Annotated in this window: 54 protein-coding genes (2 of these 54 only partly in view); 38 read left to right on the top strand and 16 right to left on the bottom strand. The window is 73.3% G+C overall.

From position 1 onward, the window contains the following. Positions 1-649, bottom strand: the 5' portion of a protein-coding gene (locus AC1C2V_RS06355; protein ID WP_495388738.1) for an MFS transporter. The gene continues 701 nt to the left of window position 1, outside the view; the window shows 649 of its 1350 coding nt (coding positions 1-649); it begins with the start codon at positions 647-649; its stop codon lies beyond the left edge, outside the window. A gap of 152 nt (positions 650-801) precedes the next feature. Between AC1C2V_RS06355 and AC1C2V_RS06350 the strand changes: the two genes are divergently transcribed. The 3 genes from AC1C2V_RS06350 (at position 802) to AC1C2V_RS06340 (ending at position 2993) form a co-directional block, all read left to right on the top strand. Beyond that, positions 802-1428 carry a TetR/AcrR family transcriptional regulator gene (locus AC1C2V_RS06350; protein ID WP_495388737.1) on the top strand — a complete coding sequence of 209 codons (627 nt, stop codon included), beginning with the start codon at positions 802-804 and terminating at the stop codon, positions 1426-1428. A gap of 63 nt (positions 1429-1491) precedes the next feature. Beyond that, positions 1492-2262, top strand: coding sequence for an ABC transporter ATP-binding protein (locus AC1C2V_RS06345; RefSeq protein ID WP_495388736.1), 771 nt, complete (start codon positions 1492-1494; stop codon positions 2260-2262). Beyond that, positions 2259-2993: an ABC transporter permease gene (locus AC1C2V_RS06340; protein WP_495388735.1), complete on the top strand. Its 735-nt coding sequence runs from the start codon at positions 2259-2261 to the stop codon at positions 2991-2993. Before AC1C2V_RS06345 ends, AC1C2V_RS06340 begins: the two co-directional genes overlap by 4 nt. A gap of 68 nt (positions 2994-3061) precedes the next feature. Here AC1C2V_RS06340 and AC1C2V_RS06335 read toward each other — a convergent pair whose 3' ends face one another. Then, a complete protein-coding gene (locus AC1C2V_RS06335) occupies positions 3062-3733 on the bottom strand; it encodes a potassium channel family protein (RefSeq protein WP_495388734.1) in 672 nt (223 codons plus the stop codon). A 36-nt stretch (positions 3734-3769) separates the two neighbouring features. Further along, the gene (locus tag AC1C2V_RS06330; RefSeq protein WP_495388733.1) at positions 3770-5158 is read right to left on the bottom strand and encodes a TrkH family potassium uptake protein; all 1389 of its coding nucleotides are present in this window, start codon (positions 5156-5158) and stop codon (positions 3770-3772) included. A 64-nt stretch (positions 5159-5222) separates the two neighbouring features. On the opposite strand from AC1C2V_RS06330, the gene AC1C2V_RS06325 reads away from it, so the two are divergent. Further along, positions 5223-6398 carry an acetoin utilization protein AcuC gene (locus AC1C2V_RS06325; protein WP_495388732.1) on the top strand — a complete coding sequence of 392 codons (1176 nt, stop codon included), beginning with the start codon at positions 5223-5225 and terminating at the stop codon, positions 6396-6398. Between the two features lie 120 nt (positions 6399-6518). Here the strand turns inward: AC1C2V_RS06325 and AC1C2V_RS06320 are convergent, their stop codons facing one another. Next, positions 6519-6959, bottom strand: a complete 441-nt coding sequence (locus tag AC1C2V_RS06320) for a hypothetical protein (protein WP_495388731.1) — start codon at positions 6957-6959, stop codon at positions 6519-6521. A gap of 507 nt (positions 6960-7466) precedes the next feature. On the opposite strand from AC1C2V_RS06320, the gene AC1C2V_RS06315 reads away from it, so the two are divergent. Next, complete coding sequence (locus AC1C2V_RS06315) at positions 7467-7565, top strand: 30S ribosomal protein bS22 (protein WP_003792170.1); 99 nt, start codon at positions 7467-7469, stop codon at positions 7563-7565. A gap of 143 nt (positions 7566-7708) precedes the next feature. On the opposite strand, the gene AC1C2V_RS06310 is transcribed toward AC1C2V_RS06315, so the two are convergent. Beyond that, complete coding sequence (locus tag AC1C2V_RS06310) at positions 7709-8512, bottom strand: HAD family hydrolase (RefSeq protein ID WP_495388730.1); 804 nt, start codon at positions 8510-8512, stop codon at positions 7709-7711. A gap of 35 nt (positions 8513-8547) precedes the next feature. Between AC1C2V_RS06310 and AC1C2V_RS06305 the strand changes: the two genes are divergently transcribed. Beyond that, on the top strand, positions 8548-8832 hold the full coding sequence (locus AC1C2V_RS06305) for a glutaredoxin family protein (RefSeq protein WP_495388729.1): 285 nt from the start codon (positions 8548-8550) through the stop codon (positions 8830-8832). A gap of 18 nt (positions 8833-8850) precedes the next feature. After that, a complete protein-coding gene (locus AC1C2V_RS06300; RefSeq protein WP_495388728.1) occupies positions 8851-9519 on the top strand; it encodes a redox-sensing transcriptional repressor Rex in 669 nt (222 codons plus the stop codon). Between the two features lie 153 nt (positions 9520-9672). Here the strand turns inward: AC1C2V_RS06300 and AC1C2V_RS06295 are convergent, their stop codons facing one another. Beyond that, a complete protein-coding gene (locus tag AC1C2V_RS06295) occupies positions 9673-10221 on the bottom strand; it encodes a YceI family protein (RefSeq protein ID WP_495388727.1) in 549 nt (182 codons plus the stop codon). Between the two features lie 104 nt (positions 10222-10325). Between AC1C2V_RS06295 and AC1C2V_RS06290 the strand changes: the two genes are divergently transcribed. The 6 genes from AC1C2V_RS06290 (at position 10326) to ccsB (ending at position 15869) form a co-directional block, all read left to right on the top strand. Further along, positions 10326-10901: a MarR family winged helix-turn-helix transcriptional regulator gene (locus AC1C2V_RS06290; protein ID WP_495388726.1), complete on the top strand. Its 576-nt coding sequence runs from the start codon at positions 10326-10328 to the stop codon at positions 10899-10901. A 61-nt stretch (positions 10902-10962) separates the two neighbouring features. After that, entirely contained in the window at positions 10963-11607 is a 645-nt protein-coding gene (locus tag AC1C2V_RS06285; RefSeq protein ID WP_495388725.1) for a histidine phosphatase family protein, read from the top strand. Next, positions 11607-12311, top strand: coding sequence for a TlpA family protein disulfide reductase (locus tag AC1C2V_RS06280; protein ID WP_495388724.1), 705 nt, complete (start codon positions 11607-11609; stop codon positions 12309-12311). Before AC1C2V_RS06285 ends, AC1C2V_RS06280 begins: the two co-directional genes overlap by 1 nt. Then, a complete protein-coding gene (locus tag AC1C2V_RS06275) occupies positions 12311-13093 on the top strand; it encodes a cytochrome c biogenesis CcdA family protein (protein ID WP_495388723.1) in 783 nt (260 codons plus the stop codon). The genes AC1C2V_RS06280 and AC1C2V_RS06275 overlap by 1 nt, the downstream gene beginning before the upstream one ends. Beyond that, positions 13093-14889 (top strand): cytochrome c biogenesis protein ResB, encoded by a 1797-nt coding sequence (gene resB, locus AC1C2V_RS06270; RefSeq protein ID WP_495388722.1) that lies wholly within the window; start codon positions 13093-13095, stop codon positions 14887-14889. The genes AC1C2V_RS06275 and resB overlap by 1 nt, the downstream gene beginning before the upstream one ends. 2 nt (positions 14890-14891) lie before the next feature. Further along, positions 14892-15869, top strand: coding sequence for a c-type cytochrome biogenesis protein CcsB (gene ccsB, locus AC1C2V_RS06265; protein WP_495388721.1), 978 nt, complete (start codon positions 14892-14894; stop codon positions 15867-15869). 10 nt (positions 15870-15879) lie between these two features. On the opposite strand, the gene AC1C2V_RS06260 is transcribed toward ccsB, so the two are convergent. Beyond that, on the bottom strand, positions 15880-16236 hold the full coding sequence (locus tag AC1C2V_RS06260) for a PLD nuclease N-terminal domain-containing protein (protein WP_495388720.1): 357 nt from the start codon (positions 16234-16236) through the stop codon (positions 15880-15882). Between the two features lie 56 nt (positions 16237-16292). Here AC1C2V_RS06260 and AC1C2V_RS06255 point away from each other — a divergent pair, with 56 nt between their 5' ends. After that, positions 16293-16574: a DUF4229 domain-containing protein gene (locus tag AC1C2V_RS06255; RefSeq protein ID WP_495388719.1), complete on the top strand. Its 282-nt coding sequence runs from the start codon at positions 16293-16295 to the stop codon at positions 16572-16574. Positions 16575-16708: 134 nt separating this feature from the next. Here the strand turns inward: AC1C2V_RS06255 and AC1C2V_RS06250 are convergent, their stop codons facing one another. Together AC1C2V_RS06250 and AC1C2V_RS06245 are read right to left on the bottom strand one after the other, a co-directional pair. After that, positions 16709-17578 carry a 1,4-dihydroxy-2-naphthoate polyprenyltransferase gene (locus tag AC1C2V_RS06250; RefSeq protein ID WP_495388718.1) on the bottom strand — a complete coding sequence of 290 codons (870 nt, stop codon included), beginning with the start codon at positions 17576-17578 and terminating at the stop codon, positions 16709-16711. Between the two features lie 53 nt (positions 17579-17631). After that, a complete protein-coding gene (locus tag AC1C2V_RS06245; RefSeq protein WP_495388717.1) occupies positions 17632-18840 on the bottom strand; it encodes an AMP-binding protein in 1209 nt (402 codons plus the stop codon). A gap of 108 nt (positions 18841-18948) precedes the next feature. Between AC1C2V_RS06245 and AC1C2V_RS06240 the strand changes: the two genes are divergently transcribed. Together AC1C2V_RS06240 and AC1C2V_RS06235 are read left to right on the top strand one after the other, a co-directional pair. After that, positions 18949-20061 carry a DUF3048 domain-containing protein gene (locus tag AC1C2V_RS06240; protein ID WP_495388716.1) on the top strand — a complete coding sequence of 371 codons (1113 nt, stop codon included), beginning with the start codon at positions 18949-18951 and terminating at the stop codon, positions 20059-20061. Between the two features lie 72 nt (positions 20062-20133). Next, a complete protein-coding gene (locus tag AC1C2V_RS06235; RefSeq protein WP_495388715.1) occupies positions 20134-21192 on the top strand; it encodes a DUF3048 domain-containing protein in 1059 nt (352 codons plus the stop codon). 18 nt (positions 21193-21210) lie between these two features. Here the strand turns inward: AC1C2V_RS06235 and AC1C2V_RS06230 are convergent, their stop codons facing one another. The 4 genes from AC1C2V_RS06230 to AC1C2V_RS06215 are packed head-to-tail and all read right to left on the bottom strand — an operon-like array spanning position 21211 to position 26611. Next, positions 21211-22821, bottom strand: a complete 1611-nt coding sequence (locus AC1C2V_RS06230; RefSeq protein ID WP_495388714.1) for an outer membrane protein assembly factor BamB family protein — start codon at positions 22819-22821, stop codon at positions 21211-21213. Positions 22822-22868: 47 nt separating this feature from the next. Beyond that, on the bottom strand, positions 22869-24533 hold the full coding sequence (locus tag AC1C2V_RS06225; RefSeq protein ID WP_495388713.1) for an outer membrane protein assembly factor BamB family protein: 1665 nt from the start codon (positions 24531-24533) through the stop codon (positions 22869-22871). A 58-nt stretch (positions 24534-24591) separates the two neighbouring features. Then, positions 24592-25596, bottom strand: a complete 1005-nt coding sequence (locus tag AC1C2V_RS06220; protein ID WP_495388712.1) for a 1,4-dihydroxy-2-naphthoyl-CoA synthase — start codon at positions 25594-25596, stop codon at positions 24592-24594. A 10-nt stretch (positions 25597-25606) separates the two neighbouring features. Continuing rightward, positions 25607-26611 (bottom strand): DMT family transporter, encoded by a 1005-nt coding sequence (locus AC1C2V_RS06215; RefSeq protein WP_495388711.1) that lies wholly within the window; start codon positions 26609-26611, stop codon positions 25607-25609. Between the two features lie 87 nt (positions 26612-26698). Between AC1C2V_RS06215 and pdxR the strand changes: the two genes are divergently transcribed. The 5 genes from pdxR (at position 26699) to AC1C2V_RS06190 (ending at position 33603) form a co-directional block, all read left to right on the top strand. Beyond that, positions 26699-28120 carry a MocR-like pyridoxine biosynthesis transcription factor PdxR gene (gene pdxR / locus AC1C2V_RS06210; RefSeq protein WP_495388710.1) on the top strand — a complete coding sequence of 474 codons (1422 nt, stop codon included), beginning with the start codon at positions 26699-26701 and terminating at the stop codon, positions 28118-28120. A gap of 62 nt (positions 28121-28182) precedes the next feature. Further along, the gene (locus AC1C2V_RS06205; RefSeq protein ID WP_495388709.1) at positions 28183-28350 is read left to right on the top strand and encodes a hypothetical protein; all 168 of its coding nucleotides are present in this window, start codon (positions 28183-28185) and stop codon (positions 28348-28350) included. A 70-nt stretch (positions 28351-28420) separates the two neighbouring features. After that, positions 28421-29482 (top strand): o-succinylbenzoate synthase, encoded by a 1062-nt coding sequence (locus AC1C2V_RS06200; protein ID WP_495388708.1) that lies wholly within the window; start codon positions 28421-28423, stop codon positions 29480-29482. Next, positions 29479-31473 carry a 2-succinyl-5-enolpyruvyl-6-hydroxy-3-cyclohexene-1-carboxylic-acid synthase gene (gene menD, locus AC1C2V_RS06195; protein ID WP_495388707.1) on the top strand — a complete coding sequence of 665 codons (1995 nt, stop codon included), beginning with the start codon at positions 29479-29481 and terminating at the stop codon, positions 31471-31473. Before AC1C2V_RS06200 ends, menD begins: the two co-directional genes overlap by 4 nt. A gap of 249 nt (positions 31474-31722) precedes the next feature. After that, a complete protein-coding gene (locus tag AC1C2V_RS06190; protein ID WP_495388706.1) occupies positions 31723-33603 on the top strand; it encodes a S1C family serine protease in 1881 nt (626 codons plus the stop codon). 84 nt (positions 33604-33687) lie between these two features. Here AC1C2V_RS06190 and AC1C2V_RS06185 read toward each other — a convergent pair whose 3' ends face one another. Further along, a complete protein-coding gene (locus AC1C2V_RS06185; protein WP_495388705.1) occupies positions 33688-34284 on the bottom strand; it encodes a TetR/AcrR family transcriptional regulator in 597 nt (198 codons plus the stop codon). 154 nt (positions 34285-34438) lie between these two features. On the opposite strand from AC1C2V_RS06185, the gene AC1C2V_RS06180 reads away from it, so the two are divergent. Together AC1C2V_RS06180 and AC1C2V_RS06175 are read left to right on the top strand one after the other, a co-directional pair. Continuing rightward, positions 34439-35029 (top strand): DUF6230 family protein, encoded by a 591-nt coding sequence (locus AC1C2V_RS06180; RefSeq protein WP_495388704.1) that lies wholly within the window; start codon positions 34439-34441, stop codon positions 35027-35029. Positions 35030-35058: 29 nt separating this feature from the next. Beyond that, positions 35059-36549: a DUF6114 domain-containing protein gene (locus tag AC1C2V_RS06175; protein WP_495388703.1), complete on the top strand. Its 1491-nt coding sequence runs from the start codon at positions 35059-35061 to the stop codon at positions 36547-36549. A 67-nt stretch (positions 36550-36616) separates the two neighbouring features. Here the strand turns inward: AC1C2V_RS06175 and AC1C2V_RS06170 are convergent, their stop codons facing one another. Next, positions 36617-38032: an isochorismate synthase gene (locus AC1C2V_RS06170; protein ID WP_495388702.1), complete on the bottom strand. Its 1416-nt coding sequence runs from the start codon at positions 38030-38032 to the stop codon at positions 36617-36619. Positions 38033-38246: 214 nt separating this feature from the next. Between AC1C2V_RS06170 and AC1C2V_RS06165 the strand changes: the two genes are divergently transcribed. Further along, a complete protein-coding gene (locus AC1C2V_RS06165) occupies positions 38247-38942 on the top strand; it encodes a demethylmenaquinone methyltransferase (RefSeq protein WP_495388701.1) in 696 nt (231 codons plus the stop codon). Positions 38943-39155: 213 nt separating this feature from the next. Here the strand turns inward: AC1C2V_RS06165 and AC1C2V_RS06160 are convergent, their stop codons facing one another. After that, positions 39156-39371, bottom strand: coding sequence for a YtxH domain-containing protein (locus AC1C2V_RS06160; protein WP_495388700.1), 216 nt, complete (start codon positions 39369-39371; stop codon positions 39156-39158). Between the two features lie 354 nt (positions 39372-39725). On the opposite strand from AC1C2V_RS06160, the gene AC1C2V_RS06155 reads away from it, so the two are divergent. From AC1C2V_RS06155 to AC1C2V_RS06090, 14 genes are all read left to right on the top strand, one after another. Next, positions 39726-41051: a geranylgeranyl reductase family protein gene (locus tag AC1C2V_RS06155; protein ID WP_495388699.1), complete on the top strand. Its 1326-nt coding sequence runs from the start codon at positions 39726-39728 to the stop codon at positions 41049-41051. A gap of 97 nt (positions 41052-41148) precedes the next feature. Then, entirely contained in the window at positions 41149-41511 is a 363-nt protein-coding gene (locus AC1C2V_RS06150; protein ID WP_495388698.1) for an NADH-quinone oxidoreductase subunit A, read from the top strand. A 122-nt stretch (positions 41512-41633) separates the two neighbouring features. Continuing rightward, positions 41634-42185 carry a NuoB/complex I 20 kDa subunit family protein gene (locus tag AC1C2V_RS06145; protein WP_495388697.1) on the top strand — a complete coding sequence of 184 codons (552 nt, stop codon included), beginning with the start codon at positions 41634-41636 and terminating at the stop codon, positions 42183-42185. Beyond that, the gene (locus AC1C2V_RS06140) at positions 42182-42973 is read left to right on the top strand and encodes an NADH-quinone oxidoreductase subunit C (RefSeq protein WP_495388696.1); all 792 of its coding nucleotides are present in this window, start codon (positions 42182-42184) and stop codon (positions 42971-42973) included. The genes AC1C2V_RS06145 and AC1C2V_RS06140 overlap by 4 nt, the downstream gene beginning before the upstream one ends. Then, positions 42970-44316, top strand: coding sequence for an NADH-quinone oxidoreductase subunit D (locus AC1C2V_RS06135; RefSeq protein ID WP_495388695.1), 1347 nt, complete (start codon positions 42970-42972; stop codon positions 44314-44316). The genes AC1C2V_RS06140 and AC1C2V_RS06135 overlap by 4 nt, the downstream gene beginning before the upstream one ends. After that, positions 44313-45149: an NADH-quinone oxidoreductase subunit NuoE gene (gene nuoE, locus AC1C2V_RS06130; RefSeq protein ID WP_495388694.1), complete on the top strand. Its 837-nt coding sequence runs from the start codon at positions 44313-44315 to the stop codon at positions 45147-45149. The genes AC1C2V_RS06135 and nuoE overlap by 4 nt, the downstream gene beginning before the upstream one ends. After that, complete coding sequence (gene nuoF / locus AC1C2V_RS06125; protein ID WP_495388693.1) at positions 45142-46491, top strand: NADH-quinone oxidoreductase subunit NuoF; 1350 nt, start codon at positions 45142-45144, stop codon at positions 46489-46491. The genes nuoE and nuoF overlap by 8 nt, the downstream gene beginning before the upstream one ends. Continuing rightward, a complete protein-coding gene (locus tag AC1C2V_RS06120) occupies positions 46491-49193 on the top strand; it encodes an NADH-quinone oxidoreductase subunit G (RefSeq protein ID WP_495388692.1) in 2703 nt (900 codons plus the stop codon). Before nuoF ends, AC1C2V_RS06120 begins: the two co-directional genes overlap by 1 nt. After that, a complete protein-coding gene (gene nuoH, locus AC1C2V_RS06115) occupies positions 49190-50551 on the top strand; it encodes an NADH-quinone oxidoreductase subunit NuoH (protein WP_495388691.1) in 1362 nt (453 codons plus the stop codon). The genes AC1C2V_RS06120 and nuoH overlap by 4 nt, the downstream gene beginning before the upstream one ends. Beyond that, positions 50548-51327, top strand: coding sequence for an NADH-quinone oxidoreductase subunit NuoI (gene nuoI / locus AC1C2V_RS06110; protein WP_495388690.1), 780 nt, complete (start codon positions 50548-50550; stop codon positions 51325-51327). Before nuoH ends, nuoI begins: the two co-directional genes overlap by 4 nt. After that, positions 51324-52190, top strand: coding sequence for an NADH-quinone oxidoreductase subunit J (locus AC1C2V_RS06105; protein ID WP_495388689.1), 867 nt, complete (start codon positions 51324-51326; stop codon positions 52188-52190). Before nuoI ends, AC1C2V_RS06105 begins: the two co-directional genes overlap by 4 nt. After that, complete coding sequence (gene nuoK / locus AC1C2V_RS06100) at positions 52190-52489, top strand: NADH-quinone oxidoreductase subunit NuoK (RefSeq protein ID WP_495388688.1); 300 nt, start codon at positions 52190-52192, stop codon at positions 52487-52489. Before AC1C2V_RS06105 ends, nuoK begins: the two co-directional genes overlap by 1 nt. 17 nt (positions 52490-52506) lie before the next feature. Next, entirely contained in the window at positions 52507-54435 is a 1929-nt protein-coding gene (nuoL, locus tag AC1C2V_RS06095; RefSeq protein WP_495389129.1) for an NADH-quinone oxidoreductase subunit L, read from the top strand. Between the two features lie 19 nt (positions 54436-54454). Next, positions 54455-55887, top strand: the 5' portion of a protein-coding gene (locus tag AC1C2V_RS06090) for an NADH-quinone oxidoreductase subunit M (protein WP_495388687.1). It continues 235 nt past the right edge of the window; only the first 1433 of its 1668 coding nucleotides appear in the window; its start codon is at positions 54455-54457; its stop codon lies off the right edge, out of view.

The raw sequence follows: 55887 nt of genomic DNA, 5'->3' as shown, positions 1-55887 counted from the left end.
CGTATCGCGGGTTCTCGCGGACCCCCAGGGCCATGAACACGATGACGGCGCACGCGACGGCCCCGTACAGCACGGCCGTGGTGGTGAAGCCCTCCGGGCTCTCCTCCGTGCCGAAGACGCCCGTCGTCAGCAGCGGCGTGACGGCGAGCGAGATCACGAGCGCGACGAGCTGGAACCCCTGCCGCAGGCCGTTCGCGACGGCGCGCTTGCGCTCGACGGGGAACAGCTCGGGCAGCAGGGCCCCGTAGTTCGCGTTGAGCACGGAGTCGAACGCCTCGCACAGGATCGCGAAGACGGCGAACCAGAGCACGAGCCGGGCGCCAGCGAGCCCGGTTGGCACGGAGAACAGCGCGATCATGCTGGCGGCGAGCAGCGGGGCGGCGACCAGGAGCCACGGGCGCCGCCGGCCGAACCGGGTGCGGGTGCGGTCCGACAGGTAGCCGAGGACGGGGTTGTCGATCGCGTCGATGACCGCGTAGATCGTCATGACGAGGCCGTAGGCCCGCACGTCCAGGCCGAGGATGTCGACGTAGTAGAGGATCACCGACCCCTTGACGAGGTTGATCGGGATCGACGTGCCGAGCATCCCGATCGCGTACCGCCAGGGCGGGGTGCGCGCCCCCTCGCCCGCGGGCCTGCTCGTGCTCACCATCGCCTCCGTCTCACCATCGCCCCCGTCTCACCATCGCCACCGTGCCGTAGGAGTGACCGCCGCTGTGTGCCGCTGTGTGCCAGGTCACACCGTAGGGCAAGGGGCCGACGGCGCGGCCCCGCCGCGGTCGTGCTGGCACGATGACCCTTGTGCCCCCGACACCAGCCCACCCCGGTCGTCGCGGCCGCCGGCCCGCAGGCCATGACACCCGCGAGCCGGTGCTCGCCGCCGCCCGCGCGGAGTTCGCGGAGCGCGGCTACGAGGCCTCGTCGGTCCGCTCCGTGGCCCGGCGCGCCGGCGTGGACCCGGGCACGGTGCGGCACTGGTTCGGCGACAAGACCCACCTGTTCACGGCCTCGCTCGGGCTCGCGGACATCGACCCGGCGGCGATCGTGCGGACCGTGGTGGAGGGTGGCCCCGCGGAGAGCCTGGGGGAGCGGCTCGTCCGGTCGGTGGTCGAGCTGTGGGACGCGGACTACGGCGAGACCGTGCGCCTCGTGATCCCGGCGGTCATGGCCGACCCGGGGCTGCGCGCGCTGCTGCCGCAGTTTCTCGGCGCGGAGCTGCTCGGCCCCATCGTGCGGCGGCTCGACGTCGCGGACGCGCCACTGCGGACGGGCCTGGTCGCGTCGCAGATGGCCGGGGTGCTCATGACGCGCTACCTGGTGCCGATCGAGCCGCTCGCGTCGCAGCCGCCCGCGCGGGTCGCGGCGCTCGTCGGACCGACGCTGCAGCGCTACCTCACCGGGGCGCTCCCCTCTGACGGGGCGAACTGACGGGACGGACTGAACCGCCGTCCACCATTGCGTTCCTCGCCCGCGGGGAGCAGAATTCTTCATATGGTGAATAACGACGCCGCCGGCGACGCGGTCAGAGCCCGCGGGCTCCGGGTCGAGCGCGGAGGCAGACGGATCATCGACGGGCTCGACGTCGCGGTGCCGGCCGGCCAGGTGGTGGGGCTGCTCGGCCCCTCCGGCTCGGGCAAGACGACGCTGATGCGTGCGGTCGTCGGCGTCCAGTCGCACGTCTCGGGCGAGGTGACGGTGCTCGGCGAGCCCGCCGGCTCGGCGGGGCTGCGGCGTCGCGTGGGCTACGTGACCCAGGCCGCCTCGGTGTACACGGACCTCACGGTGGCGCAGAACCTGCGCTACTTCGCCCGCCTCGCGGGCCTGCCCGGGGCCGGGGCGGAGGCGGCCGCACAGCGCGCCGTCGCCGTCGTCGACCTGGGCGGGCACGAGAGGCAGCGGGTGGGCACCCTGTCCGGCGGGGAGCGGTCGCGGGTGTCGCTGGCCGCCGCGCTCGTCGCCGACCCGGAGCTCCTCGTGCTCGATGAGCCCACCGTCGGCCTCGATCCCGTCCTGCGCCGCGACCTGTGGGCGATGTTCCGCCGCCTCGCCGCCGACGGGCGCACGCTGCTCGTGTCCAGCCACGTCATGGACGAGGCCACCCAGTGCGACCGGCTGCTGCTGCTGCGCGACGGCGCCCTCGTGGCCGACACCACGCCGTCCGACCTCCTCGCCACCACCGGGGCGCCGGACGCCGAGCGCGCGTTCCTCGCGCTCATCGAGCAGCAGAGCTCGCCCTCGACGACGGGGGAGGGATCCCGATGACGCTCACGACCGGCCTCACGATGACCACCGCGAGCCGGGTGCTGGCCCAGCTCCGGTTCGACCGCCGCACCGTGGCCCTCATCCTCGTGCTGCCGTGCCTGCTGCTCGGCCTCATCGCGTGGATGTTCGACGGCACGCCCGTGCTCGACCAGTTCGGCCCCATGCTCGTGGGTCTCTTCCCGCTCATCGTGATGTTTCTGGTGACGAGCGTCGCCACGCTGCGCGAGCGGCAGTCCGGCACGCTCGAGCGGCTCATGACCACCCCGCTGCGCAAGGGCGACTTCGTGGCCGGCTACGCGCTGGCCTTCGCGGCGCTCGCGCTGCTGCAGTCGGTCGTGGTGGTGGGCTTCGCGCTCGCCGTCGGCATGGACGTGCTCGGCCCTCTGTGGCTCGTCGTCGTGGTGGCCATGCTCGACGCCGTGCTGGGCTGCTGCCTGGGGCTGGCGGCGTCCGCGCTGGCCCGCAGCGAGTTCCAGGCCGTGCAGATGATGCCCGCCGTGATCTTCCCGCAGCTCATCACCTGTGGGCTGCTCATGCCGCGCGACCAGATGCCCCAGGTGCTCGAGTGGCTCTCGCGCGTCTTCCCCCTGACGTACGCCGTGGAGGCGATGCAGACTCTCGCCGCCGGCGGCGAGTGGGGGGACGTCGCCGGCGCGGTCGGCGCGATCGCGCTGTTCATCGTCGGCGCCGTCGCCCTCGGCGTCGCCACCCTGCGTCGCCGCACCGCGTGACGTACATCGCTGGGTTGAGCTGGTCGAAACCACCTCAGGGTTTCGCCAGGCTCGACCAGCGGGGTGGCTCAGGGGCGCCCGGAGAACCGCTCCAGCAGGTCGGCGTGACCCGAGCACACGAGGAGGTCGTTGGCGCTCACGCGGGTCTCGGGCGTGGCGTAGGCGAACTCGACCCCGGGCGACTTCACGCCGATCACGGTGACGCCGTACCGCTTGCGGATGTCGGACTGCGCGAGGGTGAAGCCCTGCATCTCCTTGGGCGGGCGCATCTTCACGATGGTGAAGCCGTCCTCCACCTCGATGTAGTCGAGCATCTTGCCGCTCACCAGGTGCGCGACGCGCGAGCCGGCGTCCGCCTCCGGGTACACCACGTGGTGGGCGCCGATGCGGGTGAGGATGCGGCCGTGCTCGGCCGAGACGGCCTTGGCCCAGATCTGCGGGGTGCCGAGGTCCACCAGGTTGGCCGTGATGAGCACGGACGCCTCGAGCTCGGTGCCCACGCCGACCACCGCGACGCCGAAGTCCTTGGCGCCGAGCTGGATCAGCGCCTCGGCCTCCGACGCGTCCGCCTCCACCAGCGGAAGGCGTCCCGACCACTGCGCGACCAGGCGCTCGTCGCGCTCGACGGCGAGCACGTCCTGGCCCAGGCGGTCGAGCGTCGTCGCGAGGGCGGAGCCGAAGCGGCCGAGGCCGACCACGAGCACGCCCGCCTCGCGCGGGGGAGCCTTCTTCTCGGGCACGGCGGGTCCTTCCTGTAGCGGGTCAGCCTGTGGCGGTCAGCCGACGATCGGCCGCTCCTCGGGGAAGCGTACGATGCGCCGCCGGTCGCGCAGGGCCAGGGCACCCATCAGCGAGATGACTCCGACGCGGCCGACGAACATCACCCCGCAGAGCCAGAACTTGGCCGGGTCCGGCAGGTCGGCCGTGATGCCCGTGGACAGTCCGACGGTGGCGAAGGCGGAGATGACCTCGTAGAGCACCGCGGAGAGCGTGAACTCGGTCATCCGCAGCAGCGCCAGGCTCGAGACGAGGACGACTGTCGCGCCCACGAACACGACCGCGATCGACAGCCGCAGGGTGTCACGGGGGATGCGCCGGCCGAACGCCTCGGTGTCCTTGTCACCGCGCGCCTCGGAGAAGATGGCGAGCAGCATGACGGCGAGGGTGGTGACCTTGATGCCGCCGGCGGTGGACGCCGAGCCGCCGCCGACGAACATCAGCGCGTCGGTGACGAGCCAGGTCTCCTGCGACATCTCGTGGACCTCCACGCTGCTGAACCCGCCGGAGCGCGGCATCACGGACGCGAAGATCGACGACAGCACCTTGGTGGTGAAGCTCTGGGAACCGAACGTGCTGGGGTTGTTCCACTCGAGTGCGCCGATGACCAGGGCGCCGCCCACGAGCAGCGCGAGGCTCGTCGTCACGGTCAGCTTGGTGTGCAGCGACAGCGACCGCACCCAGTGCTCGCGACGGCGGCGGTGCGTGATGACGTTGAGGATGACGGGGAAGCCGAGCGAGCCGATGAACACGCCGAGCGCGATCGGCATCAGCACTAACCAGTCGGACGCGAACGGCAGCAGCCCGTGCGCCGTCGGGACGAAGCCGGCGTTGTTGAACGACGACACCCCGTAGAACAGGGCGTGCCACGCCGCCTGGCCCGCCGGGTCGCCCAGCGCGAGGAAGCGCGGGAACAGCAGCAGCGCGATGCACACCTCGATCGAGGTGGCCGTGACGATGATCGTGCGCAGCAGCGCGCCGACCTCGCCGAGCCGCTCGGTCTTGGTCTCCGACGCGGTGAGCAGCTTCTGCGTGAGGCCGAGTCGGCGTGACATGGCCAGGCCGAGCAGCGAGGCGAGCGTCATCACTCCCAGGCCGCCGACCTTGATGCCCACGAGGATGATGACGCGCCCGAACTCGGACCAGTACGTCGCGGTGTCCACCACGACGAGGCCGGTCACGCACACGGCGGACGTCGCGGTGAACAGTGCGTCCACGAAGGATGCGCTCTTGCCGGACGCCGTCGCCCAGGGGGTGAGCAGCAGCAGCCAGATCACCGTGATGACGGCCGCGAACACCGTCATGGCGAGGCGGGCGGGGTACTCGCGTGCAGCCCGGTTCGCCCACCCGCGCAGCGTGAGCGCGCGACCGCCCCACCTCGTCGGCACCCTGTCCCCTCTCGCCCCTCAGTCGCTGGCCACAGCCTGCCACGCCGTGGGCTAACGTGACGGGATGCGTGTCGCCCGGCTGCTGTGGAGCCCTGAGCTCCTGGCCTACGACTTCGGCCCCGGGCACCCTATGGCGCCCGCTCGCCTCGACCTGACGATGCGCCTCGTGACCGAGCTCGGGCTGCTCGACGAGCCCGGCCTCGAGGTGGGCGACGTCGCACCGGCCACCGACGCGGTCATCGAGTCCGTGCACGACCCCGAGTACGTCGCCGCGGTGCGTCGCGCGGCAGCGACGGGCGCCCCAGACCCCGTGCGCGGGCTCGGCACCGAGGACGACCCCGTGTTCCCTGCGATGCACGAGGCCGCGGCCCGGCTGGTGGCGGCGTCGGTGGACGCGGCAGAGTCCGTGTGGTCCGGGCGCGTGGCGCACGGCGTCAACATCGCCGGCGGCATGCACCACGCCCAGCGGGGCGCGGCGTCGGGGTTCTGCATCTACAACGACGCGGCCGCGGCGGTGCAGCGGCTGCTCGACCTCGGCGCCGAGCGCGTCGCGTACGTCGACCTGGACGCGCACCACGGCGACGGCGTCGAGGCGATCTTCTGGAACGACCCGCGGGTGCTCACGGTCTCGGTGCACCAGGACGGCCACACCCTCTTCCCGGGCAGCGGCAATGCCGGGGACACCGGCGGCACGGCGGCGCAGGGCACCGCCGTGAACGTGGCGCTGCCGCCCCGTACCGACGGGCCGCACTGGCTGCGGGCGGTGGACGCCGTCGTCCCGGTGGTAGTGCGCGAGTTCCGGCCGCAGGTGATCGTGTCGCAGCACGGGTGCGACGCGCACGGCAACGACCCGCTCACCGACCTGAACGTGGGCGTCGGCGCGCAGCGCGTCGCCGCCCGGTGGGTCCACGAGCTCGCGCACGAGCTCGCCGACGGGCGGTGGGTGGCGCTCGGCGGCGGCGGGTACGCGGTGGTGGACGTCGTGCCGCTGGTGTGGGCGAGCCTCGTCGCGGAGGCGGCGCACGTGCCGCTGGCGCCCGGCCTTCAGCTTCCCGAGTCCTGGCGCCGGGAGGTCGAGGAGCTGTCCGGCCTCGACCCGGCCGAGCGCCTCGGCAGTGGCGATCCCGACTGGCATCCCTGGGCCGAGGGCTACGACCCCGCCGACGACGTCGACCGCGCGATCCTTGCGACGCGCAAGCACGTCTTCCCTACATGGGGCCTGGACCCGTACCGCGACTAGGGTCTGTTTCAGACCCCCGGCGCCACAGCCCCAAACTGACCGATTCTGAGGCGCGTCAGTATCGGGTCCTGGAGGTTTCGAAACCTCTCTCAGCCTGCAAGTTCCAGGCCGTGCGTGCACCTACGCGCTCTCGCCTGCGATCGTGAGTTCGTTGGAGCGGACAACGGCACCCTCGTTCTCCGTGATCTCGACAGTCAGCACAGCACCATCAGGAACGTCGTCGGGCACCGCTACTTGCATCTGAAACACGCCCGAGTCCGTCGCAACGAGCTCATCAGCAACCTTCGGCGCGGGCCGTGCCTCCCTGTCGACGAAGAGTTGCGCCTCCGTGATTCGCATCGGCCGCTCCGAGTCACCAGTTCCGGTGTCGTCGCAGCCAACCACCATTGCGGTGCCTTGGAGCGTCACAAGCTCACCCGGGGCGGCCGCTTGCTTGGACCATGAGAGCTCGGGTGCAGCGCAGGAGGCGGACCCCGCGGGATCATCGCTCGCGCAGCCGGTCACCGTCGCCAGAACTATCGCACCGACCGCGGCTGCCGTCAGCGAGCCCCCATGCCTCATGGTCGGACAGTCTGCCACCAGCAAAGCACGCTGGCCGAGGGTCTGCCGGGCTTCGTGTCCATCCTTGACCCGGCCTACGGTCAGCGCCATGCGTTGCGACGGCGGGCCGCTTGCCCGGGCTCAGGTAAAGGTCGAAGCGCCGCGCCCAGTCCCTCGCGGCGGCTCGACCGCCACTGCCCGCTGCGCAACAGGCGGCAACCGACGTCGCCTACCACCCGGAGGGAGGCTCGAGCGACGCGGACAAGCTGGCGCTCCTGGCGTCCGCGAACGTGCGCACCCGGGCGCGGCGTCCGGGACCGGGGGAAGCCTCAGTTCCGGACGCAGGTGATCGTGTCGCACCGCCGCCCGGTGGGTGCACGAGTCCCGACCCGGATCAGGCCGGTCCGGCGGCCCCGTGTCATCGGGTACCCTGGGAGACGGACTTTTTCGCGTTGGTCGGCTGCGTCTGGAGACAGGCCCCGTGGGACCAACCGTGCTCCACCTACCGACCAGCATTGTGAGGACCTCATGGGCTCCGTCATCAAGAAGCGCCGTAAGCGCATGGCGAAGAAGAAGCACCGCAAGCTGCTTCGCAAGACGCGTCACCAGCGCCGCAACAAGAAGTGACGTCGCCCCCGCCGGTAGGCGGGGCGGCACGCACCGAGCCCGGACCCTCCTCGAGGGTGCCGGGCTCGTCGCGTCTCATCACCGCCGGTTGAGCCTGTCGAAACCCAGATCGGGGTCTCGACAGGCTCGACCGGCGACCGTGGTCAGCGACCCTGCAGGCGGCGGCTGATGCTGCGCAGCACCAGGCCGACCACCCAGGCGGCGCCGGCCCAGGACGCCGTCTTCATGCCGCGCCCGGCCACCCGCCGTCCGCGGCCGCGGAACTCGCGGATCGGCCAGCCCACCTCCTTGGCGTGCCGGCGCAGCCGCGCGTCGGGGTTGATGGGGCACGGGTTCCCGACGGCGCGCATCATCGGCAGGTCGTTGAGCGAGTCGCCGTACGCGTAGGAGGCGCTGAGGTCGATGCCCTCGCGCTCGGCGAGCTCGCGCACCGCGGCGCCCTTGGCCTCGCCGTGCATGAGGTCGCCGACGAGCCTGCCGGTGTAGAACCCGCCTGAGTGCTCGCCCACGCTGCCGAGGCATCCCGTGGCGCCGAGGCGGCGGGCGATGAGCCCGCCGATCTCCACCGGGGTCGCCGTCACGAGCCACACCTGGTCGCCCGCGGCGAGGTGCTCGTCGAGCAGGCGCTTGGTGCCCGGGAAGATGCGCAGCTCCAGGACGGTGTCGTAGACCTCCTCGCCGACGGCGGTGATCTCGGCGACGGAACGGCCCGCGATGAGCGACAGCGCCCGGCTGCGTACCGACTCGATCTGGGTGCGCGACTCGCCGAAGATCACGTACTTCGCCTGGATGAGCGCGAAGCGCACCAGGTCGCGCGTGCCGAAGAAGCGCCGCTGATACAGGGCGCGGGCCAGGTGGAACGCGCTCGCGCCGCGGATGATCGTGTTGTCGACGTCGAAGAAAGCTGCTGCGCGCACCGGTGGTGACGACTCGGTGGGCGACGACATGCGGCCCACTGTATCGGCGCGGATACGCTGTGCTCGTGAGCAGTCCGCAGGGATCCGTCGACGAACCCCGAGTGCTGCTGTACACACGCGACGGATGCCACCTGTGCGAGGAGGCTCGGGCGGTGGTCGCGGACGTGTGCAGGGCGGCCGGGGAGGCATGGCGCGAGGTCGACATCGACATCGACGTCGACGACGTGTCGGGAGACGGTGACCTGGTGGAGAAATACGGAGACTACGTGCCCGTCGTCAAGGTGGACGGCGTGCAGCAGGGCTTCTGGCGGGTGGACGGCGCGCGGTTGGCGCGGCGTCTCGCGTCCTAGCCCGAGAAGGGAAACGGTGTGATCGAGCTCGGTGAGGCGACGGTGCCGGCGGCAACGGTGGCGCGGCTTCCGTACTACCTGCGCGCCCTGCGTGACCTGGCGGAGGCCGAGGTGACGACGACCTCGTCGTCGGAGCTGGCGGAGCGGTCCGGGGTCGGGTCGGCGCAGCTGCGCAAGGACCTGTCGTATCTGGGGTCGTTCGGCACGCGCGGCGTGGGCTACGACGTGCAGTCCCTGGCGCACTACATCGCGACCGCGCTGGGGTTGGAGTCGGAGCACCGGCTGGCGATCGTCGGCATCGGCAACCTGGGGCACGCCCTCGCGAACTACTCGGGCTACGCGGCCCGCGGGTTCCAGGTGGTCGCGCTGCTCGACGCCGACCCGCGCGTCGTGAGCGGTACCGCGGCGGGGCTGACGATCGAGCACGTGGACGCGCTGGAGGACGTGCTGGCGCGCACCGGCGTGTCGATGGTCGTGCTGGCGACGCCGGGGCCCGTCGCGCAGGGGATCGCGGAGCGGATCGTGGGCTGCGGCGTGCGCGAGATCCTCTCGTTCGCGCCGGTGGCGCTGCAGCTTCCCGACGACGTCGTCGTGCGCTCCGTGGACGTCGCCGGCGAGCTGCAGATCCTCGCCTTCCACGCCGCCGCCCGCGCGGCCACGAACGGAACGCCCAACGCGCCGAGATAGAGAAGGCGGAACCGAGAGGGGGGGGGGAGGGGGGGGGGGGGGGGGGGGGGGGGGGGGGGGGGGGTTNAGCCGGGACGCGACCCCAGCCAGCTGGGGTCGCGTCCCGGCTTCTCTATCTCGCGGGTCCGCCTTCTCTATCTCGGCGGAAGGAGGTCAGTCCTGCTTGATGGCCGACACGTCGAGGGCGATCTTGACCTTGTCGCCCACGAGGACGCCGCCGGTCTCGAGCGTGGCGTTCCAGGTGAGGCCGTAGTCCTTGCGGGAGATCTCGATCTCGGACTCGAAACCGACGCGGGCGTTGCCGTCCGGGTCGGTCGCGGTGCCGGTGAACTCGATGGGCAGCTCGACGGTGTGGGTGACGCCATTGATGGTGAGGTCGCCGGTGATCGCGTAGTCGTCACCGTCGGTGGTGATGGCCTTCGAGGCGAAGGACCAGACCGGCTTCTCCTCGGCGTGCCAGAAGTCGGCGCTCTTCAGGTGGCCGTCGCGGCGCTCGTCGCCGGTGCTGACCGACGCGGCGTCCAGCTCCGCGTTGACGGCCGACGACTCGAGGTCGTCGCCCACGGTGATCGTTCCGGACGAGATCGCGATCGTGCCGCGCACCTTGGCGATCCCCGCGTGGCGTACGGCGAAGGACGCGGAGGAGTGGGCGGAGTCGATGGCGTAGGTGCCGGTGGTCAGGCCTGTGGGCAGCGCGGTCATGGTGTCTCCTCGGGGGTCGGTCGTGCTGGCGATGTCACCAAGATAGTTGAGCGATCAACTATCTGTCACAGGGGGTGAACGCCCTCGTCTCGTAACCTATTCCCGTGAGTGGGACGACGAGAGCGCGGCGGCGCGACGACGCGGACGGGCGCTGGCTGGACGAACAGCAGCAGTGGGAGTGGCGGCGGTTCCTCGAGGGGACGTCGCGATTCTTCGAGGCGCTCGGTGACGCGCACGACGAGGGCATGCCCGTGACCCTCGGCGAGTACCACCTGCTGGTGCAGCTGTCCGAGACGCCGGAGCGCACGCTGCGGATGTCGGCGCTCGCGGACTTCCTCGCACTCTCCCGCAGCCGGCTCACCCACGCCGTCGACCGGATGGAGTCGCGCGGCCTTGTGGTGCGCACCCCCGTGCCCGGCGACCGGCGCGGGGTCAACTGCGGCATGACGGACGCCGGGTACGCGGCGCTCGTCGACGCGGCCCCGGGACACGTCGCCGCGGTCCGGCGGCTGCTCGTCGACGTCCTCGAGCCCGCGGAGATGGAGGTGCTCGGGCGCGCGATGGCGAAGGTCGCGGCCGTCGCCAAGGGGCTCGACCCGGACGAGGTGCTCGCCACCGAACCGGGCGCCGCGGCGCCCGTCGCGGCCTCTTCCGGCGACATGCTCGACGCGGGGGCGTGAGCGCGGTCACGCCTCGCTGGACGGGACCTGAGCACGCCGTCCGTCTGGGACACTGGTGGGCATGGCCATCACCACCGTCCATCTCGTGCGGCACGGCGAGGTTCACAACCCGGACGGGGTCCTCTACGGGCGCATCCCCGGCTATCGGCTGTCCGAGCGCGGTCAGGCGATGGCGCGTCGCGTGGCGGACCACCTGTCGGGCACCGGTCGGGACATCGTCGCCGTCGTCGCCTCCCCGCTGCAGCGCGCGCAGGAGACCGCCACCCCGACCGCCGAGGCCTTCGGCCTCGACCTCGCCACCGACGACCGACTCGTCGAGGCCGGCAACCACTTCGAGGGCACGACGGTCGGCAGCAACCCCGCGCAGCTCGCCCACCCCCGTTACTGGCGGTTCCTGTGGAACCCGGTGCGCCCGTCCTGGGGCGAGCCGTACGCCGACCAGGTCACGCGCATGCGCGCCGCCGTCGACGACGCGCGGCGCGCGCACGAGGGGCACGAGGTGGTGCTGGTCAGCCACCAGCTCCCGGTCTGGCTCACGCGCCGCTCGTACGACGGCCGCTCCCTGGCGCACGACCCGCGCCGCCGCGAGTGCGCCCTGGCGTCGCTGACGTCCCTGCGATTCGACGGCGAGACGTTCGTGGGCCTGCACTACAGCCAGCCGGCGGCCGACCTGCTCGCCGGCGCCGACCCCGTGCCGGGGGCGTGATGCGCAGCACCACGACCCCGCGCTCGCTCCGGCGGGCGGCAGCAGCGGCGGGCGCGCTCGTCGGCCTCACGCTCCTCGCCGGGTGCGGTGCGGAGGGCTCGGGGGCGGGCGACGTCGTCGGGCAGGGCTTCGTCTCGGGCGACGGCTCCGTGAAGCAGTGGGACGCGGGCGACCGCGACGACGCCGTGACCGTGCGGGGCACCACCTTCGAGGGCGACGACGTCAGCACCGACGACTGGCGTGGCGACGTCGTGATCGTGAATACCTGGTACGCCGGGTGCGCGCCGTGCCGGGCCGAGGCGCCCGACCTGGTCGAGCTCGCGAACGAGCGCGAGGCCGACGGCGTGCGGGTGCTCGGCATCAACACCGAGGACGAGGCGGGCGCCGCCACGGCGTTCCAGCGCACCTTCGACGTGCCCTACTCCTCGATCGAGGACCGCAGCGGTCAGGTCGTGGCGAAGCTGTCCGGTGTCGTGCCCCTGCAGGCCGTACCGTCCACCGTCGTGCTGGACGCCGAGGGGCGCGTCGCCGCCCGCGTCATCGGGCAGGCGGACGCCTCGACGCTCGACGCCATCGTCGACGAGGTCCTCTCCGAGGATGGCGAAGCTGCAGCGGAGGGTGCGGGCCGAGGTACGAGGAACGCGCCCGAAGCGGAAGCGCAGGCATCCTCGGCGAACGGCGCAGAGGACGACGAGGACGCCTGATGGGTGACACGTTCGCTGCCACGGCGTTCAGCGGCTCGATGCTGCTGGCGCTGCCGGTGGCGCTGATCGCGGGCCTGGTGTCGTTCGCGTCGCCGTGCGTGCTGCCGCTGGTGCCCGGGTACGTCGGATACGTGAGCGGCATGGCCGCCGCGTCGGCGGGGTCGGGGGCAAAGGGGCGCCCCGGGATGCCGCCGCAGGTCCCGGCGCGCCGCCGCGTCGTCGCCGGAGTCGGCCTGTTCGTGCTCGGCTTCACCGCGGTGTTCGTGGCGCTGATGGGCGCCGCGGGCGCGCTCGGCTCGTACCTGGTGCAGTGGGAGGACACGATCATGCGCGTCCTCGGCGTCGTCGTGATCCTCATGGGCCTGGCGTTCCTCGGCACCGTCCCGTTCCTCCAGCGCGAGCGGCGCATGCACCTCAGCCCCCGCGCGGGCCTGTGGGGCGCGCCGCTGCTCGGGGTCGTCTTCGGCCTCGGGTGGACGCCGTGCATCGGCCCCACCCTGGCGGCCGTGCAGGCGCTCTCGCTCGAGGAGGCGTCGGCCGCGCGTGGCATCGTGCTGGGGATCGCGTACTGCGTCGGGCTGGGCGTGCCGTTCCTGCTCGTGGCTCTCGGCCTCCAGTCCTCGCAGCGCATGCTCGGCTTCCTGCGCGCGCACCGCCGGGGCATCCAGCGCGCGGGCGGCGCTCTGCTGGTGGTGGTCGGTCTCGCGCTCGTGAGCGGCCTGTGGGCCGCGTGGATCAGCCAGCTCCAGGGCTGGATCGGCGGATTCGGGACGGTGGTGTGATGAGCGAGAAGGCGACCTACCGACCCGAGGGCATCCACGACGCGTTCACCGAGGGCCGCGCGGATGAGCCCTCGACCGCCGAGGAGATCCCGACCACCGGCGGCGGCGCGACGAAGCCCGACGGGCGTTCCTCGAGCCTGCCGTCCCTCGGCTGGCGCGGCACGCTGCGCTGGACGTGGCGACAGCTCACGAGCATGCGGGTGGCGCTGATGCTGCTGATGCTGCTCGCGGTCGCGGCGGTGCCGGGCTCGGTGCTGCCGCAGCGCAGCCAGGACGCCGCGGCGGTGCTGGAGTACCTCGGCGACCACCCGACGCTGGGCGAGTGGCTGGACCGGCTCGGCTTCTTCGAGGTCTACAGCTCGGTCTGGTTCTCCGCCATCTACCTGCTGCTGTTCGTGTCGCTGGTGGGCTGCATCGTGCCGCGGACGCTCGCGCACGCCCGCAACTTGCGCCGCCGTCCGCCGAAGACGCCGGCCCGCTTCGGGCGGTTCCCCGCCACGGCCACGGGCACCTCGACCGCGTCGCCGGACGCCGTCGTCGATGCGGCCGCCACCCACCTGCGCGGCCCGCTGCGCCGGCTGCCCACCTTCCGCGTCGACGTCGGCGCCGAGGAGGCGCGCCGCGGCCGACCGGCCACCCGCACCGTCGCCGCCGAGCGCGGGTACCTGCGCGAGTCCGGCAACCTGATGTTCCACCTCGCGCTGGTGGGCCTGCTCGTCTCGGTGGCGCTCGGCCAGCTGCTGCACTACCGCGGCCAGGCGATCGTCACCGAGGACCGTGGCTTCGCGAACGCCGTCGTCGACTACGACACCTTCGACAAGGGCGCGTGGTTCCGCCCGGCCTCGCTGTCGCCGTTCTCGATGACCCTCGACTCGTTCGACTCCGAGTTCGCGTCGGACACGGTCGCGTTCGCCCAGGCGCGCGACTTCACCGCGCACGTCACCGTGACCGAGCCGGAGGGCGCGGAGCACGCCGAGCAGATCAAGGTGAACCACCCCCTCACGGTGGACGGCGCCAAGATCTACCTGCAGGGCAACGGCTTCGCCCCGGAGATCACGGTGAATGACGCCGAGGGCCAGGTCGCGTTCTCCGGCCGGGTGCCGTTCCTGCCCGAGGACACGATGTACACCTCGCGCGGCGTCGTGAAGGTGCCGGACGTCTCGGGTGGCCAGGAGCAGATCGGGCTCATCGGGTACTTCCTGCCCACCGCCGTGGTCGACGAGGACGGCTCCGCCCGGTCGGTCTTCCCGCAGCCGAACGACCCGCTCCTGGTGCTCGAGGTGTACCGCGGTGACCTGGGCCTGGACGCGGGCGTGCCGCAGAACGTGTACCGCCTCGACACCGCCAGCCTCACGCCGTCCGTCGACGAGGACGACCAGACGATCAAGCTGCTCGTGAAGCCGGGGGAGACCATCGATCTCCCGGACGGCCTCGGCACCGTCACCCTCGGCGAGGAGGTGCCCCGCTACGTTGCGCTCGACCTGCGGCACGACCCGTCGCTCGCCTGGGTGCTGACCTTCGCCCTGGCCGCCCTCACCGGGCTGGCCGTCTCCCTGTTCACGCCGCGCCGGCGGGTGTGGGTGCGATCATGGGGGGCCACGGACGACGACGGTCGGCCCGTGACGCACGTCGAGCTCGCCGGGCTCGCGCGTGGGGACGACGCCGGCCTGCAGCGCGAGGTCGACAAGGCCTTGGCCGCGGTGCCCGACCTGGTCGACGAGGCCGGCCCGCAGGGCGACGACCACAGGACCGGCCGGCCCGGACCACACAGCACCACCACCGCCACGGAGGACTGACCATGCAGATCGCCGAACTGAGCGTGCTGCTCGTCTGGGGCGCCGCGACGGCGCTGACCATCGCGCTCGTCGCGTTCGCCATCGATCTGGGCCGCCGCACGGAGCAACGGGCGGACGCCCGCGCCGAGGCGCGCACGCCCGTGGCGGTCGGCGCCGACCGCCCGACGACGTCCGTGCCGGCGGGTACGGGCGACGAGCCCGCTCCCGTGCGCCGTCGCGCGGCCGGGATCGCCATGTCCACCACCTGGCTCGGTACGGCGATGCTGCTCGTCGCGATCGTGCTGCGCGGCCTCGCGGCCGGGCGCACGCCGTGGGCCAACATGTACGAGTTCACGCTGGTGGGCTCGTTCATGGCGCTCGCCGTCTTCCTCGGCATGAACGTGCGCAAGGACTTCAAGTTCCTCGGCCCGTTCGTCACCGGCCTGGCCGTGCTGTTCCTCGTGCTCGGCCTCAACGTCTTCTACGTCGCTGCCACGGGCGTGCAGCCGGCGCTGCAGAACTACTGGCTCGTGATCCACGTGGGCGTGGCGATCAGCGCCACCGGCATCTTCACCGTCGCGTTCGTCTCCTCCGTGCTGCAGCTCGTGCGCGACAGCCGCGACGCCGGCTCCCCGTACCTGCAGCGCCCCGGCTTCCGCTGGCTCGACCGCGTGCCGACGCCCACCTCGCTCGAGGCCCTGTCGTTCCGCCTCAACTCCGTCGGCTTCGTGCTGTGGACGTTCACCATCATCGGCGGCGCCATCTGGGCCGAGCACGCCTGGGGCCGCTACTGGGGCTGGGACCCCAAGGAGGTCTGGAGCTTCGTCATCTGGGTCGTGTATGCGGCCTACCTGCACGCCCGCACCACGCGGGGGTGGGACGGGCGCCGCGCCGCCTGGTTCGTGATCGTGGGCTACCTGTGCGTGCTGTTCAACTTCACCGGCGTGAACCTGATCTTCAACGGCAAGCACTCGTACTCCGGTCTCACCACCGACGCCTGAGCCCGACCGATCAGTGGGCTTCGCCGGTGCCGCCGCCGTCGCGCTCACGTCGGCGCTTCTCCTGCTCGAGGCGCCACATGAACTCCGGGTCGTCGTCCGGCGCGACCGGGCCCGAGGGGCGGCGAGGGCCGGAGGGACGCGGGCGGCCGGGCCGGGACGAGGGCCCACGGCCGCCGGGTGCCTTGCGGCTGCTCTGCTTGACGACGATCCATGCGATCGCGCCGAACACCGGCAGTAGCACGATGATCACGGCCCACAGCCACCGCGGCACGCCTCCGCGCTCCTCTTCGTCAGACCCGGCGAGGTCGAGCAGGGCGTAGAGGGCGAGCCCCACGACGAGCAGGGGCAGAATCACGCGCGCGAACATGCCTCCAGGCTAGTCCCGTGGCGGGGTCACGTCGGAATCGCGCCTACCCTGGAGACGTGCCTCTCGTCCTGTACACCGTCTGGCGGATCCTGCTGTTCGTCGCCGCCCTCGGGCTCGGCGTCCTGCTCGGCATGGGCAGCTGGTTGCTCGTCCTGTTCGCCCTGGTGGTCGCGTTCGCAGTCTCCTACCTTGCGCTGCGCAAGCCGCGCGACGCCGCCGCCCGCTGGCTGGCCGAGAAGGAGCAGCGGCGCAAGGACAGCAAGGGCGGCCGAGCCGCGCACGACGCGGACAGCGACTACGAGGACTCCGTCGTCGACCGGGACAACCCCGCTGGTTGAGCCGGAGCCTGTCGAAGGGTCGAGACCGGGTCTCGACAAGCTCGACCGACGAAACCTCAGGACGAGCTCGACCGACGAAACCTCAGGACGAGCTCGACCGACGAAACCTCAGGACGAGCTCGACCGACGAAGCCTCAGAGCGACAGGCCCAGCGCCAGCAGCACCCCGTAGGCGAGCTCGAACATGCCCGTGCCCGCGAGCACGCGCACGAGCAGCGGCCCCCGCGCCCCCGCGATGACCGGGGCCACGAGCAGGACGCCGGGCAGCAACAGCACGGTGACCAGCAGCGCCCAGGGCGCCCAGGCCGCGCAGACCATGCCCAGCACCACCGGCAGCAGGATGCAGGCGGCGTACCAGCGCCGCGCCTGGTGGTCGCCGAGGCGCACCGCCAGGGTGCGCTTGCCGGCGACGACGTCGGTCGGGATGTCGCGCACGTTGTTGACCATGAGCAACCCGCACGCGATCAGGCCCACGCCGACCGCGCCCAGCACGGACGGCCACGTGAGCCGGTCGGCCTGTGTGTACGTGGTGCCGAGCGTCGCGACGAGGCCGAAGAACACGAAGACGCCGACCTCGCCCAGCCCCGCGTAGCCGTACGGGTGCTTGCCCCCCGTGTAGAACCAGGCGGCGAGCACGCAGAGCACCCCGACGGCGAGCAGCCACCAGTGCCCGCTCACCGCGCACAGCGCGAGCCCCAGCACCCCCGCGACGCCGAACGACGCGAACGCGGCGGCCCTGACCCGGCCCGGGCTCGCGATCCCCGACGCGGTGAGCCGCAGCGGGCCCACCCGGTCGACGTCCGTGCCGCGGACGCCGTCGGAGTAGTCGTTGGCGTAGTTGACGCCCACCTGGAGGGCGAGCGCGACGCCGAGGGCGAGCACGGCAGGGAGCCAGGCGAACGCGTCGACCTGAGCCGCGGCCCCCGAGCCGATCAGGACCGGGGCGGCCGCCGCCGGGAGGGTGCGGGGGCGGGCTCCGGCGATCCACTCGCTGCTCGTGGCCATGGTTCTCCGTGCTTCGGTCGGTGGTGGTCTGTCGGTGATCGGTGCGAGCGGGCTCAGCCGCGCGCCTCGTGCTCGCGGACGAGGGCGACGACGCCGGCCCGGTCCACCTTGCCCGGCCCGCGCAGGGGCAGGGCGGCCGTGCGGTACGCGCGACGGGGGGCGGACGGCGCTCCCAGCCTAGTCGTCGCGGCGGCCCGGACCCGCGCCAGGTGGGATGGCTCCAGCGGGGTCAGTGCGTCCTCCGGCGACTCGGAGGTGACGACGGCGACCAGGGCCTGTCCCCATTCCGGGTCGGGGATGCCGACGACACACGCCTCGCCGCCGAGCAGCTCGCCGAGCAGCGCCTCCACCGGTGCGGGGGCCACGTTCACCCCGCCGGTCACGACCACGTCGTCGGCCCGGCCGAGCACGTGCAGCGTGCCGTCGGGGTCGAGGCGGCCCAGGTCGGAGGTGCGGAACCAGCGGCTGCCGTCGGGGTCCGTCCGGAACGCCGCCGCCGTGGCGGCCTCGTCCCCCAGGTACCCCGCGGCGAGGGTGGGGCCGCCCAGCTCGACGACCCCGGTGCCGCCGGCACCGGCACCTGTAGCGGCCCCGGCGACGCGTACCCGCACGTCGCGCAGGGGCACGCCGTCGTACACGCAGCCGCCTGCCGTCTCCGACATGCCGTAGGTCGTGACGACGCGCACGCCGGCCTCCGCCGCCCGCGCCAGCAGGGCCGGCGTCGTCGCCGCGCCCCCCGCCAGCACGGCCGAGCATCGTGCGAGCGTCGCCAGGCCTCTCGGCGCGCCGCCCCGCGCGGCCTCGAGCACGCGGTGCAGCTGGGTGGGCACCAGCGAGACGTACACGGGCTCGCGGGCCCCCGCACCGACCGGGCCGACCGCCGGCCCGAGCAGGTCCGCGAGGCCGCCCGGCGTGAACCGGGCGTCCGGGTCGGCCACGACGAGCTCGGTGCCGGCCAGCACCGAGCGCACCAGCACCTGCATGCCGGCGACGTGCGTGGGCGGCAGCGTCAGCACCCAGCGCCCCGGCCCGCCGAGGCGTTCGTGCGTCGCCTCCGCGGAGGCCCTCAGCGCGTCGGCGGTCAGCGCGACCTCGCGCGGCGTCCCCGTCGAGCCCGAGGTGCGCACCACGAGCGCCGTGCCGGGGGGCAGCGGGCCCGTCGTCGTGCGGGGGAGGGGGACGACGGCCGGGCCGCCGTCGAGCGCCCGCCGCACGGCGTCGCGGAGCGCGCCGGCGGTCGGGACGAGTTCACGGTCGGGCACCGCACCAGGGTAGGTCCGCGGGGCCGGAGGCCTGTCGTAGGGTGGGGCGGTCTCGGCCCGGGAACGGGGCGTGTCGTTCGTCACGAGGACGTCGAGGAGGACGCCTGGATGCCCACACCACCCGGATCTCCGGCCCGCGGCGCCCGCCGCCGGCCCGCCGCCGTGCTCGTCGCGCTCGCGCTGCTGGTCACCGCCGGCTGCGGGGTCGGCGAGCCCGCCGCCCCGCCGACCGTGACCGCCGCGCCCGACGTCGCCGCCTCGAAGTCGACGCCCCCGGACCCGGTGCTCCCTGAGCCGAAGGCGAAGCCGAAGCCCGTGGTGTGGCCGCTGAACGGCCGGGCGACCGGCACGAAGAAGGTCCCGGCCCGGCCCGCCGTCGCCGTCAAGATCGAGAACTCGGTGCAGGCGCGCCCCCAGAAGGGGCTGCAGCAGGCGGACATCGTGTGGGAGCAGGTGGTCGAGGGCGGCATCACCCGTTACGTGGCCGTCTACCAGTCGAAGCTGCCGACCACCGTGGGGCCCGTCCGGTCCGTGCGGCCCATGGACCCCGCGATCGTGGCACCGATGCGCGGCATCCTCGCGTACTCGGGCGGGCAGCCGCCGTTCATCCGCGCGGTCGGCAAGGCCAAGGTGCAGTCCGTGACGATGGACAGCGGCGACCCGGGGTTCCGGCGCAGCGGCGACCGGGCGGCGCCGCACAACGTCTACGGGTCGGTCAAGACCTTCGCGAAGCAGGCGAGCAAGACCCGGGCCACCCCGCCGCCCGCGCAGTTCTCCTACGGGTCGAAGGTCGGGCGCGGCAGCGCGGCGAAGAACGACCGTCGCGGGCACGTGGCCGACGTGCGGCTCTCACCGGCCCAGCGCACCGTCTGGCGGTGGAAGGCGAAGACGAAGACCTACGCGCGCTACGACGGGTCGACGCCCTCGATCTCGTCGGGCTCGCAGCTCAGGGCCCGCAACGTGCTGGTCCTGTCGGTCGCGATGAAGAACACGAAGTACAAGGACCCGAGCGGCGCCCCGGTCCCCGAGACGCAGATGGTCGGCAGGGGCAAGGGTGTGCTGCTCACGCGCGGCAAGGCCCTCAACGTGGTGTGGTCGAAGGCCAAGTCGGGCAAGAAGCTCGTGCTCGAGACCCGTGGGGGAGACCCCGTGAGCCTCGACCCGGGCAACCTGTGGGTGGAGCTCGTGCCGCGCGGGACCGGGTCGTGGCGGGTGAGTTGACGCCGGATCGGGGCCGGCCCGGCATACGGTGACCGCGTGTGATCGCGTGCACCCGACTCCGGGAGGACCCGCATGACCGCAGTGCCCGGCACGACCCGCGCCCGGACCGTCGCCGCCCTGGTGGTGGCCGCCGCCCTGGCGCTGGGGGCGTGCTCGTCCGGCGGGTCGCCACCGGCGGCCTCGCCCAGCAGCACTGCCGACAAGGGCTCCCCGCCGTCGCCGGCCGTGCCGTCGGCCTGGCCTCTCACGGGGGTGCGCTCGGAGGACGTCGAGGCGCGCCCGGCGCTCGCGGTCAAGGTCGAGAACGCCCCCGAGGCGCGCCCGCAGACCGGCCTCGAGGACGCCGACATGGTGTGGGAGGAGGTCGTCGAGGGCGGCATCACCCGCTTCGTGGCGGTGTACCAGTCGGCGATCCCGAAGGCCGTGGAGCCCGTGCGGTCGGTGCGACCCATGGACCCGGCCATCGTCGCGCCGCTCGACGGGATCCTGGCCTACACGGGCGGGCAGCAACCCTTCATCGACGCGGTCGAGAAGTCCGGGACGCAGTCCGTGGTGATGGACGCCGGCGACCCCGGGTTCAGCCGCGACCCGAACCGGTCGGCGCCGCACAACGTGATCGGCGACCCGCAGGTGTTCCTCGACCAGGCCGACGACGACCGCGCGGCGCCCCCGCCCGCCCAGTTCCGGTACGCGGCCGAGGCCGGCGAGAGCACCGCCGCCGCGGACGGGACGAAGGCGAGCACGGTCGACGTGGCACTCAGCCAGGCGCAGCGCAGCGTCTGGGACTGGTCGGCCAAGGAGAAGAAGTGGTTGCGCAGCGAGGGCTCCAGCGAGTCCGTCTCGACCTCGGGGGCCCGGCACGCCGCCACCAACGTGCTGCTGCTGTCGGTCGAGGTGGTGAACACCAAGTACAAGGACCCGGGCGGCGCCCCGGTGCCGGAGTCCAAGCTGGTCGGCAAGGGCACGGGGGTGCTCGCCTCGAACGGCAAGAGCGTGCCCGTGCGGTGGGCCAAGAAGGACGTCGCCTCCCCGGTCGAGCTGACGCACGACGGCGAGCCCGTCGAACTCGAGCCCGGCAACACCTGGATCGAGCTGGTGCCGAAGGAGACCGGGAGCTGGGAGATCTCCTGAGCGGGTGATGTCACGGCGTCAGCCGAGGCCGCGCGCCGCAGCTCCGTCGGTCCCCAGCAGCACGGGGTGCCCGCCGGCGGAGGCCAGGCTCTCGAGGCCGCCGGTGCCATCCCGCACCCATGCGGTGGCGCCGTCGCGGGCGTCGACTGCGGTCAGGCGGTAGCCGATCTCCTCGATCGACATGGTGCCGATCAGCACCCGGGTGCCGTCCGTCAGGGCGCCGAAGGGGTACTCCGAGAAGTCGTCGCCACCGACCTCCAGGAGGTCGCCGCGGGCCCAGCGTTCGACGCCGGTGGTCGCGTCGAGGCCGATCAGCCGCTCGCCGTCTGCCACGACGAGGATGCCGGCCACCCGCGCCAGGACCTGGGACAGGCCGGCGACCTCGCGGGACCAGAGCTGGTCGCCCTCGGAGGTCACGGCCGCGAGCCGCGCATCGGTCCCGGAGGCGTCGTCGGTCAACGCGATGAACGGGCCGTCCACGTCGTCGTCGACCATGGCGGGCATCACCCAGCCCGGGACGGTCGCGATCTGGGCCCCCGTGGCGTCGAGGATCCTGCTCTCCTTGCCCGCGATCGCCATCCGGCCGTCGGGCAGGGGCATGGGCCATCCTGTCCCGTGGTCACCGAGGTCCACCGTCGTGCCGTCGGGGGTGATCGCGACCATCGTGCCGCAGACCCACATCGTCGTGATCGACGTCGACGCGTCGATCGAGGGTGTGAGCTCCAGGAACGTTCCGGCGCTGCTGTCCTCCCCCGTCACGCACCCCTCGAGGTCCACCTCGTCCAGGGGCACCGTGACGGTGGCTCGCACCTCGCCGGTCAGGGCGTCCTCGAGGCGCAGCGTCGGGTCGGGCGCACCGGCGTCGCGTACGGCACGAAGCCTCTCGGCGGCGGTGGCCTGGTACGGCGCGACGACGGTGCCCTCGGCCGCCTGCTCGGTCACGGCGACCGCACCGCCCGCGACAGGGATCGCCTCGCGTCCGTCGACGGGCCGCCGGGCGAGGAGGCTCCCGGACGGGTCGAGCACGATCACCGTGCGATCGCCCGCCTCGCCGCCCACGCACACCGCGACCTCGGTCTCGGCGTTGACCACGGCGCTCAGGCCGATCCTCCAGAACGACGACGGACCGCACACCGGGTCCGTCCCCACCTCGTACCGCCACAGCTCGTCACCCGTTGCCGGGTCGCCGCCGACGGCGTCGCCGTTGTTGGTCGCGAGGAGGACACCACCCGACAGGAGGGAGGCCCTGCCGCCACCGACACCGAAGGCCCAGCTCTCGGTCAGCGGCTCGGACAGATCCTCGACGGCGCCGGGCAGGCCGCGGACGGCTTCGCCGCGCAGCCGCTGGTCCCGCGCGTCGAGCTGACCCGGCAGCACGACGGCGGTGGCAGCGCTGACCACGACGACGGCAGTTACCGCCGCGACCAGGCCACGCCCTCGCCGGGACAGCCGACGCCAACGCCCCGAGGCGCGGTCCCGGAGGGCGGCGAGGCGTCGTCCGGTGCTACTCCCGCCGTCGCCGCCGTCACCATCAGGGGAGGGGAGCGCGTCGCCGCCGTCCTCCCGCTCGTCGTCCGGCACGAGCTCGAACGTGGCCATCGGCTCGGGGCGGCGGAACCTCGGGGGCATGGCGGGAGGCTACCGGCCCGGCCGGGCGGCCAGGCGACGCTGGGCCGTCAGCCCGTGCCGAGGCCGCGCATCGTGTTCAGCAGGATCACGGGGTGTCCGTCGATCGACTGCAGGGCGTCCAGGCGCCCCTCGCCCGCACGTTCCCACGTGCTCGTGCCGTCCCGGAGGTCGAGGGCGAGCAGCCGGTGTCCGCTCCCGCCACCGCCGATCCCGAGGAGCAAGCGGGTGCCGTCCGTGACGGCTCCCGCGACCCACTCGCCGGAGCCGTCGGACGCACTGTCGAGCACGCCGTCTCGCGCCCAGAGCTCATCGCCGGTTTGCGAGTCGAGCCCGATGACCCGGGCGCCGTCCTGGACGACCACGGTGCCGGTCACTCGCGCCACGACGCCCAAGAACTCGTTGATGGTGACGGCCCACTCCCTGTCGCCGTCGGTCCTGACCGAGGCGAGTCGCGCGACATCCGCGGCTGGGTCGAGGCTCGTGTAGGCCAGGTACGAGCTGCTCGGTTCGTCGTCGACGGTCGGTGGGAGCACCCAGCCCGGGACGGTCGTGACCAGCGAGCCGTCGGCGGCTAGGACGGTGCTCTCCTCGTCCGTGAGCACGAACCCGCCGCCCGGGGCCGGCTGCGACCACCCGGAGCCGGCGGACGTGTCGAACTCCGCGCCGTCGGCAGTCAGGCCGGCGCTCGCGCCGCACACCCGCAGCTCGGTGAACGACGGGGAGGTGCTGACCGAGCTCATCGGCTCGACGCTGACCGCCGTCACGCCGTCCACCGTCTCAAAGGATCGGTTGCACCCGTCGAGGTCCTCGGCCCGCAGATGGGCCGTCACCTCGGCGCGCACCTCGCCGGTCACCGCGTCCTCGAGCCGGAGGGTCGGGTCGACCCATCCATTGGCCCGCAGGGCACGCAACGCCGTATCGGCACCGGTGCCGTCCTCCGTCCAGGGTGCCGATACCCTCCTCGGCAAGTGGTCGACCACGGCGACGGCGCCATTGGCGGCGGGCATCACTACGGGCACGTCGTCGTCGACCGGCTCGCCGACCGACTCGCCGTACAGCCCGCCGTACGGGTCGTCCGTCGCGGGGCCGATCGCGCGCTCGCCCACGACCGTGCCCGACGCGTCGAGGACCGTGACGGTCCGGGAGTCGAACTCGCCGCCCAGACAGACGGCGACGTCGGCGGGCCGGCCGTAGTCGGCCGGGGCAGACGGCCGGGGGCCGCACACGGGGTTCGTCCCGACGTCCTGGCGCCACACCTCGTCTCCCGTTGCGACGTCGACGGCCCACACGTCATCCCTGTCGCTGGTGAGTGCCACGCCGCCCGGGAACGTTGTGAGGATGCCGTTGCTGCTCGGGACGTCCCACGCCTCGGTCAGCGGCTCGGACAGGTCCTCGACTGTGCCGGGCAGGCCGCGTACAGCCTCGGCGCGGACTCGTTCGGTGTGCGCGCCGAGCTGACCCGGCAGCACGACGGCGATCGCGGCGCCGACCACGACGACGGCGGCCGACGTCGCGGCCAGGGCCCGCGCGCGCCGGGACAGCCCACGCCAGCGTTCCGTCGCGCGTTCGCGCAGCGCCGCAAGGCGTCGTCGGACGTCGGCGTCAGCGTCTGCGAGCGGGTACTCGCCATCGTCCCGCGCGTCGTCCCGCTCGTCGTCCGGCACGAGCGCGAACGTGGCCATCGGCTCGGGGCGGCGGAACCTGGGGGGCATGCCCGGAGGGTACCGGTGGGGCGCACGCCGCACGTGCGACGGGGCGAGTGAGAAGGGGTCAGAAGGCGTACGGGAAGCTCGACCAGTCGGGGTCGCGCTTCTCGAGGAAGGCGTCGCGACCTTCGACGGCCTCGTCGGTCAGGTAGGCGAGGCGGGTGGCCTCGCCGGCGAAGACCTGCTGGCCCATGAGGCCGTCGTCGGCCAGGTTGAACGCGAACTTCAGCATCCGGATCGCCTGCGGCGACTTGCCCGCGATGGTGCGCGCGTACTCGATCCCGAGCGCCTCGAGGTCGTCGTGCTCCGCCACCTCGTTGACGGCGCCCCAGCGTTCGGCGTCGTCGGCGGAGTACCCGCGGGCGAGGAAGAAGATCTCCCGCGCGCGCTTCTGGCCCACCTGGCGGGCCAGGTATGCGGAGCCGTAGCCGCCGTCGAAGGAGCCGACGTCCGCGTCGGTCTGCTTGAACTTCCCGTGCTCGCGGCAGGCGATCGACAGGTCCGCCACCACGTGCAGCGAGTGCCCGCCCCCGGCCGCCCAGCCGTCGACGACGGCGATGACGACCTTGGGCATGGTGCGGATCAGCCGCTGCACCTCGAGGATGTGCAGGCGCCCGGCCCGGGCGGGGTCGACCGCGTCGGCGGTCTCGCCCAGGATCTCGCCGTCGCCGGCGGAGTTGTCGACCGACGTCGTGTACTGGTAGCCCGACCGGCCGCGGATGCGCTGGTCGCCGCCGGAGCAGAATGCCCAGCCGCCGTCCTTGGGCGACGGGCCGTTGCCGGTGAGCAGCACGGTGCCGACGTCGGAGGTCATGCGGGCGTGGTCGAGCACGCGGTACAGCTCGTCCACGGTGTGGGGCCGGAAGGCGTTCCGCACCTCGGGGCGGTCGAAGGCGACGCGGACCACGGGCAGGTCCCGCACGACGCCGCCGGCGGCGTCGCGCTCGACGCCCCGGTGGTACGTGAGGTCGGTCAGGCCCTCGAACCCGGACACCTCGCGCCAGCGCGCGGGGTCGAACGTCTCGGACACGGGCCGGGGGACATCGCGGGGGACAGGTGCGCTGCTCACGACCGTCACCCTAGTTCGTCCCGGCGACGCCGGTCCGGCGTCCGGGCGCCGGGCTGGGCACTCGTCCGGGCTCTCGTCCGGGCATCAGTCCGAGCGCGAGGCCGAGCCCGACCACGAGGGAGCCGACGACGGCGTGCGGGGTCGCCGTCTCGGCGCCGAGGGCGAGCGACGCCGCGAGGGCGGCCACGGGCATCAGCCCGGCGAAGAGTCCGGCTCGGGCGGCCCCGACGCGGGCGAGCCCGGAGTACCAGAGCAGGAACGCCACTGCCGTGACGACGACGGACAGGTAGGCCAGGGCGACCAGCTCACCGCCGTCGGGCACGGCGAGGAACGGGCCCGGCACCAGCAGGCCCAACACCGCGAGCTGCGGCACGGCCGCGCAGCAGGCGTACGCGGACACGCGCAGCGGACCGAGGGCGGGCAGCAGCGGCACGGCGAGCAGCGAGAACGCCGCCTCGCAGCCGAGGGCGCCGACGGCGAGGAGCAGGCTGAGGGGGTCGGCGGTGCCGAGCCCCTCGACTCCGGCGACGCCGGCCGTCACGACGGCGGCCGCGACCAGCGTGCGGCGCGCCAGGTGGCGGTCGCGCACCGCCTGCGTCATGGCGAGCACGACGGGCGTGGCCCCCACCACCGCGCCGACCAGGGACGGGTCGGCGTGCTGGGAGGCGAGGACCACGAACGCGCTGAAGCCCGTCAGGCCGGTCGCGGCGAGCGCGGTCAGGCGGCCGGCCTGCCGCAGGGTCGGCAGCACGAACGACACCCGGCGCCACCTCATGACGGCGAGCAGGCAGAGCGCCGCCACGGCGTAGCGGGCCGCCTGGCCGCCGAACAGCGGGTAGTCGGACAGCGCCGCGGAGGCCACGAACGACGCCCCGACGATCGACATCGCGAAGGCGCACCAGGCGTAGGCGGCGGCCGTCGGACCCGCGATACCTGCCGTCGATCCGGTCGAGCGGGGCGCGACGTCGGCGCCGGTCGAGGAACCTGTCGAGGGACCGGTCGAGGAGTGAGCCATGGCGGCGACGCTACGGACGATCTGGATCGGTGAGCAGGGCCAGATCGTTGCTGGTTCACTGGGCCAGTTGATGGTTCACTCTGCCAGATGATGCGACTGCAACCGGACGACCTGCTCCTCGTCCTCGGTCCCCGGCCCGCGGCCGACGTCGGCGCCTGGCTGCGCGACGGGCTGCGGGACGCGATCCGGTCGGGTCGGCTGGCCGGCGGCGCCGTTCTGCCGTCGGCCCGGGCGGCGGGGGCGGGGCTGGGCATCGCCCGCGGCACGGTGTCGGCGGCGGTCGACGAGCTCGTCGGGGAGGGCGTGCTCCTGAGCCGGCCGCGGTCGAGCGTCGTCGTCGCCGACCTCGCCCGGGGTGCGACGGCGGGTATCGGCGACGCGGCGGCCCCCGATGGAGCAGGTGCGGGCGGCGCACCGCCGGCCGCCGTGCGCCGGGTCAGCGTCGGCACCCCGGACCCCGCGCTCTTCCCCCGCGCGGCGTGGGCCCGGTCCGTGCGCGACGCAATGCGCGAGCTGCCCGACGCTGAGCTCGGCTACCCCGACCCGCAGGGCCTGCTCGCGTTGCGCGAGGCGCTCGCCGCGCACCTGCGGACTGCGCGCGCCGCCCCGGTGTCGGCGCAGGACGTCGTGATCGTCAGTGGCGTCGCGCAGGGGCTGGCCCTGCTCGGCGGGGTGCTCGCCGCCGCCAGCGGCGCCACCGCACCCCGGGTCGTCGTCGAGGACCCGGCGTCTCCCGGCGCCGTCGAACAGCTGCGGGGCGCCGGGCTCGACGTGCTGCCCGTGCCCGTCGACGAGGCGGGCCTCCGCACCTGGGAGCTGCCGGACGCCGACGCCGTCCTGGTGACGCCCGCGCACCAGTTCCCGCTCGGCGTCGTCCTGGCTCCCGACCGTCGCCGCGACCTCCTCGCGTGGGCGCGCGCCGGCGACCGGTGGGTGCTCGAGGACGACTACGACGCCGAGCTGCGTTACGACCGGCAGCCGGTCGCCGCCCTGTACGGGCTCGATCCGGAGCGCGTGGTGCTGATGGGCTCGGTGTCCAAGCTGCTGTCGCCGGCCCTACGCCTGGGGTGGGTCGTCGCGCCGGCCGCCGTCCGTGACGCCCTGGTGGAGGCCAAGCGTCGCGCCGACCTCGGCTGCTCCGTGCCCGAGCAGGCCGCCTTCGCCCGCCTGATCGCCACGGGGGCGTACGCGCGGCACCTGCGCCGGGCCCGGCTCGCGTACAAGGGCCGGCGTCAGGCGTTGCTCGACGCGCTGGCCCGCGAGGTGCCGCACCTCCCGGTCGACGGCGTGGCCGCGGGCCTGCACCTCGTCGTGCGGGTGCCGGGCGGCGACGCCGAGGCCCGCGCGGTGGCCGGCCTGCGTCGGTGTGGCGTGCCCGCGGACGCCCTGTCCGAGGCGTCCGTCCGCCCGGGGGCCTGGGGCGTCGTCATGGGCACCGCCCGGGTGCAGGGCAGGGACGTCGCCGGCATCGTCGACATCCTGCGCGGTGCCCTGCTCGATGCCCGCTGACGACGCGCGGCACGCCCGGCGTGTTGCCGGGCGTCGTCGCCGGGCGGGCGCACCATGAATCCATGAGCACGCCGCAGTTCGAGGACGACGTGGTTGACCTGGCCGACGTCGCGCACGAGATCTTCGTGTACGACGCGGAGACGGTCCGCCGCGACGCCCAGCGCATAGGTGGCAGTCCCGCTCCGAGCCCGCTCATGTTCGAGCCGGAGCTGTCGGAGTTCACCGACTGACGGCGGGAGAGTGCCTCCACGTGCAGGGCCCCTGCCGCCCCGGCGTGCCCGCGCCGCGTAACCTGATCGCGTGCAGCTGCCCCGAGATCCGGCCGTCGAACTGGCCCCCGAACTGGTGTACCGCACCCCGCTGACCACGCGGTTCCGCGGCCTCGACGAGCGCGACGGCGTGCTCCTGCGCGGCGCCGCCGGCTGGGGCGAGCTGTCCCCGTTCTGGGACTACGACGACGCCGAGTCGGCCACCTGGCTGCGCGCCGCGCGCGAGGCGGCGGACGTCGGGTTCCCCGACCCGGTGCGCGACCGGGTGCCGGTCAACGTCACCGTGCCGGCGGTCGGGCCGGAGCGGGCGCGCGAGATCGTGCTGGCGTCGGGCGGCTGCCGCACCGCGAAGGTGAAGGTCGCGCAGCGCGGCCCTGCCATCGACGGGCGACCTGGCGCGCTCGAGCCGCTGGCCGGCGAAGAGGCGCGGGTCGCCGCCGTCCGGGCCGCGTTCGACGAGCTGTACGGCCCGGGCGCGGGAGCGATCCGCGTGGACGCCAACGGCGGCTGGTCGCTGGACGAGGCGCTCGCGCGGATCCCGGTGCTCGACGCCGCGGCGCGCGGGCTGGAGTACGTGGAGCAGCCCTGCGCGTCGGTCGCGGACCTGGCCGCCGTGCGCCGCAGCTTGCGGTCCCCGGTGCCGGTCGCCGCCGACGAGTCGATCCGGCGCGCGGCCGACCCGCTGCGCGTGGTGCGCGAGGACGCGGCCGACGTCGTGGTGCTCAAGGTGCAGCCGCTCGGCGGCGTGCGCGCCTGCCTCGACCTCGCGGAGCAGGTCGGGCTGCCGGTCGTCGTCTCGTCGGCGCTGGAGTCCTCGATCGGGCTGGCGGCGGGGGTCGCGCTCGCGGCCGCGCTGCCCGAGCTGCCGTACGCGTGCGGCCTGGCGACGTCGCAGTTGCTGACCCGTGACGTCGTCGCGGAGCCGCTGCTGCCGGTGGACGGCGCGATCGCCGTGCGCCGCCCGGAGCCCGCCGCCGCCGCGTTCGCCCTCGCCGAGGCCGACGACGCGACCCGCGACCGCTGGCTCGCCCGGTATGCCCGGCTGGCCCGGGTGCTGGCCGGCTCCTCGACGGCGGACGGGGTGCGGGCATGAGCGGGCCGCAGGTGCCGTCGTCGGTCCCTCCGTCGGTCCCTCCGTCGGTCGTAGTGGCGCGCGCGATCGTCACCGACCTCGCGCTCCAGGGCGTGCGCGACGTGGTGCTCGCCCCCGGCTCGCGCTCCGCCCCGCTCGCGTACGCGCTGGCCGAGGCGGCGGACGCCGGGCTGCTCACGCTGCACGTGCGCGTCGACGAGCGGGCGGCGGGCTTCCTCGCGCTGGGCCTGTCCCGCGGCAGCACGACCGTCGTCCGCGGAACCGGGGGAGGGGACGGTGGCGGCCAGGTCGGGCTCCCCCGGCCGGTCGCCGTCGTCACGACCTCCGGCACCGCGGTGGCCAACCTGCACCCGGCGGTGCTCGAAGCGCACCACACGGGTGTGCCGCTCGTGCTGCTCACCGCCGACCGGCCGCACGAGCTGCGCGGCACGGGCGCCTCGCAGACCACCGACCAGGTGGGGATCTTCAGCACCGCCGTCCGGTACGCCGTCGACGTCCCCGCCCCCGACGGCCGCGACGGCGAGGTGCGCGACCTGCTCGGCACGCTCGGACGGGCGCACGCGGCCGCGCAGGGGCTGCGCGACGGCCACCCCGGCCCGGTGCACGTGAACCTCGCGTTCCGCGACCCGCTGCACCCGCCTGCGCCGCTGGTTGAGCTCGTCGAAACCCGGTCGGTGGTTGAGCCTGTCGAAACCCGATCGGTGGTTGAGCCTGTCGAAACCCGGTCGGTGGTTGAGCCTGTCGAAACCCGGGTCTCGACAGGCTCGACCGGCGGGGTTTCGACAGGCTCAACCAGCGGGCCGCGCCGCACGACGGTGGTCCCGCCGGCCCCCGCGCCGGGCGACGACCCCGCGCTGTACGGCGACCCGGCGCGCACGCTCGTGGTGGCCGGCGACGGTGCCGGGCCGGGGGCCCGCGCCGTGGCGGAGGCCCAGGGCTGGCCGCTGCTCGCGGAGCCCTCGTCCGGGGCGCGCGGCGGGCCCAACGCTGTGGCCGGCTACCGCTCGGTGCTCGCCGTCGAGGAGCTGGCCCGGGACGTCGAGCACGTCGTGGTCTTCGGGCGGCCGACGCTCTCGCGCCCGGTGCAGCGCCTGCTCGGCCGGCCCGACGTCGTGGTCACCGTCGTCGCCCCCGGGGGAGGCCCGTGGCCGGACGCGGCCCGCAACGCGGAGCGGGTGGTGCCCGCCCTGGCCGACCGCTGGTCGGCGCCCGCGACGCACGACGGAGTGCATGGCGGTGCGCACAGCGGCGGAGACTTCCTCGCCCGCTGGCAGGCGGCGGGCCGGGCCGCGGCCGCCGTCGTGGAGGCCGCGACGTCCGACGACGCCGTCGCGGGCGGCCTGCCGGACGCCCCGCACGCAGGGCTCGCCGTCGCGCGCGCCGTCGCCTCGGTGCTCGGCCCCAACGACGTGCTGGTGGTGGGGTCGTCCAACCCCGTGCGCGACCTCGACCTCGTGCTCGGCCTGGACCACCCGCAGGCCGGCGACCTGCCCGAGGTGTTCGCGAACCGCGGCCTGGCGGGTATCGACGGCACCGTCTCGACGGCGACGGGCGTGGCGCTCGCCGCCGCGCGCGAGGGCCTCCGCACCCGCGCGCTCGTCGGCGACCTCACGTTCCTGCACGACGTCGGCGGCCTGCTGCGCGGCCCGCACGAGCCGCACGTCGACCTTGAGGTCGTGGTGGTGAACGACGACGGCGGGTCGATCTTCGCGACCCTCGAGCACGGCGACCTGGCCGCGTCGTCGCCGGCGGCCGGGGCGACGTTCGAGCGCGTCTTCGGCACCCCGCACGGCGCCAACCTCGCCCAGCTGTGCGCGGGCTACGGCGTGGACCACCAGCTCGTGCTCGACGTCGGGTCGCTGCGGCACGCGCTGAAGTCGCCGACCCGCGGGGTGCAGGTCATCGAGGTGCGCGTGCCGCGCGCCGACCGGCTCGCCGAGACGCGCGACCTCGCGGCGCGTGTGGCCGAGGCCGTGCGCGCCACTCTCTGAGGCGACGACCCGCCGAGCTGCCCGTCGTCGAACCTCCCCGGCGGGCTTGGCGGCCCAGCGTCACGTAGCGTCTCATCGTGGGGTACGTCGGGTGTTCCGGAGGCGACGACGGGACGGTCGTCGCGGCCGACGTCCAGGATTCGCAGGAAGTTCTCAGGTTGGGCCAAGGATGGCACCAGGGTGTGGTGGTGTTCTAGAGCCAACAACGAGAAGGGCACTTCTCCTGGAGCACACAACGAGGAGGGCACCATGAGCACCGACACCCCGGGCGCACCGCAGCCGTCGGGCGCCGACGAGCCGGACCGGAGCACCACCCCGTCCACGGAGCAGCAGTCCGAACAGCCGACCCAGCGGACGGAGGGCGAGCAGGACGTCGAGCGCACTGCAGAGCAGGCTCCCGCGCACCCCGCCACGCAGGACACGCAGCACCTCACCGTGCAGCCCACGCAGCAGATCCCGAGCACGCCCGCGGCGCCGGCACAGGGCCACTCACAGGGACACACTCCCGAGCAGCCCGAGCAGGCCGCCCCGCAGCCGTCCGCCCCGCAGCCGTCCGCCCCGCAGCCGTCCGCCGCGCAGCCGTCCGCCGCGCAGCAGCCGCGGTACGGGCAGATGGCGTCCGGGTCGCCGAACTACGCGCAGCAGCAGCACCCGCAGCAGCCTGCGCCGCAGCAGCCGCAGCAGCCGCAGCAGCCGCAGCCTGCGCCGCAGCACCAGCAGCAGGGCCAGCCGTATGCCCAGGCCTCCCAGGGCCAGGGCGGCGGGCCCGGGAACCCGTACTCCTACCACCAGACGCCGGCCCCGGCCGGCGGCCCAGGCGGGGCGGCCGCCAAGCCGCCGCGTCAGCGGTCGGTGTGGGTCCCGGTGACCAGCGCGGCCGTGATCGCCGCCGTGCTCGCGAGCCTCGGCACCGCCGCGGCCACGGGCGCCTTCGACGCTGACAGCTCGGGGTCCCTGGCGAACCTCGGCTCGTCGGCGAGTGAGGCGGACGAGGCGCCGGTCAAGGCCTCGACGTCCAGCAACCCCGACTGGGAGGCCGTCACCACCGCCGTCGCGCCGTCCGTCGTAGCGATCCAGGTGCAGAGCGAGGCCGGCGGCGCCGAGGGCTCGGGCGTCGTCTACGACGACCAGGGTCACGTCCTCACGAACAACCACGTCGTGTCCGGCGCCCAGGACGACACGGTGCAGGTCACCCTGTCCGACGGCCGGCTCTACGAGGCGACCATCGTCGGGACCGACCCCACCACCGACCTGGCCGTCGTCCAGCTGCAGGACCCGCCGGACGACCTGCAGGCGGCGGCGTTCGGTAACGCCGACGACGTCGTGGTGGGCGACCCCGTACTCGCCGTCGGCAACCCGCTGGGGCTCGCCAACACAGCCACCACGGGCATCGTGTCCGCGCTGGACCGGCCTGTCTCGGCCTCAGGCGAGGACGGCAGCACGCAGGTCGTGACCAACGCGATCCAGATCGACGCCGCGATCAACCCGGGTAACTCCGGCGGCCCGCTGTTCAACGCACAGGGCCAGGTCATCGGCATCACGTCGTCGATCGCCACCCTGTCGAGCGGCGGCCAGTCCGGGTCGATCGGGATCGGCTTCGCCATCCCGGTGAACCTGGCCGAGAGCATCGCGGAGCAGCTCATCGCGGACGGCACCGCCGAGCACGCGTTCCTGGGCGTGACCATGCAGGACGCGACCGCCTCCGCGGACGGTGTCACCCGCCGCGGCGCGGAGGTCCTGGAGGTCTCCTCCGGGTCGCCGGCCGCCGAGACCGGCCTGCAGGCGGGCGACGTCATCGTCGCGATCGACGACGACGCCGTCAACGGCGCCGAGTCCCTCACGGCCTACGTGCGGGAGAAGGCGGCCGACGAGAAGGTCACGCTGACCTTCGTCCGCGACGGCAAGACGCAGACCGCCGACGTCACGCTGGCCGCGAAGGAGGAATCCGCCACCGACCAGGGTGACCAGGGCCAGAACGGCCAGGACGGCCAGGACGGCCAGGGTCAGGATGGTCAGGGCAGCCCGGAAGGCCAGGGCAGCCAGGGCCAGGACGGTGGCTCCGACTCGACCAGCCCGGACAACCTGCCGGGCTGGCTGCAGGACCTGCTCGAGGGCAACGGCTCCCACTGACCCTCGTCTGACCAGCGCCCCGTGGGCTGCGACCGATTCCCCCTCCAGGTCGCGGCCCACGGGGCTCTTCCCGTCCCCGCAAGCTCAACCAGCGGGGGACAGCGCGGCCAGGACGCCGAGGGCGCTGCGCTCGAGGAAGTCCGCGAGGTCGGAAGGCGGGATGTCGGGGTCGGTCGCGGCCTCGATGAGCGCCTGCTCGGCGAACGAGATCCACGCGTGCAGCGCGACCTCGAGCAGGGGGGTCTGTGCGACGCCGATCTCCTGGAAGGCGTCGCGCAGGTGGCCGGCGAGCACGTCGCGCGCGTGCTGGATCGTGGCGCGCACGTGCTCGTCGCCGGACGCGGCGCCGCGCACCAGCGAGTAGAACGTCGCGTCGTGCTCGTGCACGAACTCGACGAACCGGTCCAGCGTGTCGCGCAGGCGCTCGCGGGGCGGCAGCTCGGGGCGCGGCTGGGTAGCGTGCAGCATCGCGTCGCGGGCCGTGCCGACGATCGCCGAGTGCAGCCCCTGTCGGTTGCCGAAGTAGTAGTGCACCAGCCCGGGGGAGACGCCGGCCCGGGCCGCGAGGTCCTCCACCGTCACGGCCTCGAGCGGGCGGTCGGCGAGTGCGGCCACACCCAGAGCGACGAGCTGCTGACGGCGTTTTTCGGGGCTCATGCGGGTGCGTCGCGCGGCTGCCATGTGCTGAGCATATGGGCGTTCGGCGAGGTCGCGGCGCCGCGGGTCGGGCACCGTGCCGCGGGCAACCAGTTCTATTGACGGCGCCTCAGTAAGGCGCGTACCGTCGCCACTCGTCGGCGACACAGGGGTCGCCGCGTCGTCTGTGGAGGGGAAAATGAAGCTCAGCGCACTGACGCGCACGCGTCGTGGCCGTGCCGCGCTCGCCGCGGTCCCGACCATCGCGGTCATCGGTGTCCTCATGGGCGGCGTCGCCCAGGGGGCCGTGCCGGTGTCGATGGCGATCTCGGGGCAGCAGTTCAAGATCTCGGCCGACACCCTCAAGGGGACCGGGTTCTCGCAGTACGCCGGCGAGGCGAAGGACGCGGACGGGAAGTCCCAGCCCATCGCGATCGCCAACATCAAGGACGCGACCCTGGACAACCTCTGCCAGTCGGTCAAGGTCCCGGGCATGCCGCTGGGCCTGCTCATCTCGGCGGGCACCGACCCCAAGAACCCCGTGAAGGCCACTGACCTGCAGATCGGCATGAGCGACCTGCGCGGCACCGCGACGTTCACCACGATCCGCATCGGCGTCGATGCCTCCACGGTGAACACGAAGGCGCACGGCAGCAAGGGCGACTTCGCGATGGACTCCGACGCCGTCGACATCCAGAACCTCAAGCAGGTCTCGTCGAGCACGTCGGCCGCGGTCTTCAAGCTGACGGACCTGCACCTGCAGGTGTCCGACGGCACCGAGTGCTTCTGAGCGGCCCGGGAGACAGATAGGAGGCAGGCGTGAGCGACGAGAGCACCCCGGCTGCCGAGGCTGCCCCCGAGGCGTCTCCCGACGCCCCGGCAACCCGGCGCCGGCGGTTCACCGCATGGCGCCGTGGCCGGCCGTTCTGGGGCGGCGTCCTGACGATCGCGGCGGGTCTGGTGCTGTGGTTCTCGGGCCGGCTGCAGTTCGACAACTTCGAGATCCAGCTCGGCATCGAGGGCATGCAGTCCACGCTGCTGCCGGTGGCGCTCGTCGTCCTCGGCGTCCTGGTGATGACGCAGCCGCAGTTCCGCGTGTTCTACGGCGTCATCGCGCTGGCGGTCTCGGTCTACTCCCTCCTGGGTGTCAACCTCGGCGGGTTCGGGGTCGGCATGATCCTGGGCGTCGTGGGCGGCATCCTCGCGGTGTCGTGGCTGCCACGCGTCGTCGACGACACCACGCCGGCCACCGACAGGGCGACGACGGCGACCGACCCGGGGTCCGAGGGCGCGGAGGTGGACCTCGAGGAGCTCCTGCCGGTGGGCGAGGAAGAGCCGACCCGGAGCGGGCGGCACGTGGCGGTCGCCGCCGCGGTCGTCCTGCTCGCGGTCGGCAGCACGGGCGCCACGGCGGCCGAGACCGCCACCGTCGCGCCCACGCAGGTGCGCGCTGCGTCCGACTGCTGGGACCCGCTCGGGTGGCTCGAGTGGGCCTGCGGCACTGACGACGAGCCCGAGGCCACCCCCAGCCCGTCGCCGTCGGACGAGGCCGGCTCGGACGCCGGTGAGACCGGCGGGGACGACGCGGGTGCGGGCGAGTCCGGCGGTGGCGACGGCGCTGACGGTGCGGCCGATGGTGCGGACGAGCCCGATGACGGCACGGCGGACGCCGCCGGCTCGAAGCAGGGGGACGGCGACAAGGCCGACGGCGACAAGGCGGGCGACGAGAAGCCGCCGTCGGACGAGAAGGCCCAGAAGGCGGTCGAGAAGGAGGCGAAGCTCGAGCTCGGTCCGTGTGCGCGGATCACGTTCGGCGGCGACTTCGACATCAACATCTCGCTGCCGGGTGACTGCGGGGTGCGCGAGGACGCGAACACCTTCTCGCGCGACGGCGCGCTCGAGACCCGTGACCTGCAGCTGCCGCTCACCGGCATCAACGGGATCGACGTCGTGAACGTCCCGGTCACGCACGACGGCCCGCGGCGGGACGCGCTACGGATCTCCGTGGACTCCGTGAAGGTGCCCCGGTTCTGGCTCAAGACGTACGCCGAGAACGGCGGGACGCTCGGGGGCACGCTGACGGACGCCGACTACGTCTCGATGGAGGGCAACGCGCAGATGTACATCTCCTCGATCCACGCGAACCTCCCCGACGGGGAGGACTTCGCGGAGCTGGGGGAGAAGCTCGTCGACGGCGCGTCGCTCGTCGAGATGCTGCTCGGCCTCGTCGATGCGCGGATCGGGCTCATGGGCGCCACCTCCGACGTCCAGGTGTGGTCCGACTTCCGTGAGCAGGTCTGGGAGGACTAGCAAGATCGCTGGTTGAGCCTGTCGAAGCCCGGTTCGTGGTTTCGACAGGCTCAACCAGCGATCGAGGTCATTCCGCGCCCAGCGCCCAGCGCATGGGCACCAGCTTGGCCTCGGACTCCTCGAGCTCGGCCTCGGGGTCGGACGCGGCGACGATGCCGCAGCCGGCGAACAGCCGCACGTGGCGGGGGTCCGTCGAGGACAGCTCGGCCGACCGGAGGGCGATGCCCCACTCCCCGTCGCCGTCCGCGCCCACCCAGCCGACGGGGCCGGCGTAGCGCGACCGGTCCATGCCCTCGATCTCGCGGATCAGGTCGCGCGCGGCCACCGTGGGCGTGCCGCACACGGCGGCCGACGGGTGCAGGGCGGCGGCCAGGGTGAGCGACGACGGGGCGCGCCCGGGCCCGTCCGGCGCGGGCCGTTCGAGCACCCCCGTGACGTCGGACGCGAGGTGCATGACGTTCGGTAGGTGCAGCACGAACGGCGCGTCCGGCACGTTCATCGACGAGCAGAACGGCTCGAGCGCCCGCGCCACCGAGCGCACCGCGTACTCGTGCTCCTCGAGGTCCTTGGAGGAGCGGGCGAGCTGGGCCGCGTGCAGCAGCGCGTCGTCGTCGGACATGCCCGCCTCGCGGCGGATGGTGCCCGCCAGCACGCGGGAGGTGACCAGGCCCTTCTCGCTGCGCACCAGCAGCTCGGGGGTGGCGCCGACCATGCCGGAGACGGAGAAGGTCCAGCACGCCTCGTAGCGGTCCGCGAGGCGGCCGAGCAGCCATCGCGGGTCGACGGGGCGCTCGGCGGTGGCGAGCACGTCGCGTGCCAGCACCACCTTCTCGAGCGCACCCGACTGGATCCGCGCCACGCCCTCGCGTACGACGGCGGGCCAGTCGCCGGCGGCCACGGCGCCGTCGGAGAACCGGACGTTGCCCGGCGCGGGGACCGCGGTGCGCGGCTCGCGGTGCAGCGCCTCGGCGCTCGGCGCCGCACGGAGGCTCGCGCCGGGGGAGATGGTCGTCATCCACGTCACGCCGGCGCGCCTGCCCACGATGACCCGGGGCACCACGAGCGACCCGTCGGGCCGGGCGCGGCCGACGTCGTCGCCGTCCTGGTCGTCGAGCTGCCCGGCGTCGTCGAAGGCGAACGTGCCGAAGGCGACCGGGCCGGTGCCGGGCAGGCGCACGTCGTCGCGCACCACGGCGCGCTGCAGGGTGGCCTGCCACGCGGCCTCGGCGTCGGCGAACCGGCCCGGGCCGAAGGTGTCGAAGCGCAGGGCCTCGCCCCAGCCCACGATGCCGTCCCCGCGCCGCACCCAGCTCAGGGGCCGGGCGTCCGGCAGCAGGTCGATCAGGGCGGTGAGCCCGCCGGGCAGGTCGTCGATCCGGGCGGTGCGGACCAGGAGCGGGAGCGGCTCGGTCGCGGGATCGGTGGCGGCGGGGATGGTCGTGCCCGGGAAGGGGCGCGGCGCCGGCAGAGGCGTGGCGGACATCGGCACAAGAATACGCCCGACGGCCCGCCGCGCCCCGCTCACGTCGTGCAGCTCACAGGGTGCGCTCTGGGGGCTCTCCCGGGGCGATCACTGACGGTGGGGTCGCCGGTGGGGTCGTCGGCCGGCACCGTGCCGTCGTCGCGACGACGCTTGGTCACCCGCCGCCCACGTTGCGCCGGGGGTGGCCGGGGTGCCCCGTGCGACCATGGCGCTCATGCCCCGCGCCAGCCTGGAGAAGAAGCCCGCCGAGGTCGCGTCGATGTTCGACGGCATCGCCGAGCGCTACGACCTCGTCAACGATCTCGTCTCCCTGGGGCAGGACCGGCGGTGGCGCCGCGCCGTGGTCGACGCCGTCGCGGCCGTGCCGGGCGAGCGGGTGCTGGACCTGGCGGCCGGCACCGGCACGTCGAGCGAGCCGTTCGCGGACGACGGCGCGCTCGTCGTGCCGTCCGACTTCAGCCTCGGGATGCTCCGGGTGGGCAAGGACCGCCGTCCGGACCTGCCGTTCGTGGCGGGGGACGCCACCCGGCTGCCCTTCGCCGACGGCAGCTTCGACGCCGTGACCATCAGCTTCGGCCTGCGCAACGTTGTGGACACCGACGCGGCGCTGCTCGAGATGCTGCGCGTGGTGCGGCCGGGCGGCCGCGTGGTGATCTGCGAGTTCTCCGCGCCCACCTGGGCGCCGTTCCGCACGGTGTACCTGGAGTACCTGATGCGTGCGCTGCCGGTGGTCGCCGGGGCCGTGACCCGGGACCGGGGCTCGTACGACTACCTCGCCGAGTCGATCCGCTCCTGGCCCGACCAGACGGCGCTCGCGCGGCTGCTGCTCGCCGCCGGGTGGGAGCGCGTGGCGTACCGCAACCTGACCGGCGGCATCGTCGCGCTGCACCGCGGCCTGCGCCCCGCGTGACACCGGGTGGTGTTCACCATGGGCTCGCGTACGTCGAGCCCTGAGGTGTCCGCCGCGGGCTGACCTCGTCCCCGTCCGCCCGTGGGGCGGTTCGGCCGGGGGGATTCCGTGTCGCGAGGCGCGCCATCCGCGCCCTCGTCCCTCGGGCGCTCACGCCAGGCACGACCAGCCTCGCGACAGGGAATCCCCTCGGCCGAACCTTGTCGGCCGCGGTCAGGCTCCGCCCGTGCGGTCCTTCAGTGCCGAGCCCTGTTCCTTGGCGAACTCGGTCACTGACGCCGTGACGTCGGAGACCTTCTCCTGGACCCGGGGGTCGTTCCACGTCTCGGTGGCCCAGCCCTTGGCCCGGTCGAGCTGCTGGCGGCCCTTCTCGGTGCCGAACAGGTAGCCGAGCGCGGCTCCGACGACGAATGCCGGTCCTGCCTTCATGTGACGCCTCCTTGGTGGTCGAACTGGCCTGCGGTCCAGCCGCGGTCGAGCTGGCGGCCGAACGTGCTCGGTCGAGCCGGCGTGGTCGCGGGCGTGGTCGTGGGGCACGACCGTAGGCACACCCGGGCGGCCCCGCACCTCGCGACATGCGCGGGTGTCCACCCACCGGACCTGCGGCGACGCGACGCGGAGCGGTCGTGCGGCGGCCTGGCCGGGGCCGACGGCAGCAAGGAAGGCAAGCCTTCCTACACAGCGCTGCCACAACGTGACTAGAGTGCTGGCAGGAGTTGTGATTGGGTTCACAAATCGAATCCGGCATCGTCGCCGGGGCACTCGAGGGATCGAGGTGAGCACGTGCGCGTAGGTCGTCGTGACGACGCCGACGTCATCGTCGTGGGCGCCGGCCCGGCCGGTACGTCCACGGCGCACTGGTGCGCCTCGGCGGGCCTCGACGTGCTCCTGCTCGACAAGGCGTCCTTCCCCCGCGACAAGGTCTGCGGCGACGGGCTCACGCCCCGCGCCGTCGCCGAGCTGGCCCGCATGGGCCTCGGCACGCAGGCCGAGGACGGCTGGATCCGCAACGAGGGCCTGCGCGTCGTCGCCGGTGCCCGGTCGTGGGAGCTGCCCTGGCCCGACCTCACCAGCTACCCCGGCTACGGCATGGCCCGCGCCCGCATGTCGCTCGACCACCGTCTCGCGCAGCACGCGCAGGCCAGCGGCGCCAAGCTGCTCGAGCGCACCAAGGTCGCGGGCCCGCTGCTCGACGAGCGGGACGGCCGGGTGGTGGGCGTCCGCGCCCAGCCCCTCGACGCCCGCGGCCGGGCTGACGGCGCGGAGACGGTCTACCGCGCGCCCGTCGTCGTGGCGGCGGACGGCGTCTCCTCCCGGTTCGCGACCGGGCTCGGCATCACACGTCGTGACGACCGGCCGCTCGGCACCGCCGTGCGCACCTACTTCCGCACCGAGTCGTCGGCCGGGGTCACGGCGCGGCACGAGGACCCGTGGATGGAGTCGCACCTCGAGCTGTGGGACGGCGCCCCCGGGGCATCGAACCTGCTGCCCGGCTACGGCTGGATCTTCGCCCTCGGCGACGGCACGGCCAACGTGGGCCTGGGCGCCGTGAGCTCCACGCCCGCACGCCAGTCCGCCGTCGGGCACGACTACCGCGCCCTGCTGGACACCTGGGTGCGGAACACCCCCGAGGAGTGGGGCTTCACCGCCGAGAACCGGGTGGGCCCGGTCCGCGGCGCCGCGCTGCCGATGGGGTTCAACCGCAGCCCGCTCTACGCGGGCGGCGCGGTGCTGGTCGGCGACTCCGCCGGGATGGTCAGCCCGTTCAACGGCGAGGGGATCGCCTACGCACTGCAGGCCGGCCGGGTCGCGGCCGACGCGATCACGCAGGCGCGCACCCGCACCACCGACGACGCACGCGAGCGCACGCTCGCGACCTACGCGGACCGGATGCGCGCGGAGCTGGGCGGCTACTACACGCTGGGCCGCTGGTTCGTGCGGCTCATCGAGCACCCGCAGGTGATGCGGACGTGCGTCAGGTACGGGCTGCCGAGGCCGGTGGTCATGCGGTTCGTGCTCAAGCTGCTGTCCGACTGCTACGAGCCGCGCGGCGGTGACTGGGTGGACCGGGTCATCGCGGGGCTCACCAGGGTGGTCCCGGCGGCATGAGCGCAGAAGAGCACAAGGGAGTGGTCGAGATGCAGGTGGTCGACGGGCGGATCTGGCCGCCGGCACGTACGCCGGGGGCGCGGACGGAGGGGCCGCGATGACGAACCCGTACATCCCGGTCCTCATGCTCATGGGGGTGGCCGCGGTGCTGGCGTTGGGCGGGGTGGCGGCGAGCGCCGTCATCGGCCCCAAGCGGTACAACCGCGCCAAGCTCGATGCCTACGAGTGCGGCATCGAGCCGACGCCGCACGCGGTGGGCGGCGGCCGGCTGCCCGTGAAGTACTACCTGGTCGCGATGACGTTCATCGTCTTCGACATCGAGGTGGTCTTCCTCTACCCGTGGGCGGTGGACTTCGCGGCGCTCGCCGGCTTCGGCCTGGTCGCGATGCTCGCGTTCCTCGCGCTCATCACCGTCCCCTTCGTCTACGAGTGGCGGCGCGGGGGCCTCACCTGGGTCTGACCCGGGCGGCAGCGACAGCACGAGAAGCACGGCACGACCCAGCACGAATCAGCACGACACGGCAAGACGGACGGCAACGGTGCCGGCAGGACCGGCACCGACGCTCACGGAGGGGAGGGAACATGGGCCTGGAGGAGGCGCCGTCAGGATTCCTGCTGACGACGATCGAGGACCTGGCGGGCTACCTGCGCAAGGCGTCGGTGTGGCCGGTGACGTTCGGCCTGGCGTGCTGCGCCATCGAGATGATGGCGGCCGGCGCGTCGCGGTTCGACCTGTCGCGGTTCGGCATGGAGGTGTTCCGCGCGTCGCCGCGGCAGGCGGACCTCATGATCGTCGCGGGCCGGGTGAGCCAGAAGATGGCGCCCGTCGTGCGACAGGTCTACGACCAGATGACCGAGCCCAAGTGGGTGCTGTCCATGGGCGTCTGCGCTTCCAGCGGCGGCATGTTCAACAACTACGCGATCGTGCAGGGCGTCGACCACATCCTGCCCGTCGACATCTACCTGCCGGGCTGCCCGCCGCGACCCGAGATGCTGATCAACGCGATCCTCGCGCTGCACCAGCAGATCCAGGACTCCCCGCTGGGGGTCAACCGCAAGGATGCGGCGGCCGCGGCCGAGGCAGCGGCGCTCGAGGCGACGCCGACCTTCGAGCTCAAGGGGCTGCTGCGATGAGCGACGAGAACGCCTCGTCGATCGAGCCTGTCGAGACCACGGGTTCGTCGGTCGAGCCTGTCGAGACCACGGGCAGGATTTCGACAAGCTCAACCGGCGGTGCCCCGGAGGTGATCGAGGTGCGCCGCGGCATGTTCGGCGTGGAGGGTTCGGGCGACACGTCCGGCTACGGCGGCCTGGTCCAGCCGGTGGCGCTGCCGGGCTCCGCGACCCGCCCGTACGGCGGTTGGTTCGACGAGGCCGTGGACGTGCTCGCCGAGGTGCTGGCGGAGGCGGGCGTCGCGTTCGAGCACGCGATCGAGCGGGTCGTCGTGGACCCGCAGACCGACCCGCCCAGCGCCCGCGCCGAGCTCACGCTGCACGTGGCGCGCGAGCACCTCCTCGCCGTCTGCGAGGCGCTGCGCGACGACCAGGACCTGCGCTTCGAGCTCGGCCTCGGCGTCTCGGGGGTGCACTACCCGCACGACACGGGCCGCGAGCTGCACGCCGTCTACCACCTCACGTCCGTGACCCACGGCCGCCAGGTCCGGCTGGAGGTCGCGGTGCCCGACGCCGACCCGCACGTCCCGTCGACGACTTCCGTGTACCCCACGAACGACTGGCACGAGCGCGAGACGTGGGACTTCTTCGGGATCGTGTTCGACGACCACCCCGGCCTGGCGCGCATCGAGATGCCGGACGACTGGCCGGGGCACCCACAGCGCAAGGACTACCCGCTCGGCGGCATCCCCGTGGAGTACAAGGGCGCCACGGTGCCGCCGCCGGACACGAGGAGGCAGTACTCGTGACAACCACAGGAGCGCCGCGCGCCACCCGCCCGCCCACCGACGACTTCGACCCCGGCATCCCGGGTTTCGAGGCGTCCGGCGGCGACTGGGACGAGATCGCCCGCGAGGCCATCGGCGAGGAGCGGATCGTCGTCAACATGGGCCCGCAGCACCCGTCCACGCACGGGGTGCTGCGACTCATGCTCGAGATCGACGGCGAGACGGTCACCGAGGCCCGGTGCGGCATCGGCTACCTGCACACCGGCATCGAGAAGAACATGGAGTTCCGCACCTGGACGCAGGGCACCACGTTCTGCACCCGCATGGACTACCTGGCGCCGCTGTTCCAGGAGACGGCCTTCTGCCTCGCGACGGAGAAGCTGCTGGGGGTCACGGACGACGTGCCCGAGCGGGCGTCGATCATCCGGGTGCTGATGATGGAGCTCAACCGGGTCGCCTCCCATCTCGTGTGCCTCGGCACGGGCGGCAACGAGATGGGCGCGACGACGGTGATGACGATCGGCTTCACGGCCCGCGAGGAGATCCTGCGGCTCTTCGAGGCCGTGACCGGGCTGCGCATGAACCACGCCTACGTGCGGCCCGGCGGCGTCGCGCAGGACACCCCCGACGGGTTCGAGGACCAGGTGCGCGCGGCGCTGCCGAAGGTGCGGCACTACCTCGGCCAGCTGGGCGACCTCATGCTCGCCAACCCGATCTTCAAGGCGCGGCTCACCGACGTCGGGGTGCTCAACCTCGCGGGGTGCATGGCCCTGGGCATCACCGGACCCGTGCTGCGCTCCACCGGCCTGCCGTACGACGTGCGCAAGGCCTTCCCCTACTCCGGTTACGAGACGTACGACTTCGACGTGCCGACGTCGACCGACGCGGACTGCTACTCCCGCGTCGTGCTGCGGCTCGAGGAGTGCTACCAGTCGCTGCGGATCGTGGAGCAGTGCCTGGTCCGGCTCGAGGACACCGCCGGCGCGCCCGTCATGGTGGCGGACAAGAAGATCGCGTGGCCCGCGCAGCTCGCCGTCGGCGCGGACGGGCAGGGCAACTCCCTGGACCACATCCGCCAGATCATGGGCACCTCGATGGAGGCCCTGATCCACCATTTCAAGCTCGTCACGGAGGGCTTCCGGGTGCCCGCCGGGCAGGTGTGGCAGACCGTGGAGCACCCGCGCGGCGAGCTCGGCGTGCACGCCGTGTCGGACGGTGGCACCAAGCCATACCGGGCGCACTTCCGCGACCCGTCGTTCAACAACCTGCAGGCCGTGTCGATCATGTGCGAGGGCGGCCAGGTGGCCGACGTCGTCGTGGCCGTCGCGTCCCTCGACCCGGTGCTGGGAGGGGTCGACCGATGACGGCAGAACCCACGAGCGCGCGCTCCGCGACCCGCTACGCCCCCGAGACGCTCGCGGCGCTGAACGCCGACGCGGAGACGATCAAGGCGCGCTACCCGGACCCGCGCTCCGGCCTGCTGCCGATGCTCCACCTGGTGCAGTCGGTGGACGGGCACGTCAGCCGCGACGGCGTCCTGTTCTGCGCCGAGCAGCTCGAGCTCACGCCCGCCGAGGTGAGCGCCGTCGTGACCTTCTACACCCAGTACAAGCGCCACCCGAACGGCACCTACACCGTCGGGGTGTGCACCAACACGCTGTGCGCCGTCATGGGCGGCGACGCCATCTTCGACGAGCTGAGCGACCACCTCGGCGTCGGGCACGACGAGACCACCGAGGACGGCGCGATCACCCTCGAGCGCGTCGAGTGCAACGCGGCCTGCGACTACGCGCCCGTCGTGATGGTCAACTGGGAGTTCTTCGACAACCAGACCCCCGACACGGCGACGGCGCTCGCGGACCGGCTGCGGCTGGGGGAGGACGTGGCGCCCACGCGCGGCGCGGCCTCCGTGTGCTCGTTCAAGCAGATGAGCCGCGTGCTCGCGGGGTTCACCGACGGCCGCGCCGACGAGGGCGTGGGGGCGGGGGAGCCGTCGCTGGCTGGTCTTCGGCTCGCGCGTGCTGCGGCAGCCGTCGATGGAGAGGGCCCGCCGGTCGAGCCTGTCGAGACCACTCAGGCGGCTTCGACAAGCTCGACCAACGAGGTGCCGCCCGAGACCGGTGGGAACCAGTCGTCGGCCGAGCGGAAGCCCACGACCGAGGACGACGTGGACCCGAAGGGTGGCAGCGATGACTGACCTGATGCCCGTGCTCACGGACACGTGGGACGCCGACCGGTCGTGGACGCTCGCGGCGTACGAGGCTGCCGGCGGGTACGCGGGGCTGCGCAAGGCCCTGGCGACGGAGCCCGGCGATCTCGTGCAGACCGTCAAGGCCTCCGGACTGCGGGGCCGTGGCGGCGCGGGCTTCCCCACCGGGATGAAGTGGGGCTTCCTGCCCCCGCCGGACGGCGGGCCGCGCTATCTCGTGGTGAACGCGGACGAGTCGGAGCCGGGCACCTGCAAGGACATCCCGCTGATGATGGCGAGCCCGCAGCACCTGGTCGAGGGCATCGCGATCACGAGCTACGCCATCGGCTGCCACCACGCGTTCGTGTACGTGCGCGGCGAGGTGCTGCACGTGTACCGCCGCATGCTGGCCGCCGTCCAGGAGGCCTACGACGCCGGCTACCTGGGCCCGGACGTGCTGGGCACGGGCTACGACCTCGAGGTCACGGTGCACGCCGGCGCGGGCGCGTACATCTGCGGCGAGGAGACGGCGCTGCTCGACTCCCTGGAGGGCAAGCGCGGGCAGCCGCGGCTCAAGCCGCCGTTCCCCGCCGTCGCGGGCCTGTACGCCCGGCCGACGGTGGTGAACAATGTCGAGTCGATCGCGTCGGTCCCGGGCATCGTGGCCCGCGGTGCGGACTGGTTCGCGGGCATGGGCACCGAGAAGTCGCAGGGCCACGGCCTGTTCTCCCTGTCCGGGCACGTGACCCGGCCGGGGCAGTACGAGGCGCCGCTCGGCATCACGCTGCGCGAGCTGCTCGACCTCGCGGGCGGGATGCGGGCGGGGCACGAGCTGAAGTTCTGGACGCCGGGCGGGTCCTCCACCCCGCTGTTCACGGCCGACCACCTGGACACCCCGCTCGACTACGAGTCGGTCGGGGCTGCCGGGTCGATGCTCGGCACGCGCGCCCTGCAGCTCTTCGACGACAGCACGTGCGTGGTGCGCGCCGTGAGCCGATGGACCGACTTCTACGCGCACGAGTCCTGCGGCAAGTGCACGCCCTGCCGCGAGGGCACCTACTGGCTCAAGCAGGTGCTGCACCGCATCGAGGAGGGCCGCGGCGAGGAGCGGGACATCGACCTGCTGCTCGACCTGTGCGACAACATCCTCGGCCGCGCGTTCTGCGCCCTCGGCGACGGGGCCACGTCGCCCGTCACCTCGAGCGTCCAGCTGTTCCGCGACGAGTACCAGGCGCACATCGACGGCCACGGTTGCCCGTACGACCCGCGCGCCAGCGCCCTGTTCGACTACACCCCGAAGAATCACCGGACCCCGGCCCTGGCGGGCCCGGCCGGTGTGGGAGGTCACTGATGACCGCGACCACGGACAAGCCGACCGCGGGCGGCGGCGAGGTGGCGAAGCCGATCGAGACCGTGACGATCACGATCGACGAGATCGAGGTGACCGTGCCCAAGGGCACGCTGATCATCCGCGCGGCCGAGCAGGTGGGCATCCAGATCCCGCGGTTCTGCGACCACCCGCTGCTGGAGCCCGCCGGCGCGTGCCGCCAGTGCCTCGTCGAGGTGGCCATGCCCGACCGCGAGGGCAACGTGCGGCCCATGCCGAAGCCGCAGGCCTCGTGCACGATGACGGTCGCGCCCGGCATGGTCGTCAAGACCCAGCGCACCTCCGCCGTCGCGGACAAGGCACAGCAGGGGGTCATGGAGCTGCTGCTCATGAACCACCCGCTGGACTGCCCGGTGTGCGACAAGGGCGGCGAGTGCCCGCTGCAGAACCAGGCCATGTCGAACGGCCGGGCCGAGACCCGGTTCGAGGACGTCAAGCGCACCTTCCCCAAGCCCATCGCCATCTCCACCGAGATCCTGCTGGACCGGGAGCGCTGCGTGCTGTGCCAGCGCTGCACCCGCTTCAGCGAGGAGATCGCCGGCGACGCGTTCATCGCGCTCCAGGAGCGCGGCGCGGACCAGCAGATCGGCCGCTTCGACGAGACGGTGCTCGACTTCGCCCCCCCGCCGTCGTCCGCCTCGGCCGAGGCCACGCACGGGGCCGCGACGAGCGCGACCACCGGGCAGCCGTTCGCGTCGTACTACTCCGGCAACACGGTGCAGATCTGCCCGGTGGGCGCGCTCACGGGCGCGGCCTACCGCTTCCGGTCCCGGCCCTTCGACCTCGTCTCGACGCCGGGGATCGCGGAGCACGACTCGTGCGGCTCCGCGATCCGCGTCGACCACCGGCGCGGCGTGGTGCTGCGCCGGCTGTCGGGCGAGGACCCGGCGGTCAACGAGGAGTGGGTCACCGACAAGGACCGCTTCGCCTTCACGTGGCAGTCGGCCCCGGACCGGCTCACCACCCCGTTGGTGCGGGACCGGGAGCTGGGCGAGGACGGCGAGGTGCTCTCGCGCGGCGAGCTGCGCCCCGCGTCGTGGGTCGAGGCGTTCGAGCTGGCGGCCGAGGGCCTGGCCGCGGCCCGCGCGGCCGGCGGCGTGGGAGTGCTGCCCGGCGGCCGGCTGACGGTCGAGGACGCTTTCGCGTGGTCGCGCTTCGCGCGCACGGTGCTCGGCACGGACGACGTCGACCAGCGCGCCCGCGTGGGCTCGGCGGAGGAGACGGCGTTCCTCGGGCACACGGTGGCCGGGTCGGGCGTCGGCGTGACGTTCGCCGACCTGGAGGCCGCCCCGTCGGTGCTGCTGGCGGGCCTCGAGGCCGAGGAAGAAGCCGGCGTCACGTTCCTGCGGCTGCGCAAGGGCGTGCGGAGCCACGGGACGAAGGTCTGGTCCGTCGCCCCGTTCGCCAGCCGGGGGCTCTCCCGGCTGGACGGCACCCTGCTGCCCGCGGCCCCCGGCACGGAGGCCGAGTGGCTCGGCATCCTCGCCACCCGCGCCGGCGGCGGGCTCGTGCCCGCGGACACCGACGCGGCGACCCTCGACGGCGTGGCCGACGGGCTCGCGGAGCCCGGAGCGGTGATCCTCGTGGGCGAGCGGCTCGCGTCGTCGCCGGGCGCGTACGCCGCGGCGCTGCGGCTCGCCGAGACCACCGGCGCCCGCCTCGCGTGGATCCCGCGCCGCGCGGGGGAGCGCGGCGGGGTGGAGGCCGGCCTGCTGCCGGGCCTGCTGCCCGGCGGCCGCCCCTTGTCCGACCTGGGCGCGCGCGCCCAGGTGGCCGCCGCCTGGGGGGTCGCCTCCGACACGCTGCCGAAGGCACCCGGCCGCGACGCCGCGGAGATCCTCGACGCCCTGTCCGTCGGACAGCTCGGCGGCGCGTTGATCGGCGGCGTGGAGCTGGCCGACCTGCCCGACCCGGCGCACGCCCGGCGCGCGCTCGCCGCCGCGGGGTTCGTCGTCTCGCTGGAGGTGCGCAGGACCGAGGCGACCGAGCTGGCCGACGTCGTGCTCCCCGTCGCCCCGCCCGCGGAGCGAGCCGGTTCGTACTGGAACTGGGAGGGCCGCGTGCGGTCGTTCGGTGCGGCGCTGGAGACGGCCGCGCTGCCCGACCACCGCGTGCTCGACGCCCTCGCGGCGCAGGCCGGCGTCTCCCTCGGCGCCGCGACGCCGCTCGCGGCGCACCGGGCGATCGCGGCCCTGCCCGCGTGGCGGGGCCCGCGGGGCCCCGAGCCCGAGGGCGGGCCGGTCGAGCCGCCGGAGGTGCCGGCCGGCTCCGCCGTCCTGGCGAGCTGGCACCTGCTGCTCGACGACGGCGCGCTGCAGGACGGCGAGCAGTTCCTCGCCGGCACGGCCAAGCGGCCGGTCGCGCGGATGTCGGCCGCCACGGCCGCCGCCGTCGACGTGTACGACGGCGACCGGGTCACCGTCGCCACCGACCGCGGCGCGGTCACGGTGCCCGTCGCGATCACGGAGATGGTCGACCACGTGGTGTGGCTGCCGCTCGCCTCGCGCGGCTGCCGCGTGCACGACGCGCTCGGCGCCGCCCCCGGCGACCTGGTGCGCATCGGACCGGTGGTTGAGCTCGTCGAGACCACGGGCGAGGTTTCGACCCTTCGACAGGCTCAGGACGGCGCAGGCTCGACCGGCGACGACGACGGAGGAGCCGCATGATCCCGGGAGTTCCCGCCGACTTCAGCAACGACTGGCTGTGGGTCTCGCTGATCAAGGCCGTGCTCATCGTCGTCTTCCTGCTGACGAGCGTGCTCTTCGCCATCTGGTTCGAGCGCAAGGTCGTGGCGCGCATGCAGGTGCGCCCCGGCCCCAACTGGCACGGCCCGTTCGGCCTGCTCCAGTCGCTTGCCGACGCGATGAAGCTGCTGCTCAAGGAGGACGTCAACGTCACCCGCGCCGACAGGGTGATCTACCTGCTGGCGCCGATGATCTCGGTATTCTGCGCGCTGCTGGTCTTCGCCGTCATCCCGTTCGGCCCCGAGGTGACGATCCCGTTCACCGACTTCACGACGCCCGCCCAGCTCACCGACTTCCCCGTCGCGGTGCTGTACGTGCTGGCCTGCGCGTCGATGGGCGTGTACGGCATCGTGCTGGGCGGCTGGTCCTCCGGCTCCACGTACCCGCTGCTCGGCGCGGTGCGGTCCACCGCCCAGGTGATCTCGTACGAGCTGGCGATGGGGCTGTCGCTGGTGAGCGTGTTCATCATGGCCGGCTCGATGTCGACGTCGCAGATCGTCGCGTCGCAGGCGGGCGTCTGGTGGTTCCTGCCGCTGCTGCCCGCGTTCGTGGTCTACGTCATCTCGATGATCGGCGAGACCAACCGACTGCCGTTCGACCTGCCGGAGGCCGAGGGCGAGCTGGTCTCCGGGTACATGACCGAGTACAGCTCGATGAAGTTCGCCTGGTTCTTCCTGGCGGAGTACATCAACATGCTCAACGTCTCGGCCGTGGCCACCACGCTGTTCCTCGGCGGGTGGCGGGCGCCGTGGCCGCTGTCCGCGATCAACGACGGCATGTTCAACGCGGGCTGGTGGCCGCTGCTGTGGTTCCTGGTCAAGCTCTGGCTGGTCATGTTCGTGTTCGTCTGGGTGCGCGGCACGCTGCTGCGGCTGCGGTACGACCAGTTCATGTCCTTCGGCTGGAAGGTGCTGATCCCGGTCGCGCTCGGCTGGGTCGTGGTGCTCAGCGTGTTCCAGTACCTCGGGCTCGCGGGCGTTACCCGTACCCAGCTCATCACCGGGGTCGTCGTGGTCGCCGTGCTCGTCATCGGCCTGCTGTGGCTGTGGCCCGAGCGACGTGCTGTGGGCGCGAGACCGGGGGCCGCGGGCGGGGCGAGAGCCCCCGATCTCGCGCCCACAGCGGCTCGGGACGGGGAGTTCGACGCCTTCGCTGCCGGCTACCCCGTGCCGCCGCTGCCCGGCCAGTCGCTGCCGCCGTCGCCCCGCGCACGCCGGCACGTCCCGCAGGCCGCCGCCGCCCCCGACGCCGCCGTCGACCGATCCGAGGAGACGCGATGACCGACAAGCCGTACGAACCGCTGGGCCCGAGCAAGGGCCCGCTCGGCGAGCTGTTCGCGCCCGTCGCCGGGTTCGGCGTGACGTTCTCCTCCATGTTCCGGCCCACGGTGACGGAGCAGTACCCGCGCACCAAGACGCCGCCGCAGCGCCGGTACCACGGCCGACACCAGCTCAACCGGTACGCGGACGGACTGGAGAAGTGCATCGGCTGCGAGCTGTGCGCGTGGGCGTGCCCGGCCGACGCGATCTACGTGGAGGGCGCGGACAACGCCGAGCTGCCCGACGGCGAGCACATGTCGCCCGGGGAGCGGTACGGCCGCGTCTACCAGATCAACTACCTGCGCTGCATCTTCTGCGGGCTGTGCATCGAGGCGTGCCCCACCCGCGCGCTGACGATGACGAACGACTACGAGCTGGCCGGCCCCGACCGCGCCGGGATGATCTACGAGAAGCAGGACCTGCTCGCCCCGCTCGCCGAGGGCATGCTCGCCGCGCCGCACCCGATGGCCGAGGGCACCACCGACACCGAGTACTACCGCGGCGAGGTCACGGCGCCCACCGCGGAGCAGGTGGCGTGGGTGCGCGAGCACCGGCCCGACGACCCGACGCTCGCCGCCGCCGGGCAGGTGGTGGAGGGCGACGCGCCGGCGCCCACCCAGCGTCGGCACCAGCTGCGGGGCAGCGCTACCAAGGCCGCCGTCGCGACGCAGCAGGCGGCCGAGGGCGGGCACGTCGCGACGCTCCCGACCCCCGACCCGACGGGGGGACGGTCGTGACCGCATCGGGCGGCGAGGCAGCGCTGTTCTGGGTCCTGGCGCCGCTGATCGTGCTGGCTTCCCTCGGGCTGCTGTTCGCCCGCCGGGCCGTGCACGCCGCGATCTGCGTGATGTTCGTGATGGTGGGGCTCGCCATCTTCTACGTGGCCCAGGAGGCGCCGTTCCTCGGCGTCGTGCAGGTGGTCGTGTACACGGGTGCGGTGATGATGCTCTTCCTGTTCGTGCTGATGCTCGTGGGGGTGGACGCCGCGGACTCGCTCACCGAGTCCATCAGGGGGCAGCGCTGGATCGGACTGCTGCTCGGCATCGGACTGGGCGTGGTGCTGCTCGGCGTGATCTCGCAGGCGGCGTTCCCGCCCGCGGTCGGGCTCGAGGGGGCCAACGCCGTCACCAACCCGGTGGCGCTGGCCCGCGTGCTGCTGGGCGACTACGTGCTCGCGATGGAGGCGGTCGGCGTGCTGCTGGTCACCGCGGCGCTGGCCGGGCTGGTCCTGACGCACCGCCGCCGCCTCAGCGTGCGGCCCACCCAGCGCGTGCTCGCCGCCGCGCGGGTCGCCGCCATCGGGCAGGGGAGCATCCTCACGCCCCTGCCGGCCCCCGGCGTCTACGCGCAGAACAACGCGATGGACACCCCGGCGCTCGGCCCCGACGGGTCGCCCCTGCCGCATTCCGTGCCGCGAGTGCTGCGCATCCGTGGGCAGGAGCGGTCGGCCACGTCTGTGCTCGCCGAGGAGGAGACGCTGATCGAGGCCGGCTCCTCGCTGGCCGGGCCTGTCGGGACCACCTCGTCGTCGGTCGAGCCTGTCGAGACCACCTCGCGGGTTTCGACAAGCTCAACCAGCGAAGAAGGGGAGGCGCGCTGATGGAGATCACCAACTACCTGGGGCTGGCCGCGATCCTGTTCGCGATCGGGGCCACGGCCGTGCTGCTGCGCCGCAACGCGATCGTCGTGTTCATGGGCGTGGAGCTCATGCTGAACGCCACCAACCTCGCGTTCGTGACCTTTGCCCGCATCCACGGCGACGTCACCGGCCAGGTGCTCGCCTTCTTCGTCATGGTGGTCGCGGCCGCCGAGGTGGTCGTGGGGCTGGCAATCATCATCACGATCTTCCGCTCCCGCCGGTCGGCCTCGGTCGACGACGTCAACCTGTTGCAGAGCTGAGAGGCGACGACGCGATGATGCAGACTCTCTCCCTCGCCCCCTGGCTGGTCGCGACCCCGATGATCGGCGCGGCCGTGCTGCTGCTCGCCGGCCGGCGCAGCGACCGGTGGGGGCACTGGCTGGGCGTGCTCGCCAGCGCCGCGACGTTCGTCCTCGGGTTGGTGATCCTGCTCGACATGCTCGGCACCCCCGCCGACGACCGGGTCGGGGTGCACACCGTGGGCACGTGGATCGACTCGGGGCCGCTGCACGTGGACCTCGGGTTCCAGGTGGACCCGCTGTCGATGACGTTCGTGATGCTCGTGACGTTCGTCGGCACGCTCATCCACGTGTACTCCGTGGCGTACATGGACCACGACGTGGACCGGCGCCGGTTCTTCGGCTACCTCAACCTGTTCGTGGCGGCGATGCTGCTGCTGGTGCTCGCGAACTCCTACCTGCTGCTCTTCGTCGGCTGGGAGGGCGTGGGCCTGGCGTCGTTCCTGCTCATCGGCTTCTGGGACGGCCGGCGCGAGAACGCGGTGGCGGGCAAGAAGGCGTTCATCATGAACCGCGTGGGCGACATGGGGCTCATCGTCGCGATGATGCTCCTGCTCGCGACGTTCGGCTCGGTCGACTTCGCCGCCGTGCTGCCCGCGGCGGGCGAGGGCGCGACGGCCGCGGGCGAGGGCATGATGACCGCCGTCGGCCTGATGCTGCTGCTCGCGGCGTGCGGCAAGTCGGCGCAGCTCCCGCTGCAGGCGTGGCTCGGGGACGCGATGGCCGGCCCGACGCCGGTCTCCGCGCTCATCCACGCGGCCACCATGGTGACCGCCGGTGTCTACCTGCTGGTGCGCTCCGGCCCGCTGCTCGAGGCCGCGCCGGACGCGCAGCTCGTCATCGCGATCGTCGGCGCGCTGACCCTGCTGTTCGGGGCCGTCGTCGGTACCGCGAAGGACGACATCAAGAAGGCGCTCGCGGCGTCGACCATGTCCCAGATCGGCTACATGATGCTCGCCGCGGGCCTCGGCCCGGTCGGGTACGCGTTCGCGATCTTCCACCTGCTCACCCACGGCTTCTTCAAGGCGGGCCTGTTCCTCGGGGCCGGGTCGGTGATGCACGCGATGGACGACGACGTGAACATGCGGCGCTTCGGCGGCCTGGCCCGGATGCTGCCGGTCACGGCGATCACGATGGGCCTGGGCTGGCTCGCCATCCTGGGCGTCCCACCGTTCTCCGGCTTCTGGTCCAAGGACAAGATCATCGAGGCGGCGTTCGTCGGCGAGGGCTGGCGACCGTGGGTGTTCGGCCTGACCGCGCTGCTCGGCGCGGGGATCACCGCGTACTACATGTCGCGGCTGTTCTTCATGACGTTCCTGGGCCGGCGTCGGTGGCGACCGGACGACGCGGCCGGCGACGACGACGCGCCGGTGCGGCACCCGCACGAGGCCCCGCGGCTCATGACCTGGCCGATGATCGTGCTGGCCGTGGGCTCCGTGGCCCTCGGCGGGCTGCTGGCCGCGGGCGACCGTTTCGTCACCTGGCTGGAGCCGGTCACGGGGCATGCCGAGCACCACGAGCCGGTGCTGCCGGTGTGGCTGCTGGTCACGCTCACGCTGCTGCTCGTCCTCCTCGGCGTGTTCCTCGCGTTCCGGCAGTACGTCGTGGCCGCGGTGCCCGTCGAGCCGCCGCGCGCGACCGCCCTCGTGCGCGCGGCCCGGGCGGACCTGCACCAGGACGACCTGAACGAGGCGGTGGTCATGCGGCCCGGGCAGTACCTGACCCGGTCGCTCGTGTACACGGACCGGGCGGTGGTCGACGGCGGCTGGTTGGGCCTGGCGGGCGGCATCGGCCGGGTCGGCACGGCGCTGCGCCGGCTGCAGAACGGCTACGTGCGCACGTACGCGGCGATGATGCTGGGCGGACTCGGCGTGGTCGCGCTGGTCGTCTGGCTCCTGGCGATCTGAGGACTGGAAAGGGATGACGATGTCCACAGGGTTCCCCTGGCTCACGGTCCTCATCGTGTGGCCACTGGTGGCCGCGGCGGCGACGGCGCTCACCGGGGTCGGCCGCGGCCGGCCCGCCGCCGGCCCGATCACGGGCGGGCGGTTCGGCGCGGGCGCGGCGCGCACGGTCGCGCTGGTCGGCGCGCTGGTCGAGGTCGTGCTGCTGGTCGGCGCGTTCGCCGCCTTCGACACGGGTGCGGCGGGCACCCACCAGCTCGCCGAGACGCACGACTGGATCCCGGCGCTCGGCGCCAGCTACGCCCTCGGCGTCGACGGCGTGGGCCTGCTGCTGGTGGCGCTCTCGGTGGGCCTCGTGCCCCTGGTGATCCTCGCGGCCTGGCGCGAGCAGGGCGGCGACCACGTGCGGCTGCGGCGCTACCTCGCCTGCGTCCTCGTGCTCCAGGCGTTCATGGTGGCCGTCTTCGCGGCCCGCGACGTGTTCCTGTTCTACGTGGTGTTCGAGGCCATGCTGATCCCGGCGTACTTCCTCATCGGCGGGTTCGGCCAGGGGCCGCAGCGCCGGTACGCGGCGGTGAAGTTCCTGCTCTTCTCGCTCGCGGGCGGGCTGATCATGCTCGTGGGTGTCATCGCGCTCTACCTGCAGGTGCCGGTCGCCGACCGGGGCCCGCAGACCTTCCTCACCGAGAACCTCACCGGCATCGCGCTCGACCCGACGGCCGAGAAGCTGATGTTCTGCGCCTTCTTCCTGGCGTTCGCGATCAAGGCGCCGATGTTCCCCGTGCACACCTGGCTGCCGGACGTCGCGCAGAACGCCACACCCGGCACGTCGACCCTGCTCATCTGCGTGCTGGACAAGGTGGGCACCTTCGGGATGCTCACCCTGTGCCTGCCGCTGTTCCCGGAGGCCAGCCGGTGGGCGGCGCCGGTCGTGATCGTGCTGGCGGTGGTCTCGATCCTCTACGGCGCGATCCTCGCGATCGGCCAGCGCGACGTGCTGCGCCTGATCGGCTACACGTCGGTGTCGCACTTCGGCTTCATCATCCTGGGCATCTTCACCTTCACCTCGCTCGGCACCGCGGGCTCCGGCCTGATGATGCTCAACCACGGCATCTCCACGGGGGCGCTGTTCCTGATCGCCGGGTTCGCGATCGCGCGGCACCCGAGGCAGAGCCAGCTGATCGGCGACTACGGCGGGCTGCGCCGGGTCGCGCCGATCCTGGGAGGCACCTTCCTCGTCGCGGGCCTGTCCGCGGCGTCCCTGCCCGGCCTGGCGACCTTCGTCTCCGAGATCATGGTGTTCCTCGGCTCGTACGCGCGGTGGCCCGCGGCGGTGCTCGTGGCCGTGCCCGCGGTCGTCCTGGCCGCCGTGTACGTGCTGCTCACCTACCAGCGCATGTTCACCGGCGCCACCACACCGGACCTCGCGGACGCCCGCGACCTCGACGGCCGCGA

The sequence above is a fragment of the Isoptericola sp. Y541 genome (genome assembly GCF_059445465.1).
Note: the sequence above shows the minus strand (reverse complement) of the source record. Positions and strands in the feature narration are given on the sequence as shown.

Coding starts and splice junctions, on each gene's coding strand:
- AC1C2V_RS06280 (WP_495388724.1), top strand. CDS start 11,607: ATGCGCAGCACCACGACCCCGCGCTCGCTCCGGCGGGCGGCAGCAGCG.
- AC1C2V_RS06260 (WP_495388720.1), bottom strand. CDS start 16,236: ATGTTCGCGCGCGTGATTCTGCCCCTGCTCGTCGTGGGGCTCGCCCTC.
- nuoH (WP_495388691.1), top strand. CDS start 49,190: ATGATCCCGGGAGTTCCCGCCGACTTCAGCAACGACTGGCTGTGGGTC.
- pdxR (WP_495388710.1), top strand. CDS start 26,699: ATGATGCGACTGCAACCGGACGACCTGCTCCTCGTCCTCGGTCCCCGG.
- ccsB (WP_495388721.1), top strand. CDS start 14,892: ATGCAGATCGCCGAACTGAGCGTGCTGCTCGTCTGGGGCGCCGCGACG.
- AC1C2V_RS06190 (WP_495388706.1), top strand. CDS start 31,723: ATGAGCACCGACACCCCGGGCGCACCGCAGCCGTCGGGCGCCGACGAG.
- nuoE (WP_495388694.1), top strand. CDS start 44,313: ATGACGGCAGAACCCACGAGCGCGCGCTCCGCGACCCGCTACGCCCCC.
- AC1C2V_RS06160 (WP_495388700.1), bottom strand. CDS start 39,371: ATGAAGGCAGGACCGGCATTCGTCGTCGGAGCCGCGCTCGGCTACCTG.
- AC1C2V_RS06295 (WP_495388727.1), bottom strand. CDS start 10,221: ATGACCGCGCTGCCCACAGGCCTGACCACCGGCACCTACGCCATCGAC.
- AC1C2V_RS06345 (WP_495388736.1), top strand. CDS start 1,492: ATGGTGAATAACGACGCCGCCGGCGACGCGGTCAGAGCCCGCGGGCTC.
- AC1C2V_RS06310 (WP_495388730.1), bottom strand. CDS start 8,512: ATGTCGTCGCCCACCGAGTCGTCACCACCGGTGCGCGCAGCAGCTTTC.
- AC1C2V_RS06285 (WP_495388725.1), top strand. CDS start 10,963: ATGGCCATCACCACCGTCCATCTCGTGCGGCACGGCGAGGTTCACAAC.
- AC1C2V_RS06185 (WP_495388705.1), bottom strand. CDS start 34,284: ATGGCAGCCGCGCGACGCACCCGCATGAGCCCCGAAAAACGCCGTCAG.
- AC1C2V_RS06170 (WP_495388702.1), bottom strand. CDS start 38,032: ATGTCCGCCACGCCTCTGCCGGCGCCGCGCCCCTTCCCGGGCACGACC.
- menD (WP_495388707.1), top strand. CDS start 29,479: ATGAGCGGGCCGCAGGTGCCGTCGTCGGTCCCTCCGTCGGTCCCTCCG.
- AC1C2V_RS06325 (WP_495388732.1), top strand. CDS start 5,223: ATGCGTGTCGCCCGGCTGCTGTGGAGCCCTGAGCTCCTGGCCTACGAC.
- AC1C2V_RS06205 (WP_495388709.1), top strand. CDS start 28,183: ATGAGCACGCCGCAGTTCGAGGACGACGTGGTTGACCTGGCCGACGTC.
- AC1C2V_RS06235 (WP_495388715.1), top strand. CDS start 20,134: ATGACCGCAGTGCCCGGCACGACCCGCGCCCGGACCGTCGCCGCCCTG.
- AC1C2V_RS06120 (WP_495388692.1), top strand. CDS start 46,491: ATGACCGCGACCACGGACAAGCCGACCGCGGGCGGCGGCGAGGTGGCG.
- AC1C2V_RS06250 (WP_495388718.1), bottom strand. CDS start 17,578: ATGGCCACGAGCAGCGAGTGGATCGCCGGAGCCCGCCCCCGCACCCTC.
- nuoK (WP_495388688.1), top strand. CDS start 52,190: ATGGAGATCACCAACTACCTGGGGCTGGCCGCGATCCTGTTCGCGATC.
- nuoI (WP_495388690.1), top strand. CDS start 50,548: ATGACCGACAAGCCGTACGAACCGCTGGGCCCGAGCAAGGGCCCGCTC.
- nuoF (WP_495388693.1), top strand. CDS start 45,142: ATGACTGACCTGATGCCCGTGCTCACGGACACGTGGGACGCCGACCGG.
- AC1C2V_RS06145 (WP_495388697.1), top strand. CDS start 41,634: ATGGGCCTGGAGGAGGCGCCGTCAGGATTCCTGCTGACGACGATCGAG.
- AC1C2V_RS06150 (WP_495388698.1), top strand. CDS start 41,149: ATGACGAACCCGTACATCCCGGTCCTCATGCTCATGGGGGTGGCCGCG.
- AC1C2V_RS06315 (WP_003792170.1), top strand. CDS start 7,467: ATGGGCTCCGTCATCAAGAAGCGCCGTAAGCGCATGGCGAAGAAGAAG.
- AC1C2V_RS06275 (WP_495388723.1), top strand. CDS start 12,311: ATGGGTGACACGTTCGCTGCCACGGCGTTCAGCGGCTCGATGCTGCTG.
- AC1C2V_RS06230 (WP_495388714.1), bottom strand. CDS start 22,821: ATGCCCCCGAGGTTCCGCCGCCCCGAGCCGATGGCCACGTTCGAGCTC.
- resB (WP_495388722.1), top strand. CDS start 13,093: ATGAGCGAGAAGGCGACCTACCGACCCGAGGGCATCCACGACGCGTTC.
- AC1C2V_RS06320 (WP_495388731.1), bottom strand. CDS start 6,959: ATGAGGCATGGGGGCTCGCTGACGGCAGCCGCGGTCGGTGCGATAGTT.
- nuoL (WP_495389129.1), top strand. CDS start 52,507: ATGCAGACTCTCTCCCTCGCCCCCTGGCTGGTCGCGACCCCGATGATC.
- AC1C2V_RS06165 (WP_495388701.1), top strand. CDS start 38,247: ATGCCCCGCGCCAGCCTGGAGAAGAAGCCCGCCGAGGTCGCGTCGATG.
- AC1C2V_RS06225 (WP_495388713.1), bottom strand. CDS start 24,533: ATGCCCCCCAGGTTCCGCCGCCCCGAGCCGATGGCCACGTTCGCGCTC.
- AC1C2V_RS06215 (WP_495388711.1), bottom strand. CDS start 26,611: ATGGCTCACTCCTCGACCGGTCCCTCGACAGGTTCCTCGACCGGCGCC.
- AC1C2V_RS06180 (WP_495388704.1), top strand. CDS start 34,439: ATGAAGCTCAGCGCACTGACGCGCACGCGTCGTGGCCGTGCCGCGCTC.
- AC1C2V_RS06240 (WP_495388716.1), top strand. CDS start 18,949: ATGCCCACACCACCCGGATCTCCGGCCCGCGGCGCCCGCCGCCGGCCC.
- AC1C2V_RS06340 (WP_495388735.1), top strand. CDS start 2,259: ATGACGCTCACGACCGGCCTCACGATGACCACCGCGAGCCGGGTGCTG.
- AC1C2V_RS06140 (WP_495388696.1), top strand. CDS start 42,182: ATGAGCGACGAGAACGCCTCGTCGATCGAGCCTGTCGAGACCACGGGT.